Source organism: Rhodococcus sp. 2G, assembly GCF_001886355.1.
GTDB classification, from domain to species: Bacteria; Actinomycetota; Actinomycetes; order Mycobacteriales; family Mycobacteriaceae; genus Rhodococcus; species Rhodococcus pyridinivorans.
The window spans coordinates 341259-398929 of sequence record NZ_CP018063.1 but is presented as its reverse complement, the minus strand read 5'-3'; the positions used below and the strand labels follow the sequence as shown (position 1 = coordinate 398929).

The 57671-nt window shown below is 69.0% G+C and carries 54 protein-coding genes, 2 tRNA genes, 2 pseudogenes and 1 riboswitch (2 of these 59 cut by a window edge); of the genes and pseudogenes, 24 read left to right on the top strand and 34 right to left on the bottom strand.

The window, feature by feature from the left end:
• Both BO226_RS01965 and BO226_RS01960 read left to right on the top strand, forming a co-directional pair.
• On the top strand, positions 1-3429 hold the 3' portion of the coding sequence (locus BO226_RS01965; RefSeq protein WP_071934509.1) for a serine/threonine-protein kinase. It extends 72 nt beyond the left edge of the window; 3429 of the gene's 3501 nt are visible here — the last part of the coding sequence; its start codon lies off the left edge, out of view; it ends in the stop codon at positions 3427-3429.
• A 57-nt stretch (positions 3430-3486) separates the two neighbouring features.
• Entirely contained in the window at positions 3487-4506 is a 1020-nt protein-coding gene (locus BO226_RS01960) for a magnesium transporter CorA family protein (protein ID WP_037216292.1), read from the top strand.
• 29 nt (positions 4507-4535) lie between these two features.
• On the opposite strand, the gene BO226_RS27580 is transcribed toward BO226_RS01960, so the two are convergent.
• The gene (locus tag BO226_RS27580; RefSeq protein ID WP_170318559.1) at positions 4536-4712 is read right to left on the bottom strand and encodes a hypothetical protein; all 177 of its coding nucleotides are present in this window, start codon (positions 4710-4712) and stop codon (positions 4536-4538) included.
• Between the two features lie 119 nt (positions 4713-4831).
• Here BO226_RS27580 and BO226_RS01955 point away from each other — a divergent pair, with 119 nt between their 5' ends.
• Positions 4832-5029, top strand: a complete 198-nt coding sequence (locus tag BO226_RS01955) for a CsbD family protein (protein ID WP_019288742.1) — start codon at positions 4832-4834, stop codon at positions 5027-5029.
• Positions 5030-5192: 163 nt separating this feature from the next.
• On the opposite strand, the gene BO226_RS01950 is transcribed toward BO226_RS01955, so the two are convergent.
• Complete coding sequence (locus tag BO226_RS01950) at positions 5193-5390, bottom strand: hypothetical protein (protein WP_006553868.1); 198 nt, start codon at positions 5388-5390, stop codon at positions 5193-5195.
• 220 nt (positions 5391-5610) lie between these two features.
• Between BO226_RS01950 and BO226_RS27575 the strand changes: the two genes are divergently transcribed.
• Complete coding sequence (locus BO226_RS27575) at positions 5611-5757, top strand: hypothetical protein (RefSeq protein ID WP_162836409.1); 147 nt, start codon at positions 5611-5613, stop codon at positions 5755-5757.
• A 6-nt stretch (positions 5758-5763) separates the two neighbouring features.
• Here BO226_RS27575 and BO226_RS01945 read toward each other — a convergent pair whose 3' ends face one another.
• Positions 5764-7476 carry a hypothetical protein gene (locus BO226_RS01945; RefSeq protein WP_232238031.1) on the bottom strand — a complete coding sequence of 571 codons (1713 nt, stop codon included), beginning with the start codon at positions 7474-7476 and terminating at the stop codon, positions 5764-5766.
• Positions 7477-7794: 318 nt separating this feature from the next.
• Positions 7795-7891: riboswitch (TPP riboswitch) on the top strand.
• On the opposite strand from BO226_RS01945, the gene BO226_RS01940 reads away from it, so the two are divergent.
• From BO226_RS01940 to BO226_RS01930, 3 genes are all read left to right on the top strand, one after another.
• Positions 7874-8941, top strand: coding sequence for an ABC transporter substrate-binding protein (locus BO226_RS01940; RefSeq protein WP_259443599.1), 1068 nt, complete (start codon positions 7874-7876; stop codon positions 8939-8941). (Overlaps the previous riboswitch by 18 nt.)
• Positions 8919-9704: an ABC transporter permease gene (locus BO226_RS01935; protein WP_019288745.1), complete on the top strand. Its 786-nt coding sequence runs from the start codon at positions 8919-8921 to the stop codon at positions 9702-9704. The genes BO226_RS01940 and BO226_RS01935 overlap by 23 nt, the downstream gene beginning before the upstream one ends.
• Positions 9701-10471 carry an ABC transporter ATP-binding protein gene (locus BO226_RS01930; RefSeq protein WP_006553864.1) on the top strand — a complete coding sequence of 257 codons (771 nt, stop codon included), beginning with the start codon at positions 9701-9703 and terminating at the stop codon, positions 10469-10471. The genes BO226_RS01935 and BO226_RS01930 overlap by 4 nt, the downstream gene beginning before the upstream one ends.
• 120 nt (positions 10472-10591) lie before the next feature.
• Here BO226_RS01930 and BO226_RS01925 read toward each other — a convergent pair.
• Positions 10592-10665: transfer RNA gene (locus BO226_RS01925), tRNA-Leu, on the bottom strand.
• 347 nt (positions 10666-11012) lie between these two features.
• Here BO226_RS01925 and BO226_RS01920 point away from each other — a divergent pair.
• Complete coding sequence (locus BO226_RS01920; protein WP_071934507.1) at positions 11013-12266, top strand: lipase family protein; 1254 nt, start codon at positions 11013-11015, stop codon at positions 12264-12266.
• A gap of 14 nt (positions 12267-12280) precedes the next feature.
• Positions 12281-12556, top strand: coding sequence for a hypothetical protein (locus BO226_RS26545; protein WP_156895087.1), 276 nt, complete (start codon positions 12281-12283; stop codon positions 12554-12556).
• A 311-nt stretch (positions 12557-12867) separates the two neighbouring features.
• Here BO226_RS26545 and BO226_RS01910 read toward each other — a convergent pair.
• From BO226_RS01910 to BO226_RS27870, 7 genes and pseudogenes are all read right to left on the bottom strand, one after another.
• A pseudogene (locus BO226_RS01910) lies at positions 12868-12984 on the bottom strand (cold shock domain-containing protein); the annotation flags it as partial.
• Between the two features lie 12 nt (positions 12985-12996).
• Entirely contained in the window at positions 12997-13941 is a 945-nt protein-coding gene (locus tag BO226_RS01905; RefSeq protein ID WP_006553861.1) for a Ppx/GppA phosphatase family protein, read from the bottom strand.
• Positions 13938-14465, bottom strand: a complete 528-nt coding sequence (locus BO226_RS01900; RefSeq protein ID WP_006553860.1) for a DUF501 domain-containing protein — start codon at positions 14463-14465, stop codon at positions 13938-13940. Before BO226_RS01900 ends, BO226_RS01905 begins: the two co-directional genes overlap by 4 nt.
• Positions 14462-15169 carry an FtsB family cell division protein gene (locus BO226_RS01895; protein ID WP_071934506.1) on the bottom strand — a complete coding sequence of 236 codons (708 nt, stop codon included), beginning with the start codon at positions 15167-15169 and terminating at the stop codon, positions 14462-14464. Before BO226_RS01895 ends, BO226_RS01900 begins: the two co-directional genes overlap by 4 nt.
• An 8-nt stretch (positions 15170-15177) precedes the next feature.
• A complete protein-coding gene (eno, locus tag BO226_RS01890) occupies positions 15178-16464 on the bottom strand; it encodes a phosphopyruvate hydratase (RefSeq protein ID WP_006553858.1) in 1287 nt (428 codons plus the stop codon).
• Between the two features lie 116 nt (positions 16465-16580).
• The gene (locus BO226_RS01885; protein WP_232238154.1) at positions 16581-17357 is read right to left on the bottom strand and encodes a lytic transglycosylase domain-containing protein; all 777 of its coding nucleotides are present in this window, start codon (positions 17355-17357) and stop codon (positions 16581-16583) included.
• 204 nt (positions 17358-17561) lie between these two features.
• Positions 17562-17912, bottom strand: a pseudogene (locus tag BO226_RS27870) (sugar transferase); the annotation flags it as partial.
• 851 nt (positions 17913-18763) lie between these two features.
• Here BO226_RS27870 and BO226_RS01865 point away from each other — a divergent pair.
• A complete protein-coding gene (locus tag BO226_RS01865) occupies positions 18764-19198 on the top strand; it encodes a hypothetical protein (protein WP_306839277.1) in 435 nt (144 codons plus the stop codon).
• Positions 19199-19205: 7 nt separating this feature from the next.
• On the opposite strand, the gene BO226_RS01860 is transcribed toward BO226_RS01865, so the two are convergent.
• The 6 genes from BO226_RS01860 to BO226_RS01835 all read right to left on the bottom strand — a co-directional run bounded on the left by BO226_RS01860 (position 19206) and on the right by BO226_RS01835 (position 25993).
• Positions 19206-19928 carry a MazG family protein gene (locus BO226_RS01860; protein ID WP_006553854.1) on the bottom strand — a complete coding sequence of 241 codons (723 nt, stop codon included), beginning with the start codon at positions 19926-19928 and terminating at the stop codon, positions 19206-19208.
• Entirely contained in the window at positions 19925-23578 is a 3654-nt protein-coding gene (mfd, locus tag BO226_RS01855) for a transcription-repair coupling factor (protein ID WP_039584578.1), read from the bottom strand. Before mfd ends, BO226_RS01860 begins: the two co-directional genes overlap by 4 nt.
• Positions 23579-23691: 113 nt before the next feature.
• Positions 23692-24270: a PIN domain-containing protein gene (locus BO226_RS01850; protein ID WP_039584602.1), complete on the bottom strand. Its 579-nt coding sequence runs from the start codon at positions 24268-24270 to the stop codon at positions 23692-23694.
• Between the two features lie 66 nt (positions 24271-24336).
• Positions 24337-24666: a helix-turn-helix domain-containing protein gene (locus tag BO226_RS01845; protein WP_006553851.1), complete on the bottom strand. Its 330-nt coding sequence runs from the start codon at positions 24664-24666 to the stop codon at positions 24337-24339.
• Positions 24663-25280 carry a ScbR family autoregulator-binding transcription factor gene (locus BO226_RS01840; RefSeq protein WP_006553850.1) on the bottom strand — a complete coding sequence of 206 codons (618 nt, stop codon included), beginning with the start codon at positions 25278-25280 and terminating at the stop codon, positions 24663-24665. Before BO226_RS01840 ends, BO226_RS01845 begins: the two co-directional genes overlap by 4 nt.
• A gap of 107 nt (positions 25281-25387) precedes the next feature.
• Positions 25388-25993, bottom strand: a complete 606-nt coding sequence (locus BO226_RS01835; RefSeq protein ID WP_024103232.1) for a TetR/AcrR family transcriptional regulator — start codon at positions 25991-25993, stop codon at positions 25388-25390.
• A 192-nt stretch (positions 25994-26185) separates the two neighbouring features.
• On the opposite strand from BO226_RS01835, the gene BO226_RS01830 reads away from it, so the two are divergent.
• The 6 genes from BO226_RS01830 (at position 26186) to BO226_RS01805 (ending at position 33093) form a co-directional block, all read left to right on the top strand.
• A tRNA-Gln gene (locus BO226_RS01830) sits at positions 26186-26257 on the top strand.
• 79 nt (positions 26258-26336) lie between these two features.
• Positions 26337-27812 carry a bifunctional UDP-N-acetylglucosamine diphosphorylase/glucosamine-1-phosphate N-acetyltransferase GlmU gene (glmU, locus tag BO226_RS01825; RefSeq protein ID WP_006553848.1) on the top strand — a complete coding sequence of 492 codons (1476 nt, stop codon included), beginning with the start codon at positions 26337-26339 and terminating at the stop codon, positions 27810-27812.
• A 29-nt stretch (positions 27813-27841) separates the two neighbouring features.
• The gene (locus BO226_RS01820) at positions 27842-28786 is read left to right on the top strand and encodes a ribose-phosphate diphosphokinase (RefSeq protein WP_052227218.1); all 945 of its coding nucleotides are present in this window, start codon (positions 27842-27844) and stop codon (positions 28784-28786) included.
• A 33-nt stretch (positions 28787-28819) separates the two neighbouring features.
• The gene (locus tag BO226_RS01815; protein ID WP_033098259.1) at positions 28820-29449 is read left to right on the top strand and encodes a DUF2461 domain-containing protein; all 630 of its coding nucleotides are present in this window, start codon (positions 28820-28822) and stop codon (positions 29447-29449) included.
• Between the two features lie 157 nt (positions 29450-29606).
• Positions 29607-30284, top strand: coding sequence for a hypothetical protein (locus BO226_RS01810; RefSeq protein WP_006553845.1), 678 nt, complete (start codon positions 29607-29609; stop codon positions 30282-30284).
• Positions 30285-30504: 220 nt separating this feature from the next.
• Positions 30505-33093 carry a helix-turn-helix transcriptional regulator gene (locus BO226_RS01805; protein ID WP_071936323.1) on the top strand — a complete coding sequence of 863 codons (2589 nt, stop codon included), beginning with the start codon at positions 30505-30507 and terminating at the stop codon, positions 33091-33093.
• On the opposite strand, the gene BO226_RS01800 is transcribed toward BO226_RS01805, so the two are convergent.
• The 5 genes from BO226_RS01800 to egtA all read right to left on the bottom strand — a co-directional run bounded on the left by BO226_RS01800 (position 33062) and on the right by egtA (position 38566).
• On the bottom strand, positions 33062-34288 hold the full coding sequence (locus tag BO226_RS01800; protein ID WP_071934504.1) for an MFS transporter: 1227 nt from the start codon (positions 34286-34288) through the stop codon (positions 33062-33064). The genes BO226_RS01805 and BO226_RS01800 overlap by 32 nt on opposite strands.
• A 64-nt stretch (positions 34289-34352) precedes the next feature.
• Complete coding sequence (gene egtD, locus BO226_RS01795) at positions 34353-35309, bottom strand: L-histidine N(alpha)-methyltransferase (protein WP_071934503.1); 957 nt, start codon at positions 35307-35309, stop codon at positions 34353-34355.
• Positions 35306-36055, bottom strand: a complete 750-nt coding sequence (gene egtC, locus BO226_RS01790; RefSeq protein ID WP_006553841.1) for an ergothioneine biosynthesis protein EgtC — start codon at positions 36053-36055, stop codon at positions 35306-35308. The genes egtD and egtC overlap by 4 nt, the downstream gene beginning before the upstream one ends.
• A complete protein-coding gene (gene egtB / locus BO226_RS01785; protein ID WP_071934502.1) occupies positions 36048-37340 on the bottom strand; it encodes an ergothioneine biosynthesis protein EgtB in 1293 nt (430 codons plus the stop codon). The genes egtC and egtB overlap by 8 nt, the downstream gene beginning before the upstream one ends.
• Positions 37337-38566 carry an ergothioneine biosynthesis glutamate--cysteine ligase EgtA gene (gene egtA, locus BO226_RS01780; RefSeq protein ID WP_037216302.1) on the bottom strand — a complete coding sequence of 410 codons (1230 nt, stop codon included), beginning with the start codon at positions 38564-38566 and terminating at the stop codon, positions 37337-37339. The genes egtB and egtA overlap by 4 nt, the downstream gene beginning before the upstream one ends.
• 154 nt (positions 38567-38720) lie before the next feature.
• On the opposite strand from egtA, the gene BO226_RS01775 reads away from it, so the two are divergent.
• The 3 genes from BO226_RS01775 to pth all read left to right on the top strand — a co-directional run bounded on the left by BO226_RS01775 (position 38721) and on the right by pth (position 41394).
• On the top strand, positions 38721-39899 hold the full coding sequence (locus BO226_RS01775) for an aminotransferase class V-fold PLP-dependent enzyme (protein WP_006553838.1): 1179 nt from the start codon (positions 38721-38723) through the stop codon (positions 39897-39899).
• A 218-nt stretch (positions 39900-40117) separates the two neighbouring features.
• Complete coding sequence (locus BO226_RS01770; protein WP_006553837.1) at positions 40118-40726, top strand: 50S ribosomal protein L25/general stress protein Ctc; 609 nt, start codon at positions 40118-40120, stop codon at positions 40724-40726.
• Positions 40727-40821: 95 nt separating this feature from the next.
• The gene (gene pth / locus BO226_RS01765; protein WP_006553836.1) at positions 40822-41394 is read left to right on the top strand and encodes an aminoacyl-tRNA hydrolase; all 573 of its coding nucleotides are present in this window, start codon (positions 40822-40824) and stop codon (positions 41392-41394) included.
• Positions 41395-41449: 55 nt separating this feature from the next.
• Here the strand turns inward: pth and BO226_RS01760 are convergent, their stop codons facing one another.
• Positions 41450-43087 carry a fatty acyl-AMP ligase gene (locus BO226_RS01760; RefSeq protein ID WP_071934501.1) on the bottom strand — a complete coding sequence of 546 codons (1638 nt, stop codon included), beginning with the start codon at positions 43085-43087 and terminating at the stop codon, positions 41450-41452.
• A gap of 205 nt (positions 43088-43292) precedes the next feature.
• Between BO226_RS01760 and BO226_RS01755 the strand changes: the two genes are divergently transcribed.
• Both BO226_RS01755 and BO226_RS01750 read left to right on the top strand, forming a co-directional pair.
• Positions 43293-45002 (top strand): peptide chain release factor 3, encoded by a 1710-nt coding sequence (locus BO226_RS01755; protein ID WP_071934500.1) that lies wholly within the window; start codon positions 43293-43295, stop codon positions 45000-45002.
• A 95-nt stretch (positions 45003-45097) separates the two neighbouring features.
• Complete coding sequence (locus tag BO226_RS01750; RefSeq protein ID WP_033098253.1) at positions 45098-45748, top strand: hypothetical protein; 651 nt, start codon at positions 45098-45100, stop codon at positions 45746-45748.
• A 34-nt stretch (positions 45749-45782) separates the two neighbouring features.
• On the opposite strand, the gene BO226_RS01745 is transcribed toward BO226_RS01750, so the two are convergent.
• The 5 genes from BO226_RS01745 to BO226_RS01725 all read right to left on the bottom strand — a co-directional run bounded on the left by BO226_RS01745 (position 45783) and on the right by BO226_RS01725 (position 49244).
• A complete protein-coding gene (locus tag BO226_RS01745; protein ID WP_064852187.1) occupies positions 45783-46823 on the bottom strand; it encodes an enoyl-CoA hydratase/isomerase family protein in 1041 nt (346 codons plus the stop codon).
• A gap of 49 nt (positions 46824-46872) precedes the next feature.
• Positions 46873-47544, bottom strand: coding sequence for a pyridoxine/pyridoxamine 5'-phosphate oxidase (locus tag BO226_RS01740; RefSeq protein WP_039584567.1), 672 nt, complete (start codon positions 47542-47544; stop codon positions 46873-46875).
• 25 nt (positions 47545-47569) lie between these two features.
• Positions 47570-48004: a VOC family protein gene (locus tag BO226_RS01735; protein WP_024103221.1), complete on the bottom strand. Its 435-nt coding sequence runs from the start codon at positions 48002-48004 to the stop codon at positions 47570-47572.
• Positions 48005-48018: 14 nt separating this feature from the next.
• Positions 48019-48501, bottom strand: a complete 483-nt coding sequence (locus BO226_RS01730) for a nuclear transport factor 2 family protein (RefSeq protein ID WP_024103220.1) — start codon at positions 48499-48501, stop codon at positions 48019-48021.
• 134 nt (positions 48502-48635) lie between these two features.
• Positions 48636-49244, bottom strand: coding sequence for a TetR-like C-terminal domain-containing protein (locus BO226_RS01725; RefSeq protein ID WP_006553828.1), 609 nt, complete (start codon positions 49242-49244; stop codon positions 48636-48638).
• A gap of 101 nt (positions 49245-49345) precedes the next feature.
• Between BO226_RS01725 and BO226_RS01720 the strand changes: the two genes are divergently transcribed.
• Together BO226_RS01720 and BO226_RS01715 are read left to right on the top strand one after the other, a co-directional pair.
• Positions 49346-50860, top strand: coding sequence for an acetyl-CoA acetyltransferase (locus tag BO226_RS01720; protein ID WP_071934499.1), 1515 nt, complete (start codon positions 49346-49348; stop codon positions 50858-50860).
• Positions 50857-51651, top strand: coding sequence for an enoyl-CoA hydratase/isomerase family protein (locus BO226_RS01715; RefSeq protein WP_071934498.1), 795 nt, complete (start codon positions 50857-50859; stop codon positions 51649-51651). Before BO226_RS01720 ends, BO226_RS01715 begins: the two co-directional genes overlap by 4 nt.
• Positions 51652-51875: 224 nt before the next feature.
• Here BO226_RS01715 and BO226_RS01710 read toward each other — a convergent pair whose 3' ends face one another.
• The 3 genes from BO226_RS01710 to BO226_RS01700 form a co-directional block, all read right to left on the bottom strand.
• Complete coding sequence (locus BO226_RS01710; protein ID WP_071934497.1) at positions 51876-52313, bottom strand: DUF6069 family protein; 438 nt, start codon at positions 52311-52313, stop codon at positions 51876-51878.
• Positions 52314-52386: 73 nt separating this feature from the next.
• Entirely contained in the window at positions 52387-54180 is a 1794-nt protein-coding gene (locus BO226_RS01705; RefSeq protein ID WP_071934496.1) for an ABC-F family ATP-binding cassette domain-containing protein, read from the bottom strand.
• Between the two features lie 43 nt (positions 54181-54223).
• Positions 54224-55159 (bottom strand): 4-(cytidine 5'-diphospho)-2-C-methyl-D-erythritol kinase, encoded by a 936-nt coding sequence (locus tag BO226_RS01700; RefSeq protein WP_037216304.1) that lies wholly within the window; start codon positions 55157-55159, stop codon positions 54224-54226.
• An 89-nt stretch (positions 55160-55248) separates the two neighbouring features.
• Between BO226_RS01700 and BO226_RS01695 the strand changes: the two genes are divergently transcribed.
• Positions 55249-55515, top strand: coding sequence for a hypothetical protein (locus BO226_RS01695; protein ID WP_006553821.1), 267 nt, complete (start codon positions 55249-55251; stop codon positions 55513-55515).
• 63 nt (positions 55516-55578) lie between these two features.
• On the opposite strand, the gene BO226_RS01690 is transcribed toward BO226_RS01695, so the two are convergent.
• The 3 genes from BO226_RS01690 to BO226_RS01680 form a co-directional block, all read right to left on the bottom strand.
• Positions 55579-55785, bottom strand: coding sequence for a cold-shock protein (locus BO226_RS01690; protein WP_006553820.1), 207 nt, complete (start codon positions 55783-55785; stop codon positions 55579-55581).
• A 226-nt stretch (positions 55786-56011) separates the two neighbouring features.
• A complete protein-coding gene (gene rsmA, locus BO226_RS01685) occupies positions 56012-56920 on the bottom strand; it encodes a 16S rRNA (adenine(1518)-N(6)/adenine(1519)-N(6))-dimethyltransferase RsmA (RefSeq protein WP_071934495.1) in 909 nt (302 codons plus the stop codon).
• A 53-nt stretch (positions 56921-56973) separates the two neighbouring features.
• Positions 56974-57671: the 3' portion of a resuscitation-promoting factor gene (locus BO226_RS01680; RefSeq protein WP_006553818.1), read on the bottom strand. The gene runs 430 nt beyond the window's last position; only the last 698 of its 1128 coding nucleotides appear in the window; its start codon lies beyond the right edge, outside the window; its stop codon occupies positions 56974-56976.

Sequence of the window (57671 nt, the reverse complement as noted above, 5' to 3'; positions counted from 1 at the left end):
GCGCTGCACGATGCCGGTTTCACCGACGCCGTGGAGATCGGCCGCGGCGGCTTCGGTGTGGTCTACCGCTGCCGGCAGGCCGAACTCGACCGCGACGTCGCGGTGAAAGTGCTGCGCCGCTCCCCCGAACCCGCCGATCTCGAACGCTTCCTACGCGAGCAACGCGCGATGGGGCGGCTCTCCGGCCACCCCAACATCGTCACCGTGCTGCAGGCCGGCGCGACGGACACGGGCCTGCCCTATCTGGTGATGCACTATCACCCGCACGACTCTCTCGACACCCGCATCCGGCGGCACGGACCGATCGCCTGGCCGGAGGCGGTCCGGATCGGAGTGAAGGTCGCCGGTGCACTCGAGACGGCGCATCGTTCCGACGTCCTGCACCGCGACATCAAGCCCGGCAACATCCTGCTCACCGAGTACGGCGAACCGCAGCTGACGGATTTCGGTATCGCCCGCGTCGGCGGCGGCTTCCGCACCACTGCCGGTGAGATCACCGGTTCCCCCGCGTTCACGGCACCGGAGGTGCTGCGCGGTCATGCCCCGACTCCGGCCGCCGACGTCTACGGCCTCTCCGCGACCCTGTTCGCGGCGATCACCGGTCACGCCGCCTTCGAGCGGAAGGAGGGCGAGAAGATCGTCGCGCAGTTCGTGCGCATCACCTCCGAGCCCGTCCCCGACCTGCGCGGCGAGGGCATCCCCGACGACGTGTGCGAGGCCCTCGAGCGCGGCATGGCGACCGATGCCGAGGACCGGCCGCAGACGGCCGCCGAGTTCGGCGATCTGCTCCGCGACGTCCAGCGCGCCCACAACCTGCCCATCGACGAGATGGCGCTGCCCGGGTCACCGCCGTCCGGCCCGCTCCCGCCGCGTTCGGCGCCACCGCTCACCGGACCGGCCTCGACGGTCTCCGGCCGGTCGTCCACGGTCTCGGGACGCACCGGTCCGTCCACCGCACCGTCGACCAGGTTCCGGCCGCCCTCGACCTCACGTCCTCTGATCGAACGCAGCCGTCTGATCTCGTTCCTGCGGGCAGGCGGACGACGCCGTCTCGTCGCCATCCACGCCCCCACCGGCTTCGGTAAGTCCACCCTCGCGACGCAGTGGCGCAACGTACTCGCCGCCGAGGGAGTGCCGGTCGCGTGGTTGACGGTGGACAGCGACGACAACAACGTCCTGTGGTTCCTCGCGCACCTCGTCGAGGCCATGAAGCAGATCCGGCCGGTCCTCGCGCGCGAACTGGGCCAGATCCTCGACGCGCACGGCGACGAGGCCGAACGGTACGTACTGTGCACGCTCATCGACGAGTTGCACCGCACCGACACCGCGGCGACGCTGGTGATCGACGACTGGCACCGCGTCACGTCGACGGAGACCGTCGCTGCCCTCGAGTTCCTGCTCGACCGCGGATGCCATCACCTGCAGCTCGTGGTGACGAGCCGCAACCGATCCGGACTTCCGCTCAGCCGCATGCGTGTTCGCGACGAGCTGGTCGAGGTCGATTCGACGGCATTGCGGTTCGGGGTGGACGAATCGAACGCCTTCTTGCGCGACATCGGCGGGATAGACCTCGGCCCCGAGGACGTGGAGGATCTCACCCGCACCACGGAGGGCTGGGCCGCAGCCCTGCAGCTCGCGTCGTTGTCGTTGCGCGACAGCGACGATCCGTCGTGGCTCATCGAGAACATCACCGGTCGGCACCACGCGATCGGTGAGTTCCTCGCCGACAACGTGCTGGCCGGTCTCGAACCCCGGATGTACGAATTCCTCCTCGCGACGAGCATCACCGAATCGATCAGCGGCAGCCTCGCCGCGGCGCTCACGGGCGATCCGCGCAGCCAGGCGATGCTCGAGGAGGCGGAGGAACGCGACCTGTTCCTGCGGCACGTCGACGACGAACGCGTGTGGTTCCGCTATCACCACCTGTTCCTCGACTTCCTGCGTCGACGTCTCGAACGCGACCATCCCGAGAAGGTCGCGGACCTGAATCGCACCGCCGCCGACTGGTTCGCCCGCAACCGCATGCTGCAGGAGGCCGTCGACCACGCCCTCGCCGCCAACGACACCGACTTCGCCGTCGACCTGCTCGCCGACGACGGCATGTACCTGATGGAGCACGGGCACATCGCCACGCTGCTCGCCCTGATCGACAAACTGCCGCCGCGGGCCGTCGCAAACGATCCGCGCCTGCTGCTCACGCAGGCCTGGGCGAACAGTGCGCTGCTGCGGTTGGACCGATGCCGCAGAACCCTCGCGGCAGTACGGGAATTGCTCGACCGTGGGGTGACGGACAGCTACGACGTCGAAGCACTCCGCATCGAGGCGGATGCCGTCGAGGCGTCGATCCTGATGAACTCCGACCGCATCGACGGCATCTACGAACTCATCGCGCCGTGCCTGGAGAATCCGACCTCCGTGCACCCGTGGGTGGTGGCGGCCGCAGCCGACTTCGCCTCGTACGCCGACATCTTCCGCTTCGACTTCACCTCAGCGATCCGGCGGCAGGAATGGGCGGAGCCCTACCACCGCGAGACCCGCGGACCGTTCGCGTCGATCTACGGTCAGTGCCTGTGCGGCATCGCCGCGAACGAACGACTCGACGTCGCCTCGGCCGAGAAGTACTTCCGCACAGCGCTGCGCCGAGCGCGACGAAACGGCGGAATCCACACCCACGGAGGGCGTCTCGCCGCTGCCATGCTCGGAGAGCTGCTCTACGAACAGGGACGGACCGCCGAGGCCGAAGCACTGCTCGACGAGAGCAACCTGCTCGGAATAGAAGGCGGTGGAACGGATTTCCTCATCGCTCGCTTCGGTACCGCTGCGCGCCTGAAGATGTTGCAGGGCAACCGGGAGGAAGCCGTCGCCCTGCTCACCGAAGGACTGCGGGTCGCGGCGCTGCACGACCTGCCGCGCCTGCGGGCACGCATCGAGAACGAACGGGTCCGGCTCGGAATCGCCACTCCAGGCCCCTCGACACGCACGATGCCGGAGAACACCACACCCCACCCCGACGGAACCGTCGAGATCACCCTCCAGATCGAGGACTCCACCGCGATCCGGCTGCTCAGCGAGAACGAGGAGCCCGAGGCGGCGGAACAGGCCGTCGGATGGGCGCGGATGTGGGTACAGCGCACCACCTCGCGTCCCCGCGCCCACCTGCAGGCCCACCGTCTGCTCGCCTCCTGCCTGCACGCGGCCGGACGCATCGAGGAGGCCGAGGAGACCCTGGCCGTCGTGGTCGACGCGTGCGCGGCGCGCGGAATGGTGCGCTATCTGACCGACGGCGGGCCACACGTGATCGCCACGCTCACCTCGATGCGGGTACGGATCGAACAGGGTCTGCGGCCTGACGATCGGCCACGGATCGACCTCGGGTTCGTCGACGAGGTGCTGCGATTGGTGGACACCGAGCATCGTCCTGTCGTGTGAGCCCGGTCGTGACGGGAACGTGGTGTGAAGCCCGCCGATTTCGGGGACACTGCCGAGGTGACGGACCGATACGACAACTCCATCCGGACCCGGCGGTGGGCCCACGGGAAACTCGTCGACGAAGGTTTCCCGCTCTCAGCCGTCTCGGAGCATCTCGCCGATCCCGAGGCCCTCGTCTGGGTGGATCTGTGGAATCCCGAGCACACGGCTCTGCTCGAACTCGCCGAGGAATGGAACCTCGACCCGCACGCCGTCGAGGATTCGCTCGCACACGGCGAGCGCACGAAGGCCACCCGCTACGCCACCCATACCTTCCTCACGGTCTACGCGACACACCTGTTTCCGGATTCCGAGGACGAGAATCAGGCGCACGAGTCCCGGCTCCGCACCACCCGGATCTCCGCCTTCGTCCTGCCCCGCGGCGTCGTCACCGTTCGCCGCGGCACTCCCTTCGACATCGACGAGGCGGTGCGCAGGTGGGACGAGAACACCGACCTGCTGCAGTACGGACCGGGTGCGCTGATCCACGGCCTGCTCGACACGGTCGTCGACGGGCAGTTCGAGACCATCCAGGAACTCGACGACGCCGCCGAGGACCTCGAGGACTGCCTCTTCGAGGACGGCGCCTCCACCCGGCAGATCCAGCGACGCGTCTACCGGCTCCGCAAGGAACTCGTGCAGCTCCGGCGGGTTGTGCTGCCGATGCGCGAGGTCGTCAATGCCGTCCTGCGGACCCGCGCCGAGAGCAACCACCACCCCGAACTCGACAGTTCCTACAACGACCTCTACGACCACGTGATGCGTGCTGCGGAGTGGACCGATTCACTGCGCGAGATGGTGAACACCGTCTTCGAGACGAACCTGTCGCTGCAGGACGCGCGCCTGAACATCGTCATGAAGAAACTGACGGGATGGGCCGCGATCATCGCCGTCCCCACGGCCGTCACCGGTTGGTACGGCATGAACGTGCCCTATCCCGGGGTAGGCGAGGCCTGGGGACTGATGAGTGGGGTCGGGATCATGGTCGTGTCGGCGATCGTGCTCTACGTGCTCTTCAAGCGCCGCGACTGGTTGTGAACCCCGCGTTGCTCGGTGAACGGCTCTGTTCAGAGGAAAACTACGAGCAGCACGACGATCACGACGACCACCGCGACGGCTGCGATCACCGCACCCGCCGAACGCCGGCGCTGCACCGGCCCGTCGCGGACGAGTTCGGGATCGGCGTCGGGCGCGTCCCCGATCGGGTCGTCGTTCTCGGGACCGGAGTTGGTGGGATGCGACATCGGTCTCCTCCTGGCTGTCTGTGTCGAAGTCTGACACGGACGAGCCGGTCGTGTTCGGTTTCAGGCTGTTCGGGTGGGGTACTCCGTCAGAGCAACGTTCGATGACACAGGAGGACCCCATGGCCGACTTCGTCGATAAGGCAAAGCACAAGGCAGAAGAAGCGGGCGGCAAGATCAAGGAGAACACCGGTCAGGCGACCGGCGATCGTGATCTCGAAGCCGAGGGTCGCGGTGACCAGGCCTCCAGCGGTCTGAAGCAGGCAGGCGACAAGGTCTCGGATGCCGTCGAGAACGTCAAGGACGCTTTCAAGAAGTAGCCCTTGAACTGCGCGGTGCCGGTAGTTACGACTACCGGCACCGCGCTGTTGAGGTGCTCGGCACCGCGCTGTTGAGGTGCTCGGCACCGCGCTGTTGAGGTGCTGCACGCACCGCGCTGTGTCGGTGCGTGCAGCACCCCGCTCTCACGGGGTGCTGCCGGGACTACTTCGAGGAGGTGCCTTCGGTGTCGTCGAAGAAGTGCCAGGTACCGTCCTGCTCGTTCTGCGCCTCCATACGCCAGCCGAGTTCGCTGTTGTCGGCGCGCTGGTCGACGAACCAGGCGTGCGCGTCGTCCGCGCTCTCGATTTCCTTGGTATCCACGACGTTCCCGGTCGGGTCGATCACTCTGTAGGTAGCCATGCCGAGTGTCTTCCCACGCGACTCGCCGGTCAAACGTCGCGCGAACCTTCTGGTGTAGGGTGGAGACATCGTTCGGCTCGCACATGATGAGCAACCTCGCACCACAGTGCCCGAAGGTTCCGAACCGGACGTGAGAGTTCCCCGCCGCGTGTACCGCGGCCCCTCTTCTTCGCACTGCCCCACGGCCGGGGACTACCCGGCCGCACCCGAAAGGACGGCCATGAGCCAGAACAAAGAATTCGACGGACCCCTCTTCCTCGCGCCCACCACTCCGGAGACCGACGCCGAGACCGAACCCGTCACCGCTGTCGCCGAAGTGGGCGGTCCCCACGACTACACCTCGATCTTCTCCGCGCGCGGCGCCTGATCCGCATCACCCGACTGTGAAGCTACCGACTCGGTCGGCTGCGAAGTCGGCGAGCGTCTGCGATACCTGCTCGGGCCGCCCGTCGTTCTGATCGGCGGCCGCAGTGAGTACATCGATGTGCTTGTATCCGGGCAGCACCCACCTGCGTTCGTTCGGATGATCCTTCTCCGGCAACGGGATCCCGCCGCTCGCCACCAGCGTCACCACAGGATTGCGCGCGACACCGTCGCGGTGGAGATGCCCTTCGAAGCGGGTCGCCGATACGAGGTCGAACGGAAGCCTCGACGGGAAGTACCACTCGGTGAAATCCAGTGGTGGCTCCGACAGATTCCGCGCCAGCTCCGCGATCGACGTCACCTCGCTCCCCCGATCGGTGTACCGCGCCTCGTCGGGTGACGACGCCCCAGTGCCCACCTCGTCGTAGTCGAGCCACCGGTAGACGACTCCCGGATCCGCGAACACCGCCGGCGACGCCTTGAGCGCATCGCCGAAGAATCCCGACCCGAGCACCTCCGGCGTGGCGGGAACAGGAAACAGCTTGTCGCGCACGGGCGCCCCGGTAATGAATCCGACGCTCACCTGCAGGAACCCCAGCGGTTGCGAATTGTCGTCGAGGATCGCGCCGAGCACCGCCTCGTTGGTCGCGTTCAACGTCCGCACATCCGGGTCGCCCGTCGCGAACATCGCGTAGTCCCCCGACAACAGAGTGCGCAACGTCCAGTCGATGTTCGGGTTGTCGGGCATGCGCGGGACAATGCCGTCGGTGCTGTCCGGGTCCAGTCGCGCGGCGAGTCCGGTGAGTGCGAGCAGATTCGTCGTCTCGGGATTGATGACCGTGGGAAGTGCCAGCACCGGCGATGCCGTCGAGATGGAGCCGAAGAACGCATCGACTGGCGCCCAGACCGCTTCGGGCAGATCCGGGAGGGCACTCTGCCCGGGGGAGGGCGCTCCCGCCTCGATCACCGTATCGAGCGCAAAGTACCCGCCGCACTGGTTGTAACCGGCGTCGCCCGTGGTGGCGGGATCTCCGTCGAAGTCCCATTCCGCGAAGTAGCCGGTGATGAAACCACCGAGAGAATGTCCGCCGCACAACACTTTCCGTTTCCGCAGTTCCGGGTCGGAGAGTTCGTGACGCAGCAGGTCGTACTGGTCGCGCAGCGTCTGCTCGATGCCGACATGCGAGAGCCACGCGACGTCGGCGCCGCTCGCGTGGCCGGCGAATCGTCGCCCGTCCACTTCGGCACCGCGGAAGTAGTAGTCGGTCGCGGTGTCGAGCGAACCCGTCCGCAGTGCCGCCCGGGTACCGGTGTGGTCCTCGAGGCAGTTCGATCGCCGGTCGAGTGCCCAGAACTCGACGTGGGCACCACGGGCCGCGGCCGCGACGACGGTGTTGCGCGCGATGCTCTCGAACGCGCCCGCTCCCTCGAAGATCCCGGGCTGGGCGACGAGGATCCGGTCGGCGTCGGCCGAACTCTCCGGTCCGTCGGCCGACCGCCACCGCAGATACGACAACCGGTCGCACGCGGCGGGTCGCAGTCCCGCTTCCGCCGGCAGCGGCGCGGGTATCGACACTACGGACCCGAGCACCTCGCCGGCCAGCGGCGCCGACGAGTCATACGGCATTTCGGTGCGTCCGCTCGTCTCCGCCGACACCACCGATGCCGTCAGGACACTTCCCATCACCGCCGCAGCCATCGCGGCGCCCATCATTGCGCGCATCCCATCCCCCGATCGGTTCGTGCGTATTGAACACCGTTGCGGGAGTCGGGTCTACGGAAACAACAGAAGAACGGACCCGTCGGAGTTCACCGACGGCCCTTCATCGTCCGCGCAAGGGAGAGACATGCGCAGAGCGACGGTCCCTGCCGTTCGGGGGAAGTGGCAGGGACCATCACTCGAAGAGTCGGGATCTTCGATCCTTCCGTTGCGGGTGAAATGTGAGGGTGACATCCTGACCTGGGCATTTCCGTAACTTCGGGTCACATCTTCCGTTCTGCTCCCGTCCCGGCGGCCCCAGGAGGGCATGGTGCTAGGGTCGCCCGTGACACGGGGTGCTCCGCACGAGCGGGGCTGAGATCACACCCGTCGAACCTGACCAGGTAATGCTGACGAAGGGATGTCCCGACATGACCACGCCTGTACCCACATCGATCCGTCCCCTGCCCGCGCAGTGAAGGCGCGGCGGACTCTCGCCGGACTGCTCACCCTCGTCGCCGCACTCTCCGCGGTCGTCGGGTGCTCGTCCGATTCCGGGAGCGACACCATCCGATTCGCGTTGGACTGGACGCCCAACACCAATCACACCGGCCTGTACGTGGCGCAGCAGGAAGGTCTGTTCGCCGATGCGGGTCTCGACGTCGAGATCCTGCCGTACAACAACGCGACCCCCGACACCCTCGTCGACGCGGGTAGCGCCGAGTTCGGAATCTCCACGCACGCCACATCGACCATCGCCAGAGCCGCCGGGTCCCGGACCGTCGCGGTCCTCGCACCGCTGCAGCACTGGGCGACGGGGATCGCCGTGCGGGCCGACAACGCCGAGATCACGCGGCCGGCGGATCTCGACGGCAAGACCTTCGCGGGCTTCGCCAACCCCGGTGAGGACGAGATGCTCGCCGAAGTGATCCGCAACGACGGTGGTCGCGGTGAGTTCGAGAACGTGACGCTCGGGACGTCGTCGTACGAGGCCGTCTACTCGTCGACCGCCGACTTCACCGTGTCGTACCTGGCATGGGAGGGTCTCGAGGCCGAGCACCGCGGCCTGCCCATGCGGTACTTCGGCTTCACCGACTACGGCTTCCCCGACGCGTACGCGATCGTCGTCGACGGCAACGAGGACTGGATGACGGAGAACCCGGAGCAGGCACGCGCTTTCGTGCAGGCGCTGCACCAGGGTTACCGGATCGCCGCCGACGACCCCGATCGTGGAGCCCGGGCTCTGCTCGAGGCGAACCCCGGGGCCTTCCCCGACGAGGAACTCGTCTACGAGAGCCAGCGCATGCTCGCCGCCGAGTACATGCGTGACGCCTCCGGCGCCGTCGGAGTCCTCGACGCCGGGAAATGGTCGGGCTATGCCCGGTTCCTGTACGAGAACGGCGTGCTGTCCGGACCCGACGGCAGCCCGTTGACGACCGAGCCGGACTGGTCGACCTATGTCACCGATGACTACCTCGAAGACCGATAGCATCGGCCGCGCACGTCGGCTCCTTCCCGCGCTGCTCATCGCCGGGGCTCTGGTCGCGATCTGGCAGTCGTACGTCGTGGTGAGCGGTGTCCGCCCGCAGGTGTTGCCCTCCCCCGCACGCGTTCTCACGCAGGGGTGGTCTCATCGCGTCGACATCGCCGGGCACGCCTGGTCCACTCTGCAGGTCACGATGGTCGGGTTCGCCGTGTCGCTGGCACTGGCGTGGGCCCTCGCGATCGTCGTAGACTTCTCGCCTTGGTTGCGGCGGGCCCTCGTGCCGTTGTTCGTGGTGTCGCAGACCCTGCCGATCATCGCGATCGCGCCGTTGATGATCATCTGGTTCGGTTTCGGACTGCTACCGAAGATCCTCGTCATCGCGCTGGTGACGTTCTTCCCCGTCGCGATCGGGCTGCTCGAAGGGTTCGCGGCGGCCGACCGGGAGGCGGGCGCGTTGCTACGCAGTATGGGCGCGTCGCGGTGGCAGCAGTTCCGTTACGTGCGCCTGCCATCCGCGCTCCCCCGCTTCTTCACCGCCCTGCGGATCGGCATCACCTACGCCGTCGTGGGTGCGGTGTTCGCCGAATACGTCGGCGCGACATCCGGTCTGGGCATCTACATGAGCACGCAGAAGAACTCGTTCCGCACCGATCTCGTGCTCGCTGCCGTAGTGGTGACCGCTGCTCTGTCACTCCTGCTGTACGCGCTGACGTTCGTCGTCGAACGGATGGTCGCGCCGTGGGCGCTCACGAGGGGTGAGAGATGAATGCGGTGACGGTGGCCTCGGTCCACAAGTCGTACGGCGACCGGGCGGTGATCGACGGCATCGACTGTGCTGTGGAGCCCGGCGAGTTCGTGTCCCTCATCGGGCCGAGTGGGTGCGGCAAGTCGACGCTGTTCTCGATCGTCGCGGGACTCGAGCAACCCGACACCGGAGAGGTTCTCGTCGGCGACTCCCCCGCGGCACCCGGGCAGGTCGCGCTGATGCCGCAGAAGGACCTGCTGTTCCCGTGGCGGACGGTGCTCGACAACTGCACACTCGGGCTCGAGGTGCAGGGTGTACAGCGATCCGACGCTCGTGCCCGCGCCCGCGAACTGCTGCCGACCTTCGGCCTGGCCGGCTTCGAGGACGCTGCCCCGCACCAACTGTCGGGCGGTATGCGTCAACGCGCGTCGCTCGCACGCACGGTGCTGCAGGGGCGCGACGTGCTCCTGCTCGACGAGCCGTTCGGCGCACTCGATTCGCTGACCCGCACCGAGATGCAACTGTGGTTGCAGCAGGTGTGGCAGCAGCATCGGTGGACGGTGCTGATGGTGACGCACGACGTCCGCGAGGCGGTGTTGCTGTCCGATCGGGTCGTCGTCCTCGGTCCGCGACCGACGCGGGTGCAGCACGAGGTGCGTGTGCACCTGCCCCGACCTCGAACCCTGGAGACGTGCGTGTCGAGCGAGTTCGTGGCGCTCGAACACGAGCTCATGGAGGTCCTGCACCGGTCACGACACGAGGAGCAGCAGAGGTTGCCCTCGGGATAGTCGCCGGCCGAACTGTTCGCCACCAGTGCATCCGCTACAAGATTCGCTATCCGCTACGGCAAATTGCTGTAGGGGATAGCGAGAGCGGTAGCGGATGCATCGGGGACGACCCCGGACCTGTGCCCCCAGTGGGACTCGAACCCACACTGTGCGGATTTTAAGTCCGCTGCCTCTGCCAATTGGGCTATAGGGGCGTGGGGATCACATTAGCGTTCACGACTGTCCACCACCGCGCCGGGGCGCGAGGTTCTTGAAGTACCGTGCGAGGGGACGGCGTTCGTATCCTGTCCCCTCGTAGACGGAGGCCGGTACAGCCCGAGGACGGGACGCCACGCCCGGAGGGAGAGATCGAGTACGTCACTTCGTCGTTCGGCCGTGCAAGGTTCGATCCTCATTGCTCCTCGACCTCCTCGGATCCGACTTCGAATGTGCTCCTCGCCCGGGCTGTAACGCACCTCGATTTCCGGCCGACATCCTGCGGGGAGACAAGTACACAGCGGACAGCCGGGTGGTGAACCGGGCACGAAGAGAAGGACCATGGATGCGCTTCACGACCGCACGCCCACTGACCGGGCGACTCGCCACCGCAGTAGCCGTCATGGCCCTGGCAGCGACGCCGAGCCTGGTGGCCGCACCCTCCGCACAGGCCGAAGGCATCGTCTACCCCGCGTCCGTGAACGACTCCTTCTACAGCACCCCCGACGACATCGCCGATCGGCAGCCCGGTGACGCCCTCGCCGCGCGCGTCCTTCCGCCGCCGCTCGGATTTCCCGGCACCGACGCCGTCCAGTTGAAGTTCCGGTCGACGAACTCCGCCGGCGAACCGATCTCCGCAGTGACCACCGTGCTGTCCCCTCAGGGTGGGGCGCCGGGTCGTCCGCTCGTCTCGTACCAAGCCATCATCAACGCACTCGGGCTCGAATGCGCGCCGTCGACGGCGCTGTACGCACCGAACCCGCTGCGAGGGATCCGGGAGTCTCCCGGCCTGCTCATCGCGATCCAGCGCGGCTGGTCGCTGGCCGTTCCCGATCATCTCGGACCGAACAGCGCCTACGGCGCCGCGAAGGTCGGCGGGCAGATCACCCTCGACGGCATCCGGGCCGCGCAACGCTACGCACCGCTCGAACTCGCCGACAGTCCGGTCGGCATCGCCGGCTACTCCGGCGGCGGGATGGCGACAGCGATGGCCGCAGCACTCGCCCCGACCTACGCGCCCGAGATCCCGATCGTCGGCTCCGCCTACGGTGGCGTCCCGATGGACATCGGCGAGATGGCCCGGGAACTCGGCGAATCCGCTCATCCCGCCTTCGGATTGGCGATGGCGGCCGCCCTCGGCCTCGAACGTGAGTACCCGGACCGCATGCCGGTCAGCGAGCAGCTCAACGGTGCGGGGCGGGAACTGCGCGACCGCATCGCCAACGCGTGCACCAACGAAATCCTGCTCGCCGGTGCCGGTCGCAGCATGGCCGACGTCGCCGACGCGGCGGCGGGCCTTGCCCTGCTCGACAGCCCGACCGTGCAGGAGGTGCTGATGGAGAACAGCGTCGAGAAGGTCGCGACGGTGCCGAATGCCCCGGTGTACGAGTGGCATTCACCGACCGACGTGCTGATTCCTCTCGATGCGATCTCCACGACGCTGCGCAGGTACTGCGACGCCGGGGTGGCGGTGCGGACCGAACTCGTGCCGAGCCCGGATCACATCACTGCCGCCGTGATCGGCTTGCCGGGTGCGCTGGACTTCCTCGACGGCCGATTCGCCGGCGTTGCGCCGTCGTCGGACTGCGGGACGGTATGAACACCGCTCGGAGCGTGACTGGACGACAATTCCGTCGGACGTTCGCGGTCGGCGGCATGTCGCTTGCCCTGCTCGCGGTTCTTCCGGGCACGGCGTCCGCGCACCACCAGGAGTTCGTTCCCCTGCCGACCACATACTCGTTGGGGCGGGACCACTCGGTACCGTGCAGCGGGCAGCTGACCGGCCACGTGTTCGCCCCGCACCATCGACCGGGAACGATCCTCATCGATCTGTCCTGGTCGACGTTCTTGGGCGGTTCGTGCACCATCACCGCATTCGTCAACCACTAGGGAAGCAAGAGGAACGGCGTACGCGCCCTCGAGCTGACGTCGGCTCCCGGCGAACCCGGACACGCTCCCAGCGGACAGATCAGTATCGACATCGGTTCCGGCGATGCGGGAATGACAGTGACCACGGACGGCCTCAACACGACCTATCTCGACCCCGCCCGGTTCACCACTCGTTTCACGGTGCCCTGACGGGATTTCCGGTCGTCACAATCGTTTCCGCTCGATCCGGCCAGGACATGCATCAGGCCCGCCTCGAATGACGAGGCGGGCCTGATGGTGTCTCGGATCCCCTGGGGGGACGGGAGATCGAATCAGATCACGGTGATACCGGTGGCCTGGGGACCCTTGGCACCCTGGCCGATCTCGAAGCGCACGCGCTGGTTCTCGTCGAGGCTGCGGTAGCCGCCCGACTGGATCTCCGAGTAGTGCGGATCAAAGAACTAGCGGGCGACGGACAGGGCGATGCCGTCGAGGATGTCGTGCTCGCTCACGACCAGCTCGGTGATGCCGGCTCGGCGGCCGAGTTCCTCGGCGAGGACCGTGGTGATGATCGAGCCGCCGCCGATGACGTCGACGCGGCCGGGATGCATCGGGCCGAGCGCCGCGCGCTTCTCGCGGGTCGCGGCGACGAGACCGTCGCACACCTCGCGCAGGCGGTCGAACGGCACCGACGACAAGTGGATCTTCTCGGAGTCGTACTCGTCGAGTTCGAGGGCGATCGCGGCGAGGGTGGTCATGGTGCCCGCGACACCCACCCAGGTGTGGGCCTGCTCGACCGGCACCCGCTCGAGCGCTTCGCGGATCTTGTCCGCCGCGACCTCCCGTGCCGCAGCGACCTGCGCGGCGGTCGGCGGGTCGTCGTGCAGGCACCGTTCGGTCAGCCGGACGCAGCCGATGTCGGTGGAGTAGGCGGCGTGCACACCGTCGGCGTCGCCGAGCACGACCTCGGTGGATCCGCCACCGAGATCGACGACGACGAAAGGCCCACGCGCGGAGTCGAGTTCGCCGACCGAACCAGCGAAGGACAGACGCGCCTCCTCGTCGCCGGTGATGACCTCTGCCTCGGCTCCGGGGATCACGGCACCGAGCACCTCGCGGGTCATCGCGAAGAAGTCCTCACGGTTGCTCGCGTCGCGCGTGGCCGAGGTGGCAACCATGCGAACGGCGGTGGCGCCGGTTTCGCGGATCAGGTCGGCGTACTCCACCAGCGCGACCCGCGTGCGTTCGATCGCCTCGGGTGCGAGACGACCGGTGGCGTCGACGCCCTGCCCGAGCCGCACGACCTTCATGAGGCGGGTGACGTCGGTGAGGGTGCCGTCCTTCGCGATGTCGGCGATCAGAAGGCGGATGGAGTTGGTGCCGCAGTCGATTCCCGCGACCCTCACTGTTCTTCTCCGCGCAGCTCGGCGTAGGTGGGCCAGTCGGCGGGGATCGCCGTGCCACGCAGACCGGCGTCGGCGGCGAGGGCTACGGATTCGTCGCCGAGCGGGTTGACGCCCGGTCCCTTCGCGAGCGAATGGGCGATCAGCACGTGCAGACACTTGACGCGTTCGGGCATGCCGCCGCCGGTGAAGTCGGTGCCGAGCGACTCGATCGCGTCGCGTTCGGCCAGGTACGACTCGTGGGCGCGCAGGTAGCCCGCAGCAAGTTCCTCGTCGGTGCCGAGGCGCTCGGTCATCTCCTTCATGACCCCGGCGGATTCCTGCCGGCTCGCTTCGGCTGTGAGGCGCGGGTCGGTGAGGTAGTACAGCGTCGGGAAGGGCGTGCCGTCGGGCAGCTTGGGCGCGGTCTTCACCACTCCGGGCGCACCGTCGGGGCAACGGTAGGCGATGGCCAGGACGCCGCGGGGTTCGCGCCCGAGCTGGGCGGCGACGGCGTCGAGGTCTTCTTGCGTGACGTGATCGGTCACCCGGGAACATCTCCTGGTTCTGGGGGTGCCACAGGCATCTGCTGGGGCACGGGTTCGGACTCGGGTTCGGGTGCCGGTTCGGACACCGACAACCACAGGTCGCTGTACCAGGCGCCGGTCGTCGGCCGCTCGGGTTCGCGTTGCTCGCGTTCGGGTGGGGCGTCGCCCGGCAGTTGTACCTGGTAGGGAATGTCGCCGGGGACGACGAACCGCAGTCGCTCGCGGGCCTGGGCGCGGACCCAGGCCGGATCCTCCATGCGGGCCTTCTGCTCTTCGAGGGCCGCGATCTCCTGTTCGAGCTGCACGCGTTCGGCGGCGAGCTGCTCGGCTTCGGAACGCTGGCTCACGTAGGTGCGCAGCGGCACCGCGAGGGTGAGGGCGAGACCGCACACGACGAGGGCGAGCACCACGGCGCGGCCGGTGGACAGGCCCAGGACGGTGCGTTCGGTGCGGGGGCGGCGGGAGTCGCGGGGGGCGCCGACCCGGGTGGGGCGGGCTCGCCCCGAACCACCGGGCCGGCCGCGGCCGGGCGACGAATGAACGGGGTCCTCGCGGCCGGCCGGCCGCGCACCCGCGTTCTCGGCCGAGTGTTCGGCCGGGGCGGTAGATCCCGTGGGCCGGACCCGGCCCGGACGCCGGACGCCCGACACACCCTCGGTGCGGGTGCGCCTCGCGCCGGGACGGGATCTACCGCGTTGACTCATGCCGGCGATCAGCCCTCGACGGAGAACCGCGGGAAGGCGAGCTCGCCGGCGTAACGAGCGACGTCACCGAGGGACTCCTCGATGCGCAGCAGCTGGTTGTACTTGGCGACACGCTCGGAGCGGGCGGGCGCGCCGGTCTTGATCTGTCCGCTGCCGACGGCGACGGCGAGATCGGCGATGGTGGTGTCCTCGGTCTCGCCGGACCGGTGGCTCATCATCGTCTTGTAGCCGTTGCGGTGTGCGAGGTCGACGGCGTCGAGGGTCTCGGTGAGGGTGCCGATCTGGTTGACCTTCACGAGCAGCGCGTTCGCGGCGCCCTTGACGATGCCGTCCTCGAGGCGCTCCGGGTTGGTGACGAACAGGTCGTCGCCGACGAGCTGGATCCTGTCGCCGATCTCCTCGGTGAGCGCGACCCAGCCCTCCCAGTCGTCCTCGCTGAGCGGATCCTCGATGGAGACCAGCGGGTACTGGCCGAGCAGCTCGGCGTAGAAGGCGCCCATCTCGGCGGCCGTGCGGTTCTGGCCCTCGAACTTGTAGCCGGTGCCCTCGGTGTAGAACTCGGTGGCCGCGACGTCCAGCGCGAGCGCGACATCGCTGCCCAGCTTCAGGCCGGTCTTGGAGATCGCCTCGCTGATCAGGTCGAGCGCGGCCTTGGTGCCCGCGACGTCGGGAGCGAAGCCGCCCTCGTCGCCGAGGCCGGTGGCCAGGCCCTTGCTCTTGAGCACGGACTTGAGGGAGTGGTAGACCTCGGCACCCCAGCGGAGGGATTCCTTGAAGGTCGGGGCGCCGATCGGGGCGACCATGAACTCCTGGACGTCGACGCCCGTGTCGGCGTGGGCGCCGCCGTTGAGGATGTTCATCATCGGAACGGGAAGGATGTGGGCGTTCGGGCCGCCGACGTAGCGGAACAGCTCGAGTCCGGACGACTCCGCGCCGGCCTTCGCGACGGCGAGCGACGCGCCGAGCAGGGCGTTCGCGCCGAGGCGGCCCTTGTCGGGGGTCCCGTCGGCGTCGAGGAGTGCCTGGTCGACGGTGCGCTGCTCGGTGGCGTCGAGGCCGATGATGGCCGGGCCGATCTCGGCGAGAACCGCCTCGACGGCCTTCTCGACACCCTTGCCGAGGTAACGCTCGCCGCCGTCACGCAGCTCGACGGCCTCGTGCTCGCCGGTGGAGGCGCCCGACGGCACTGCAGCGCGGGCGAAACTTCCGTCCTCGAGCAGCACTTCGACCTCGACCGTGGGGTTGCCACGGGAGTCGAGGATTTCGCGGGCTCCTACCTGCTCAATGATGGCCACTGGCTGATTCTCCTTCGATGGACTGTCACGCTGCGGTGTCTGCACGCTGGGGACAGCCTAACGGTCGCGACCTGCGTGTGAGGTACAGGCGCGCTCGAGGCCCGGCGCGGTACTGTCTACGGCCGCACTCCCACGCCGTAGGCGGCGGCGCGGTCGCGGACGAGCATCAGGTATTCGGTGGAGCGGTTGTAAGCCATCAGGGCGTTCGTCCAGCCCTCCGCGGTGGTCAGGTCGCCTCCGCGGTCGCACAGATAGCGGCCTGCGGTCAGGGCCGCGTCGTCGATGTTGTCGGGGTCGGCGATGCCGTCGCCGTTCGCGTCGACACCCCATCGTTCCCAGGTCTCGGGGATGAACTGCATCGGCCCGACCGCCCGGTCGAGCACCGGGTCGCCGTCGAGGCGGCCACCGTCGGTGTCGCGGATCTCGGCGTTGCCCCGGGTGCCGTCGAGCGGGACACCCCGGATGGGCGGTGAGACGTTGCCGTCGGATCCGAGGGAGGCGCCGCCGAACCGTCCGTGGCTGCTCTCCACGTTGCCGATGCCGGCGAGGGTCGTCCACGACAGGCCGCAGTCGGGGGTGCCGACGGCCAGGACGGCCGCCGCGTGCCCGTACGCCTCGAGTGCGGTGGTGGGGATGCCCAGTTCGCGGGACTGTGATTCGGCCCAGTCGGCGAGCTGCGCCGCTGTGCGGCCGGGACCGTTCACGTCGATGGGAGGAACGGGCAGACCGGGAGCCGGTGGAACGCCGTCGGGGATCTCGACGGACGGTCGCCGGGGTGAGTGCAGAGCGGACTCGACCGCCACGAAGACGACGGCGACGAGTGCACTGAGCAGGACCACCGGCCACAGCCAGCGTCGGGGTTCTCGATCGGACGGCACCCCTCCATATTCCATACGGGACGAAAACCCCATGTAGACGCACCGGCGCCGACGATCCCGCCTGATCGTCGGCGCCGGCCTCGGAGGGTGGAATCCGCGAGGGGTCGGACTCCACCGCTGTTTCGGCAGCGATGTCCCTCGATACGCGCCGTCCCCGCTGAGGACCGCCCGGATGGTGCGACGCAGGATCGACAGGTCGAGCATGAAGGTCCAGTTCTCGACGTACCGCAGATCGGCCCGTACCGACTCGTCCCAGGACAGATTGCTGCGTCCGTTGACCTGCCACAGTCCCGTCACACCCGGTTTGACGAACAACCGCCGCGCCGCGCCGTCCTCTCCGTACCGGGCGACCTCGCATTCGAGCGGTGGGCGCGGGCCGACTCCGGCACCGATGTCGTGATCGGCGATGTCGTCCTTGTGCTCGTCGGCGCCGACGACCATGCTGCGGAACTTGTACATCGTGAACGGGGTTCCGCCGCGTCCCACCCGTTGCTGACGGAAGAGGATCGGTCCTCTGCTGCCGACCTTGATCGCGACCGCGACGGCGAGCAGTGCCGGCGCGATCACCATCAGGATCAGCACCGCGAGGACCCGATCGAAGACGTTCTTCACGATCCAGGCCGGGCCACTGTAGCTGGGGGCGCTCATCTGCAACAGGGGCAGCCCCTCGAGCGGGGAGATGTGCAGGCGCGGGCCGACGACGTCCATAAGCACGGGGGCGATGAGGAGCTCGGCACCGATCTTCTCGAGGTCCCAGCCGAGTCTGCGTGTCCGCGCGTGCGGCCACCAACCGGAGGGCAGGAGTGCGACGGCCTCGAAGTTGTGCTGCTCGGCGACGGCCAGGACGATCTCGTCGGTGCCGAGGACGGGGATGTCGTCGATGGCCACCGGCAGGGAGTCGGCGCCGCGGTCGACGGCGAGGCAGATGCCGTCGACCCGCCATCCGGCGCGTCGGAGGCAGTCGGCCCGGGCGACCACCTCGTGCACCTACTCCACGTCTCCGGCCACGAGCACCGAGTGCAGATATCGACCCTCGGTGCGGGCCTTCGAGAGGTGACGGCGGAGCAGCGTCCGCCCCAACAGGGTGAGCACGAGAGCGATCAGCAGCGAACCGAACGTCCAGGACTGACCGGCCGAGGTGCCCCCATCCGTATCCGGCGACGGCCAGGGCGGCGACGGCGAAGACGTATCCGCGGGCGACCCTCCGGTACTCCTCTGTGCCGGTTCCGAGAATTCTTTCGTACCAGGCCTTCTGGATTCCGAGGGAGACGATCGCCGCAGTCGTCGAGGCGCCGATGAGAACGGGGGTACGCCACGAGTCGATCTGGTCGAAGCAGTGGTATCCGACCGTGACGACCACGTGGGCGATCACGAGCACCAACAGCTCGAAGCCGGTCACCACCGATCTGTAGAATGCGGGACTGAGTGCACGCCGGATCCTCGCCGCCGAACGGGCGACCGGCATCACGAGCGCTGCGACACTCCGCACCCTGCAACGGCGGGCCGACCGCCAGGTGGACGAACTGGTCTCCTGGCTGCGCAAGTCGGCCGCCGAACACCGACGGGTCTTCGCCTACGGCGCGGCTTCCCGGGCCGTGGCACTGTTCGCTCGTGCGGGTGTCGACCGCTCCGTCATGGAGGCCGTCGCCGACGGCTCACCGGCGAAGGCCGGACGGCGAATGCCGGGAACGGACGTCCCGATCGTCGACCTCACCGCTCTGCGCGATGCATCCCCCGATTGCATCCTGCTCACCATCCCCGATCTGCTCCCCGAAGTGCGGGCGCAGTTCCCGGAGTTCGAGGGCCGCTGGTGTATTCCACCCGACAGCCGGCACGGGGGCCGGTGGGTCGGGTGAGACACATTCAGGCGCGGTGCTCGTCTGCGGGTCCCCCGCGGTGCTCGTCTGCGGGTCCCCCGCGGTGCTCGCCGGCGGGTGCCCAGTAGCGACGCCACGCATCCTCGTCGAGCCCGCCGTGCGGAACTCCGTCGGTGTGCGCGGCCTTCTCCGCCGCCCGGATCGATCCGGCGAACGCGAGAATCGCCGATCGGAGCGTCGACTCCGTGTCGCCCGTGCCTGTGATCCGGACGACCCGCAACGTCTCGGGCACCAGGTCCTCCGGGAAACCCGCTCGCATCGCGCGTTCGATCACCTTGTCGGCCAGGGAGAGTGCGGGCTGCGCCATCGCGATCCCGTCGAGGCACGACGTGCGTGCCTTCTCCGTCTTCTTCGCGATCTCCCACGCCGCTTCCTGCTCCGCGACGTCGAGCGGACCGGTGTGCCCGTTGGTCAGGTGCGGGCTGCGCGCGGCCAGCTTGGCGACGAGCGTCGCCGCCACGTCGTCGACCGTGAACTGCCCGTTCGCCTCGGCGATCCGGGAGTGGAACAGCACCTGCAGCAGCAGGTCGCCGAGTTCTTCGCGGAGCTCGTCCGGATCACCCGACTCGACGGCGTCGAGAACCTCGTAGGTCTCCTCGATCAGATAGCGGCGCAGACTCTCGTGGGTCTGGGTGACCTCCCATCCCCCGAACGACCACAGTCTGTCCATCACGGCCGCCGCCTCGGCGAGAGCGGTGTAGTCGGTCATGCATTCACCGTCGCCGCGCTGTTCAGGTCCACCGAGCCCTGCGGCTTGCCGTCGAGGGCGAGCAGGAAGTCGGCGATGTACTGCAGCAGCGCCACGTCGCGCACCCGATCCGATCCGACCCCGCCGGTCCGCGGGATCGGCAGTTGCACGAGACCGCTCGTCGCGCGGTACTGCGCTCCCGGGTACAACCGCTTGAGCCGCATCTGCTTCGAGTCGGGCAGCTCCATCGGCGAGATCCGGATCTGGGTGCCGGTGACCGCGACCTCCTCGAGGCCGTACTCGCGGCACAGCAACCGCAACCGGCCGACGGACACGAGCCGCTGCACCTCATCGGGCAGCGGACCGTAACGGTCGACGAGTTCGTCGACGACCGTGGCGATCGCGGCGTCGTCGTTCGCGGCGGCGAGCTTGCGGTACGCCTCGAGGCGCAGCCGGTCGGATGCGACGTAGTCGGCCGGGATGTGCGCATCGACGGGAAGGTCGATCCGCACCTCCTTGGGCGCTTCGTCGGTGGTGACCGTGCGGCCGTCGGCCGCGGCCCGGTACGCCTCGACGGCCTCGCCGACGAGCCGCACGTACAGGTCGAAGCCCACCCCGGCGACGTGGCCGGACTGTTCGGCACCGAGAACGTTACCGGCGCCGCGGATCTCGAGGTCCTTCATGGCCACGGCCATACCCGCGCCGAGATCGGAATTCTGCGAGATCGTGGCGAGTCGGTCGTAGGCGGTCTCCGTCAGCGGCTTCTCCGCCGGGTACAGGAAGTACGCGTAGCCGCGCTCACGCGAACGCCCGACGCGGCCGCGCAACTGGTGCAGCTGCGACAGACCGAGCGAATCCGCACGTTCGACGATGAGCGTGTTGGCGTTCGAGATGTCGAGGCCGGTCTCGACGATCGTCGTGCACACCAGCACGTCGAACTCGCGCTGCCAGAAGCCCTGCACCGTCTTCTCGAGCGTCTCCTCGTTCATCTGCCCGTGCGCGACCGCGACCCGCGCCTCGGGGACGAGATCGCGGAGTCGCTTGGCGGCCTTGTCGATCGAGCTCACCCGGTTGTGGACGTAGAAGACCTGGCCGTCGCGCAGCAGCTCTCGACGGATCGCCGCGGCGACCTGCTTGTCGTTGTAGGCACCCACATAGGTGAGGATCGGGTGCCGCTCCTCGGGCGGGGTGAGGATGGTCGACATCTCGCGGATCCCGGCCATGCTCATCTCGAGGGTTCGCGGGATCGGTGTGGCCGACATCGTGAGCACGTCGACGTGCGTGCGCAGCGCCTTGATGTGTTCCTTGTGCTCGACGCCGAAACGCTGCTCCTCGTCGACGATCACGAGACCGAGGTCCTTCCAGCGGATCCCGGTCTGGAGCAGGCGGTGGGTGCCGACGACGATGTCGACGGTGCCGTCGGCCATGCCCTCGGTGATCGCGCGCGAATCGGATGCGTCGGTGAACCGGCTCAGCCCCTTCACCGTCACGGGGAAAGCCGCCATCCGCTCGGTGAAGGTCTGCAGGTGCTGCTGCGCGAGCAGGGTCGTGGGGACGAGCACCGCGACCTGCTTGCCGTCCTGCACGGCCTTGAAGGCCGCACGCACCGCGATCTCGGTCTTGCCGTAGCCGACGTCGCCGATCACGACGCGGTCCATCGGCACCGCCTTCTCCATGTCGGCCTTGACCTCGGAGATCACCGTGAGCTGGTCCTGTGTCTCCGTGAAGGGGAAGGCGTCCTCCATCTCCTTCTGCCACGGCGAGTCGGGCGCGAAGGCATGGCCGGGCGAGGCCTGCCGCGCCGCGTACAGCCGCACGAGCTCGCCGGCGATCTCGCGAACCGCCTTGCGCGCCTTGCGCTTGGTGTTGGCCCAGTCGGATCCGCCGAGCTTGCTGACGGACGGCAGCTCACCGCCGACGTACCGAGAGAGCTGGTCGAGCTGCTCCATCGGCACGAACAGCTTGTCGCCGGGCTGGCCCCGCTTGCCGGGCGCGTACTCGATGACGAGATACTCGCGGCGGGCACCACCGACCGTGCGCTCGACCATCTCGACGAACTTGCCGATGCCGTGCTGGTCGTGGACGACGAAGTCACCGGCGTTCAGGGCGAGCGGGTCGACCTGGTTGCGACGCTTGACTGGAGTCTTGCGGCCCTCGGTGACCACGCGGTTACCGGTGAGGTCGGCCTCGGTGACGACCACCAGCCCCGGCACCACGTTGTCGTCGTTGCCGGGGAGGACGACGCCCTCGTGCAGGCAACCGCGCATGACGCCGACCTGCCCGCGCACCGGTTCGGTGCCCGGTTCGAGCTTCGCGGCGGGGACCTCGTTCTCCTTCAGCCGCTCGAGGATGCGCTGTCCGGTGCCCGCACCGGCGACGACGATCACCGCGCGGCCCCCCGCGGTGACGTGGGCGCGCAGGTTCACGAACAGCATCGACAGCAGGTCCTCGGAGCCGCGGACCTCGGGGGCCGGCTGCACGTCGAGGACGAGTTCGGTGTCGGCACCGGAGGCGAGCGGGCTGAGCGTCCACCACGGTCTGCCCGCGGCCTGCGCGGCCTCGCGCACCTGACGCAGCGACCGGTAGGCCGACGCGCCGAGATCGAGCTTCCGGCCGTCCACCCCGTTGAGGTTCGAGGTGTCGAGCGGCGCCGCACCACCGATCGAGGCGGCCGTCCACGACGCCTCGAGGAACTCCTGCCCGGTGCGGGCGAGATCGCTCGCACGGGTGCGGACCTTCTCCGGGTCGCAGATCAGCACGTGCGCCCCGGCGGGCAGAACGTCGGTGAGCAACTGCAACTCGCCGGGCTGCAGCACCGGCAGCAACGCTTCCATGCCCTCGACGGGGATGCCGCCGGCCATCTTGTCGAGCATCTCGACGAGCGCCGCATCGGCCGGGTTGTCCTCGGCGAGCTGCGCGGCGCGGGCCTTGACCTCGTCGGTGAGCAGCAGTTCGCGGCACGGCGGCGCGACGAGCACCGGCACGTCGACCTCGGAGATCGAACGCTGGTCGGCGACGGAGAAGCAGCGAAGTTCGGTGACCTCGTCGCCCCAGAACTCGACGCGGACCGGATGGTCGGCGGTGGGCGGGAAGACGTCGAGGATGCCGCCGCGCACCGCGAACTCACCGCGCTTGCCGACCATGTCGACGCGGGTGTACGCCAGTTCGACGAGCCGCTCGACGAGTTCCTCGAAGTCGTGTTCGGTGCCGACCCGCAGCGTGACGGGGTCGATCTCGCCGAGTCCGGGAGCCATCGGCTGCACCAGCGACCGCACGGTGGCGACGACGACCCGCAGTGCGGGCCCGAGATCGCGATCGTCGGGACGCGCGAGGCGACGCAGGACGTGCAGGCGACGGCCGACCGTGTCGGCGCTCGGCGACAGGCGCTCGTGCGGCAAGGTCTCCCACGAGGGGAACTGCGTGACGCCCTCGCCGAACATCTCGGTGAGTTCGGCGGTGAGATCGTCGGCCTCGCGTCCGGTGGCGGTGACCACGAGCAGAGGTGTCTTCTCGGCCAGCGCCGCCGCGACGAACGGCCGCGCGGCGGGTGGGGCGACGATCTCCTGTTCGGCGGAACCGGCGAGCTCGCCGATCCTGCGCAGTCTGTCGTCGGCCAGCGCGATCCGCGCCAATCCGGACAGTGGGACAGCGGCCGGGGGCACAGCAGACAAGGAAGGCGCTCCTGAGTGTGGGACGAGAACCTTGTCGAGTCTATTCCGCTGTTCCCCGCGCGTCACCGCGCCGGGGCGTGAAACGCGCTACCGCGCCGGGGGCGTGAAACGCGCTACCGCGCCGGGGGCGCGAGGAGGTCGGCGCTGTTTGCACCGAGGTCGCGCGCGGCCCACTCGGCCAGCCGTGCGAACAGTTCGTCGTCGTCCGCCTCGCGCCGGGTGTCATCGTCGGCGAGCCAGCGACGGCGCACCATTCTCAGCAGTGCCGCGCGGGTGCGGACGGGATCGGCGTCGAGCGCGAAGGTGACGAAAGCGTCGGGTGTCCACGCTTCGATACCCGATCGTTCCAGTGCCCCGGTGAGCTCGGGGTCGGCGGTGACGACGGCGTCGGCGTGGCACAGCAGCGCCACCGAGGTCACGTGTGCCTCCCTCGGTCCCGTCACGTGCGGCACCTCGCGGAGCACGGTGGTGGGCCAGACCACCCGGGCGTCGGGGAAGGCGCGGTCGAGTTCGGCGAAGAGGAAGTCGCGGGCGGGACGCAGCAGTTCCTGCGGCAGTCGGCGGTCCACTTCCGCGATGATTCCGTCGCTCCAGAAGGGTTGGTAGAGGCCGTCTTCGGTAAGGGCGAGCGCCACATCGCGCAGGCGGGGGCGGGCGAGGACCGTCGCATCGAGCACCACTCGAACCGGCATCGTCACCCTTCGTCGAACCGTCGGAACGGACCGTACCGTGCTGCCGCGGCGGGCCGCGTCATGCTGTCAGAACGGGTCGTACAGTCCTTCGCGCCGCGTGAGATCGGCGAGTCCGTCGAGGACCGTCGTGACCACCTCCGCCTGCTGCTTCGCGAGGTCGAGGACGTCGGAGCGCAACACCCGCCGGTGCAGGCCGTGGAAGTCGGCGGAGAGTGCGCCCGTGTCGACCAGGCGCGCGACGTGCCGGCGGGAGCAGCCGAGGACGTCGGCGGCCTGGGCGATGGTGAGCAACGACGGCACGACACCGATCGTCACGGCGGTGTCGGACCCGAACCGGTCGAGCAGACCCGCCAGCGCCGCGGGGGCCTCCTCGGCGGAGAACGGCCCGAAGGTCACGACTGCAGCCGCAGACGGCGCTCCACGAACTGCCGGAAGTATTCGAGCTTGTTCGCCGGCACCAGCGCGGGCAGGATCATCTGCCACATCGCACCGGTCTGCTCTGCGAGCCGTTCGGTCGCCTTGAGAGCGTTCGCCATGATCCGGGCGCCCATCGCCTGTTCGAGCAGCAGCAGGGAGACCGCGTGGACGTCGACGTCCTCGACGAGGTCGCCCTCGTCGGCGGCCCGGGCCGCGAGCTCCTGCAGGTTGTTCTGCCAGATCTCGTAGGGCCGGTGCTCGGTGCCCTGGTAGTCGCCGATCTCGACCAGCAGCCGGAACATCGCCCGCACCACGGAATCGGTCTCGGACATGTCGACGTGCAGGACCGACAGGTCGATCAGTGTCTCGAGCGCCGGGGAACGGCGGTCCATCTTGGACTCGGCGGCGGCCTCGAAGCGGAGATAGCCGGAGTCGATCACCCCGCGCGCCAGTTCTTCCTTCGAACCGAAGTGGAAGTACAGCGCACCCTTGGTGACGCCGGCCTCCTCGATGATGTCGCCCAGGTTCGCGTCCGCGTACCCGTCGCGCACGAAGATCGTCGCTGCGCCCTGCAGCACCGATTCGCGTGTCACCTCTGCGCGTACTTGTCGTCCCACCACAGCCTGCCTTCTCACGGGTATCCCAACGATAACGCCACTTACCTGAAAGTAGAGAGCAGACGGTCCCGGAAACGAGAGGACTATTCGGAAACCGGGGGTTCCCCGAGCTTCGGGTCCGCTTCCAGACCGATGAGGCCGTTCCAGCACAGGTTCACGAGGTGGGCCGCGACGTCCTCCTTCGACGGAGTGCGGCGGTCGAGCCACCACGTCGCAGTGGTGGCGACCATGCCGACGAGAGCCTGGGCGTAGAGCGGAGCGAACTCCGGGTTGAGCCCCCGCCGGGAGAAGTCGCCGGTCAACAGCTTCCCCACCTGACGCATCGCCTCGTTGAGCAGACTCGAATAGGTGCCTTCCTCGGCGGACATCGGCGAGTCGCGCACGAGGATTCGGAAGCCGTCGGTGCGCTCCTCTATGTAGGTGAGCAGAGCGAGCGCGGCCCGCTCGACGCGGATCCTCGACCGGTTGCGGGTGAGGCTCTCGGTGACCATCGACATCAGCACGGTCATCTCGCGGTCCACGACCACCGCGTAGAGACCTTCCTTACCGCCGAAGTGCTCGTAGACGACCGGCTTGGAGACCTGCGCCCGCTGGGCTATCTCCTCGATGGAGGTGCCCTCGTAGCCGCGCTCGGCGAACAGGGCGCGACCGATTTCGATGAGCTGTTCCCGACGCTGCGTGCCCGTCATCCGGATCCGCGGAGTGCGCTCGGTTCGCTTCTGCGACGCCTGCGACACAGGTCCTCCTTCGGCGGCGGGACGTACTCGAACGTTCGACAGCCTATCCATTCCCGATCGCGCCACCCCAGGTTCGACGTCGACGCCGTCTCGTGCGAGGATCAGGGGCGCACGCCCGCCGGTTCCGCCGCGGGGGTGTGGCAATCCGCCGTGGTGTAATCGGCAGCACCTCTGATTTTGGTTCAGATAGTTCAGGTTCGAGTCCTGGCGGCGGAGCGGGAACCGTCCCGGGGAGCCTCAGCGCTTCCCCGGTGTACGCACGGACCGGCGTACAGAAACGTGTCGAGGGAGCTACATGCAGGTGCAGACCGCGATCGTCGTGCTGGCAGCCGGAGCAGGAACAAGGATGCGGTCGAAGACACCGAAGGTGTTGCACACCCTCGGTGGACGCACGATGCTCGCTCACTCCCTGTACGCCGCCGCCGCACTCGGACCCGCCCATCTCGTCACCGTCGTCGGGCACCGCCGCGAGGAGGTCTCCGCCGAGGTGAGCGCCGTCGCCGCGGATCTCGACCGCGAGATCCGGGTGACCGTCCAGGAGGAACAGCTCGGCACCGGCCACGCCGTGGAGTGCGGCCTCGGTGCCCTCCCCGACGACTTCGACGGCACGGTCGTCGTCACCGCCGGCGACGTCCCGCTGCTCCGCTCCGACACCCTGCAGGAACTGCTCGACGCGCACCTCGACACCGAACCTGCCGCCGTCACCGTCCTCACCACGACGGTGTCCGAGCCGACCGGCTACGGACGCATCGTGCGCACCACCGACGGCGACGTCGCCGGGATCGTCGAGGAGAAGGACGCCTCGCCGACGCAGCGCGCGATCCAGGAGATCAACACGGGCGTGTACGCCTTCGACGCGGCCGCGCTGCGATCCGCGCTCGGCAAGCTGAGCGCCGACAACTCGCAGGGCGAGCTGTACCTGACCGACGTCGTGAAGATCGCCCGCAACGAGGGCCACACCGTCCGCGGACTCCACACCGACGACGCGGTGCAGGTCTCCGGCGTCAACGACCGCGTCCAGCTCGCCGCACTGACCACCGAACTCAACCGGCGCCTGCTCGAGCACTGGATGCGCGAGGGTGTCACGGTGATCGACCCGGCTTCGACGTGGATCGACGTCGACGTCGTGCTCGGCGCCGACGTCACCATCCACCCGGGTGTGCAGTTGCGCGGCCGCACGGTGATCGCCGACGACGCGGAGGTCGGCCCCGACACGACGCTGACCGACGTGCAGGTCGGCGCCGGCGCCACCGTGATGCGCACCCACGGCTCCGACGCCGTGATCGGCGCGGAGGCCACCGTCGGCCCGTTCACCTACCTGCGCCCCGGCACCGAACTCGGCGCGTGCGGCAAGCTCGGCGCCTTCGTCGAGACGAAGAACGCGCAGATCGGAGCGCATTCGAAGGTCCCCCACCTCACTTATGTCGGCGACGCGGAGATCGGCGAGCACTCCAACATCGGGGCATCGAGCGTGTTCGTCAACTACGACGGGGTGAAGAAGTACCGCACGGTCGTCGGATCGCACGTCCGGACCGGGTCGGACACTATGTTCGTCGCTCCCCTCACGGTGGGCGACGGCGCCTACACGGGCGCCGGAACAGTACTCCGTCGCGACGTTCCTCCGGGGGCGCTGGCGGTGTCGGGTACGCCACAGCGCAATATTGACGGGTGGGTTCAGCGAAATCGCGCCGGTACCCCCGCTGCCGAGGCAGCATCGAGAGCACAGCAGCCGCACGACCACGATCGCCAGAAGGACGGCCAGAACCAGTGACCAATTGGATCGACAACCAGAAGAACTTGATGCTCTTCTCCGGCCGGGCCCATCCCGAGCTGGCAGAGCAGGTCGCGAAGGAACTGGGCGTCCCCCTCACCCCGCAGACGGCACGGGACTTCGCGAACGGTGAGACGTTCGTGCGTTTCGAGGAGTCGGTGCGCGGTTCGGATGCCTTCGTGCTGCAGAGCCATCCGTTCCCGCTGAACCAGTGGGTCATGGAGCAGCTCATCATGATCGACGCGCTCAAGCGTGGTTCGGCCAAGCGCATCACCGCGATCCTGCCGTTCTACCCCTACGCCCGTCAGGACAAGAAGCACCGCGGCCGCGAGCCCATCTCCGCCCGCCTGATCGCCGATCTGCTCAAGACCGCCGGCGCCGACCGCATCATCACGGTCGACCTGCACACCGATCAGATCCAGGGCTTCTTCGACGGTCCGGTCGACCACATGCACGCACAGGGTCAGCTCGCCGAGTACATCCGCGGCAAGTACGGCGTCGAGAACATCGCCGTGGTCTCCCCCGACTCCGGTCGCGTGCGGGTGGCCGAGAAGTGGGCCGACACCCTCGGTGGCGCGCCGCTGGCGTTCATCCACAAGACCCGCGACCCGCTGGTGCCCAACCAGGTCAAGTCGAACCGCGTGGTCGGTGAGGTCGAGGGCCGCACCTGCATCCTGATCGACGACATGATCGACACCGGTGGCACCATCGCCGGCGCCGTGAAGATCCTCAAGGAGGCCGGCGCGGGCGACGTCATCATCGCCGCCACCCACGGTGTGCTCTCCGACCCGGCCGCCGAGCGCCTCGCTTCGTGCGGCGCCAAGGAGGTCATCGTCACCAACACGCTGCCGATCCCGCCGGAGAAGCAGTTCGACTGCCTCACCGTGCTGTCGATCGCTCCGCTGCTCGCGCAGACGATCCGCGAGGTCTTCGAGAACGGCTCGGTCACCTCGCTGTTCAACGGGGTCGCCTGACCTTCCGCTCGACGACGGGGCAGACTTGTCCGGGTGTTCACCGGATTTCCCGTCGCGGCCCTCGACTTCTACGACGATCTCGAGGCCGACAACAGCAAAGCATTCTGGGCCGCGCACAAGGCCGTCTACGACGACTGCGTGCGCGGCCCGATGCTTGCCCTACTTGCGGAACTCGAGGAGGAGTTCGGGGAGGGCAAGGCCTTCCGCCCGTACCGCGACGTGCGGTTCAGCAAGGACAAGCTGCCGTACAAGACCCACCAGGGCGGATTCGCCTCCGTCGCGCAGAGCGTCGGCTACTACGTCGAGATCAACGCCGCCGGATTGCGGGTCGCCGCCGGCCTGTTCCACGGCTCGTCCGATCAGATCGCCGGTTACCGGACCGGGGTCGATCACGACCGTCGCGGTCCCGAGCTCGGGAGGATCGTGCGCAAGCTCGAACGCGCGGGATACGAGATCGGCGGCGACCGGTTGAAGTCCCGGCCGCGCGGCGTGGGCGCCGATCATCCCCGCATCGAACTCATGCGTCACCGGTCGCTGTGGGCCGGTCGCACCGAGATCTCCCCGCCGTGGATCGACAGTCCGCGCACCCTCGAGGAGGTGCGTTCGGCGTGGCGTGAGTTCCGGCCGCTGGTGCGCTGGCTCACCGCTGCTACCACAACGTGATCCGGCAGACCGGGTGGTATGGAAATGCTGTGTGGCGCAATGGTTTGAAGGACGCGCCGGGACGGGGATGATCTTCGTCACGCCGCGTGAAATCGTCGCAGGTCGTGCGAGACCCCCCTCCCCTGCGTAACTCGGCTTTCACCTAAAGTGGCACCTCGTGACCGACGCGCAAACTCTCGAAGCCCCTACGGAAAACGCGACAATCCGAACGGTCCGACGATGGTCGCCGGGTGCGTGCGTCTGGTGCGGCGACACCGACTCTGTCGAGGTCTTCCGCAACGAACCTCGCTGTGCCACATGCCGTAAGCACGAAGCCGTCATCGACGAGGCCCGCAAGTTCATGGGCATGTACGGCCTGCGCCCCATCGGCGGCACCCTGCAGTCCGACGACGAGGAGGAATACGAGCACCGCCTCGCCGCCCGCGAGGCCCGCCGCGCCCTCAACGACATCCGTCTCGCCGAGCAGCCCGACCCGGCGCTCGTGCGCAAGGCCTTGCGTCCCCGCGCCGCCGCGATCACGGAGGGCCACACCGGTTCCTCCGCGCAGACGTCGACGCGTCCGGCCTCCGCGACCCGCAGCTCGTCCGCTTCGGCCAAGCCGGCGAAGTCCGCGGCTCCGGTCCGGACGGGCGCCGTGGACGTCGAGGAGATCCAGACCCGGGCCCTCGCGCTGCTCGATCAGCTCTCCGCGATCGACGCGCAGCTCGCGCTCGTCGCCGAGCAGAACGGCCTCGCCGCCCGCGCCCGCCGCAGCGATCTGGAGAAGCAGAAGGCGACGATCCTGCGCACCCTCGCCGCACTCGAGAAGGCACGTCTGAGCGCATCCGGCAGCTAGTCGCCGGCTCACACCACCGCAGCCCCGTCCCGCTCCGTCGAGTCCGCTCGACGGTCCGGTGCCGGGGCTGCCGTCGTTACCGCACGTCACGACGGTTGTCGTTACCGCACCTCACGACTACGGACCAGGTAGTCTGTGATCGACCAAGAGCCTGTCGGGGGCACTGCTCGGGCCTTCCCGCCTGTGCAGATCCGGGCTGAAGCCTTCCGAAGGAGTGCGCGTGAGTGTTTCCGACTCCCCTCGCGTCGGTGCACCCGCGTGGCGTTCCTTGTCCTCGGCTCTGGCGCGACCCCGATTGTTCGCGTGTCTCGACCGGTGCTCCACGCTGACGGTGATCGACGCTCCCCCGGGTTTCGGCAAGCGGACGCTCGTCGCGGGATGGCTCCATCGGGGCGGCGCACCCGACCACACGATCGTCTGGGTTCCCGAACTCACGACGTCCGGCGACGGCGACCTGCCCGAGCATGTGCTCGCGGTCCTCGCCGATCACCCGGCCGTCGAGGTCGCCGACGACGGTCCCGACGATTCCCCGTTCGAGCGCGTGGTCCGTACCTTCCGCGATCTGGGGTCGCCCTGCCTGCTCGTGCTCGCCTGTGTGTCGCCGCAGAACTCGGCCGAGGTGCTCGAAGCAACCCTTCGGCTGCTCGACCGGTGCCCCCTGCTCGATGCGATCGTCTGCCTGCCGGGAAACAGCACCGACATGACCGAGGTCGTCCTCCGCGGGATCGACTCCACGTACGTCCCGGCGGCCGATCTCGCGTTCACCATCGAGGAGACGACGACGCTGTTGCGCGACGCCGGACCGGAGCGCTCCGACAGCGAGTGCGAGGTCGTGTGTCGCGTGCTCGGTGGTGTGCCCACCCTGGTCTCGGCGGCCGCGGCCGTCGCCCGGAGCCGGCCCCAGCGCCTGATCGACTCCCGCGGACTGCCGACCCCGGCCTTGGCCCGCCTCGTGCGGACGTATGTGGAGAGCCTGCTCGACGAACTCGACGACGCGCACCGCGAGTTCGCGTTCTCGGTCGCCGCTGCCCACAGCGTCACCGCCGAGCGGGCGGCCGAACTGACGGGCGCGGCGGACCCCGAGGCCGCACTCGCGACGCTCGCCGCGGCCGGCCTCCTGATGGATTCGCCCTTCGACGATCCCCGGACATGGCGGTGGCCCGACGCCGTCCGCTCGTGCGTGCTCGACATCTCCCGCCGAGAGCAACCCGGACGTGTCGACGCCCTGCTCGTCGAACTCGCCCGGGCCCATCGCGACGCCGGCAGGCCCGCCGAGGCGTCGATCTATGCCGTCGAGGCCGGCGACTGGGAGACCGCCGTGGCGATCGTCGAGGAATCCTGGGCGCGCATGGTCGACAGTTCTTTCGACGTTCTCGTCAAGGTGCTTCGGCAGATCCCCGACCAGGAGCTCGGCGACCATCCGTCGGTCCAGGCAGGTCGCGCGCTGTTCACACAGATGCTCGACGAACATTCGATCCTGCACGCCTCCCTGCCCGCGGATCCCGACGAACTCACCGAGCTCGGGAAGACACCCGGCGCCGCGCAGGCCCTCTACGTCGCGACGGTGCAGACCCTGACCCTGCGGGTCTCGGGCGAATTCGGTGAGGCCGCGCGGTTGACGCTGCTGTTGCGTCCGCTCGTCGATTCGATCCTCGAACACCGGCCCGACGATCTCGGTCCGCAACTGCCGCTGCTGCGCGTGCAGTGGGCGATCACGCTCCAGCTCGCCGGATATCTGACCGAGTCCACCACCGTCTTCCGCCGCGCCTACCGCGGTGCGTACGCCGTGAACATCGCCTTCGTCATCCAGAACGCCGCGGGCAGCTCGGCGCTGAACTGGGCGGTGACGGGCGACAATCCGCGCGCCCGGGAATGGCTGCGCATCGAGAGCAACGCCGAGCCCACCGAGGGTCGCTGGGGCGAGATGGTCAAGGTGGGTGGTCGCGTGGCGTCCGCGCTCGTCCACCTCGACTCGCTCGAGCTCGACCGTGCCGTCGGATATCTCGACGAGCTCGGTGTCCCGCGGGTTTCGGAGGAACTCTGGGGATTCGTCGCCTACGGCCGGGCCTACTACAACCTGGCGGCGGGCAACGCCTACGACGGACTCACCGAACTGCACCGGCTCATCGCTTCACACCACGATCTGTTCGACCGCGGCGCGTTCTCGCGCATCCTGCTCGGGGCCGCCGAGATCGACCTGCAGCTGGCGCTCGGCAACGGCAACCTCGCGCGCGCCCTCGCCGAGGAGTCGCCGCAGACCCATCCGATGCTCGTGGTGACGAACGCGCGTGTCGAACTGTTCACCGGTCATCCGGAGATCGCGCTCAAGAAGCTCAAGCGTGTTCCGTGGACGGAGTGCGGCTTCCCGCGCGCACATGTCGAGGCGTTGCTCATCGAGGCGAGCGCCCACCTCGATCTCGACAAGAAGGACGCCGCGGTCCGCAGCTGGCAGCGGGCCTGCACGCTCGCCGAGGCCCTCGGCAACCGCCGCGCCTTCACCACTCTGGCCGAGGGTGTCGCCGGGCGTCTCGCGGAGCCCGGCGGTCTCACCGTCCCGGACGAGGAGATCGGGTCCGTCTTCACCGAACCGGTCACCCATGTCGAACTGTCCCGGCGGGAGACAGACGTGCTGGAGTTGCTGGCGCTGGGATCGACGCACGCCGACATCGCGAAGAAGTTGTTCGTCTCGCACAACACGATCAAGACCCAGTTGCGCAGTATCTACCGCAAGCTCGGCGTGCACACGCGGGTGGAAGCCATCGGCCGGGCGCGCGATCTCAGGCTGCTGCCGGTCCGCCGCTCGCTGTAGCCGAACGCGCACGCATCCGGGCGGTGAGCCGAAGATCGAGCGCCCACACGACACCCGCGAGCGCCGCCAGTCCGACACCGAGCACACACACCGCGGTCCACCCGCCGGCGCTCCACGCCATCGTGCCGAGCGCCGAACCGGACGCCGCACCGATGAAGTAGCCCGTCATGTAGACGGAATTGACGCGCGAGCGGGCGTCGGGGTCGAGGGCGTACACGATGTTCTGGTTGGTGATGTGCACGAGGTTGAGCGCGAGGTCGACGACGAGCATCCCGACGACGAACCACACCAGCGAACTCGCACCCGCCGCGAGCGCCGCCCACGACGCGATCAGCGTGAACACGCCCACCGCCGTCGTCGGCGGTCCGTAACCGCGGTCGACGAGCCGGCCCGCCGCGGTCGCGGCGAACGCACCGGCCACCCCGGCCAGCCCGACGAGCCCGATCTGCAGGTCGTCGAGGCCGAAGGGCGGGTCGGACAGCAGAAACGCCATCGTCGAGAACAGCGCGCCCACCGACGCGAAACCCAGCCCGCCGAGCAGGGTCCGGGTGCGCAGGCGAGGATGCGTGACGATCAACGTCCCGAGTGATCGCAGCGTGCTGCCGTAACCCTGACGGACCACCGGTGGCGTCGCCGGCAGCACCCGCCACAACGCGAGCGCCACGATCACCATCGCGACCGCGCTCACCCGGTAGACCGTCGTCCAACTGTCGCCGAGTTCGGCGAGGATGCCCGCGACGCTCCGGGCCACGAGGATCCCGACGAGCAGACCGCTCATCACGGTGCCGACCGCGCGACCCCTCGATTCCGGCGTCGCGAGGGTCGCCGCGAACGGCACCAGCACCTGCGCGGCCACCGAGAACAGACCGGCGACAGCGGTGCCCACCACGAGCACCCCGATGTTCGGCGCGAATCCGCTCAGCCCCTGCCCCGCCGCCGCGGCCAGCATGAGCATCACCGCCAGCCGCCGCTGCGGGAACATGTCGCCGAGCGGCACGAGGAACAGCAGGCCGAGAGCATAGGCGACCTGCGCGACCGTCACGGTGGAGGCGGCGGCCGATCGGGAGGTGTCCAGTGCTTCGGCGATCGAGTCGAGCAGCGGCTGGTTGAAGTAGTTGCCACCCACGCACAGACCCGTCGCCACGGCCATGAGCAACAGGACCGGGGTCGTCAGGACGGGACGGGAGGACGCCATGTCCTCCAGCGTCCCGTGTGGGCGCGGCGGAAGTCGAATCGGCTCGTCGGCCGCCTTTCGAGGACTACTCCCGGGATGCGGCGAGCAGGACGAACCGTCCGTCCGGATCCACCCATTCGTGCCGGACCACGAATCCCGCGTCGGCGAGTTCCTGCGAGATTCCGACGAGGCGGAACTTCGCGGAGATCTCGGTCCGGATCTGCTCACCCTCGGCGAAGGAGATCTGCAGGTCGAGACCCGGGATCGTCACGTCCATCGCCTCGGTCGCCTCGAGGCGCATCTCGATCCACTCGTTCTCCGGGTCCCAGACGGCGCGGTGCACGAACCGGGCGGGATCGAAGTCGGCGCCGAGCCGGTCGTTGAGCACCCGCAGGACGTTCCGGTCGAACTCCGCCGTCACGCCGGCCGCGTCGTTGTAGGCGGCGATCAGGGTGTCGCGGTCGATGACGAGACCGGCGCCGAGGAGCAGCCACTCGCCGGGATGGAGGATCGCGGCCGTCCCGGCGAGGAACTGTGCGCGTTCGCTCGGGACGAGATTGCCGATCGTGCCGCCGAGGAACGCGATCGCGCGTTTCCCGCCGGCCGGCAGATGCGTGAGCGAATCGGTGAAGTCGCCGACAACCCCGTGCACCGTCAGGTTCGGATACTCCGCCGCCAGCCGGGTGACGGCCGACCGCAACGCCGGTTCGGAGACGTCCTGCGGCACGTAGGTGTGGAGATACGGTTCGAGGGCGTCGAGCAGCACGTGCGTCTTCTCGGACGACCCGGAGCCGAGTTCGACGAGCATCTCGGGGCGGGCGGCATCGGCGAAGTCGGCGGCGTGCTGTCGCAGCAGTGCGAATTCGGTGCGTGTCGGATAGTACTCGGGCAGTCGCGTGATCTCGTCGAACAGTTCGCTGCCCCGCGCGTCGTACAGCCAGGTCGGCGACAGGTACTTGGGATCGGACGTGAGTCCGCGCCGTGCGTCCTCGCGCAGTTTGGCGTCGAGGTCCTCGGGGCGCAGATGCACGTCGACGATCACGGTGAACCGACCTCCAGTGGTGAGACGATGAGTTTGCCCGGCATCGCGGCGACGAGATGCCGGTCGGGTACGGGTTTCCAGCGGCTGTCGTCGTCGAACGGTTCGGACGCCACGATCGCGACCTGCTCGTCGACGAACGTCCACAGCGAGTGGTACCAGGCGGTGGCCCAGATCCCGGATTCGTTGCACAGCAACATGTTCAACCGTGATTCCGGTGCGAGTTCCAGCACGTCGTGGACGAGTGAGATCAGCGCCGGCTCGGGATCGGCCGAGCGCAGGCGCGACTGGAGCAGGAGCCACAGCGTGGCAGCATCGGTCGGTGATTCGAGCTGCAGCAGTTCGGCGACGGGAAGCGCGCCGGCGAGGGTGACGAGCGATCCCGGCCAGCCCCGGACGACACCGTTGAGACTGAACGCCCACCGGTCGTCGGAGAAGGGCGCGGCCGCCGACCGTTCGACGGGCATCCCCTCGGTGGCCGAGCGGGTCGCGGCGACGACGGTGCGCGACCGTATCGACGTCAGGCCTTCACCGACGAAGGGATCGGACCAGATCGGCAACGCCGACCGGTAGCGCCCGAAGGTGCCCTCGGCACTCCACCATCCGACACCGAATCCGTCGGCGTTGATCGTGCCTCCCCCACGCATGTCGGTGGGCGCCCACGACTGGCGGAGCAGCGAGTTGGTTCCGGTGGACAGCAGTGCCGCGACGTTCGTCTCCGGCCCGATGTACGCCAGATGTCTACACATCGCCCGTCCCGTACGCGACGCGGAGCCCGGAGAAGATCTGACGGCGGATCGGCAGATCCCAGTTGCGGAAGGTTCCGCGGCACGCGACCTCGTCGGTTCCGAACGAGCCTCCGCGCAGAACCCGGTGTCCGTCGCCGAAGAAGACCTCCGAGTACTCGCGGTACGGGAACGCGCGGAAGCCCGGATAACCGGTGAACGGTGTGGACGTCCACTCCCAGACGTCGCCGATCAGCTGGTGCACCCCGAGCGGTGACACTCCCTGCGGATACGCGCCGACGACGGCGGGACCGAGATGACGCTGACCGAGATTCGCGTGGTCGGGACCGGGATCCTCGTCGCCCCACGGGAATCGGCGGCTGAGCCCGGTGGCCGGATCCCAGCGTGCCGCCTTCTCCCATTCGGCCTCGGTCGGAAGACGTCCACCGGCCCAGCGGGCGAACGCCTCCGCCTCGTGGAAGCACACGTGCACGACCGGCTCGTCCGGGTGCAGCGGCATCGTGCGGCCGAAGGCCGTTCGGCTCCATTCGGTTTCGTCGCGACTCCAGAACTGCGGGGCCTCGAGACGGGCGTCGAGGCGGTGCTGCCAACCTGCCTCGCTCCACAGTTCGGGCCGCTCGTACCCGCCGTCCTCGACGAACCCGAGGTAACGGCGGTTGGTGACGGGCACCGCGTCGAGTTCGAACTCCGGCACCTCGACGACGTGTGCCGGGCGCTCGTTGTCGAGGGCCCACGGATCGGTGGACGTGCCCATCTCGAATGCGCCGGCGGGGATCCGGACACGTTCGGTGTCGCGGACGGTTCCGGTGCGCGGCGCTTCCGGCGCGTCGAGCAAGGGTGGACCCTGCCGTAACTGGTGCGTCGCGAGCATCGTCTCGCCGTGCTGCTGTTCGTGCTGCGCGACCATCGCGAAGACGAAACCCTCGCGGGTCAGATCGTCGTCGAATGCACTGTCTTCGAGCACATCCCAGGTGAGCTCGCGGACGGCACGCGCGTAACGGCGGGCGGCGTCGGGGTCGAGCAGCGGCAGCCCCGTGCGGGTCGCGCGCGGATGCCGGAACGCGTCGTAGAGATCGTCGATGTCGCCGCGAACCGCAGGGCGCCTGCCCGCGACCCGCACGAGCCAGCGCTCCTCCTGGTTGGCGATGTGCGCGAGATCCCACACCAGCGGGCTCATCAACGGCGAATGTTGTGCGGTGAGATCCTGTTCCGGCACGGAGGCGAGTACCTCGGTGCGGGCACGCGCCCGCTCGAGGTGCCGCCTGAGCGCAACACGAGCAGGTGTCACCGCACCTCCTCACCCGGCGCCAGACCGCGCAGGCACCGTGCCGCGGCCGCGTCGAGCGCCGCGGTGAACCGCATGTCGCGGGAGGACTCCGCCGCGAGCGAGAGCAAACCCGCCGCGGCAGCACGCAATTCGAGCGAGGCGAGACCGACGCGGGCCGCCTCGGACCACTGGTCGCGCACCGGCGCGGCGATCGCGCACGCCTCCGCGGAGACCTCGGGCGCCGACAGCAACGCCTCGAGAGCCGCGACGGGCACCTGCCACGACTCGGCCGGCTGGGCGTCGAGATAACGCACCTCGAGATGCCCGCACGGACGAACAGGCGGGAACAGCGTCGTCATGTGGTAGTCGAGGTCGTCGATGGTGGGTCGACGGTGGATGTCGGCGTCGAGCTCGCCCGCGAGCCACGCCGCGAAGGTGGCGCCGGGCGGTGCGTACCATTCGGGCATTTCCGAACGCACGCAGGTCAGCGGTGCGTCGAGCACCCATGCGGGGTAGTCGGCGGGATGGTCGACGTGACCGAGTGCGGGATCGAGTTCGAGCCACGTGCGCATCCGCTGCGACGCCCAGTCGCCCTCCGGAGCACCTCGCAGCCGGGGCGAGCACGCGAAGGCCGCGATCATCGCCGGGCCGATGGCGTGGAGCAACTCCCAGCGCTGCACCACCTCTGCCTCGTCGCGTCCCGCGTCGACGGAAACCTGTATGGACGCAGTGCTGTTCATCATCAACCGGCCCATCGGGCCGATCCGGTCGTAGCGGAGTTCCATCGCTCCGTAGCGCGGGGTGCGCAGCAGACGGTGGGGAGGCCGCACCTCGTCGGCGGCGCGGTCGAGCATGGTCACCGACCGGCGGGCCAGCAACGCCCGGAGCATGCGGAGGTCGGCCGTGAGCCGATCGCACACCTGCCGTGCCGAAGTGCACGGCACGCTCGACAGCTCGATCTGACCACCCGGCTCGACGCTGACCGCGCTGCCCGACGGCAGGGGACGGGCCGACGACGACGGCGCTACCGTGCGCGGCGCGTGGGGCCCGAGGGCCTCGACGAGCCTCGTGAGTTCGGGACGCGATTCGGTGCCGTCGGCCCGCGCGGTGAGCCATTCGAGCTCGACCCCGATCAGCCTGGGGATTCCCAGCCGGAATGCCCTGCTGCGGACGTGGTCCTCCGCTGCTGCTCGGGAGCCGAGGTCCTTGCGGGCACGGGAGGCTGCGGCATCGACTGCCATTGCCATTCGTCCACCCCCTCGGCCGGTGCGCCAGGTCTGCGGTCGAGACTAACCCGCCGGGGGACACGACGCGCGGATAACGCACCGGTGCGTGCGCGAACGCACTCCACCGGGCAGGCTCGACCCCGACGATACGGACGACGGAGGAGGTGAGCGGCCCGTGCTGGACCTCCAGGCGGCCCGACGCGACACACCGGGATGCTTCGACCGGGTCTTCCTCGACAGCGCCGGCTCGTCGCTGCCCCCGGCACCGGTGCTCGAGACGATGCTCGCGCACCTGCGCCGCGAGGCCGAGATCGGCGGGTACGTGGCGGCCGACGAACGGCTCGACGACCTGACGGCCGTGAAGACCTCGCTCGGCCGCCTGTTCGACGTGCCGGAGACCTCCCTCGCACTGTCCGACGGCGCCTCGCGGGCGTGGACGTCCTTCTTCTACGCGGTGCCGCTGCGACCCGGCGACCGCATCCTGATCTCGCAGGCCGAATACGCCGCAAACGCGATCGCCGCGCTGCAGCGCGCGCGGGCGACCGGCGCCACCGTCGAGGTCGTTCCGTCCGATCCGTCCGGCCGCGTCGACGTCGAGGCGCTCGAGGGGATGCTCGACGAACGGGTGCGGCTGGTGTCCGTCGTGCACGCCCCCACCAACGGCGGGCTCGTCAACCCGGTGCGGGAGATCGCCGACGCCGCGCACGCGGTCGGGGCGCTCGTGCTGCTCGACGCGTGCCAGTCGGTGGGGCAGCTGCCGGTGAGCGTGCCCGAACTCGACGTCGACGCACTGTCGGGCACCGGGCGCAAGTGGCTCCGTGGGCCGCGCGGCACCGGTTTCCTCTACGTGCGGCCGCGCCTGGTGAGCGAACTCGAACCGGCCGTTCTCGACCTGCACAGCGCCTCGTGGACCTCGGCCGACAGCTACGAACTCGCTCCGGACGCCACCCGCTTCGAGATGTGGGAGGCCGGAGTGGCGGCCCGGCTCGGGCTCGGCGCGGCCGTGGACTATCTCCTCGATCTGGGTGTCGACGCCGTGGCCGAGGCGGTGGCCTACCGGGCCGGGCACGTGCGCGAGGGGCTCGCGGGCATCGACGGCGTCACCGTCACCGACCTCGGCGAGCAGCGCAGCGGCATCGTCTCGTTCACCGTGGACGGCCGCGACCCGCGGGAGGTCCGCGACGCCCTGGCCGAGCGGTCCGTGACGGTCACGGTCAGCAGCCGCAGTTCGACGCTGCTGGACATGACCTCGCGCGACCTGCAGTCGGTGGTGCGGGCGTCGCCGCACTACTTCGTCTCCCCCGCCGACGTCGACAGGTTCCTCGCCTCGGTGCACGACATCGCCCGGTCGTGAAGCTCACGCGCGTCGACGACAGGGCTGTTTGTCCCTGATCGACGTCGTCCGGTAAAGTGGTTCGAGTTGTCTCGGCGAGGGTGAACCGCAATATCGCTGGATCACCGTGATCGACGCGGCTGCGACGGAAGCAATGTGCTCCCCGGTCGCACGTGTCGGATCCGTTCGTTCGAGAACACCCGACCACCAAGTGCCACCAGCGTAGGAGCCGTCACATCATGTCCGACGAGAATCGTCTCGTAGCCAGCGTCCGCACCGAGTTCGGCAAGGGTGCCGCACGCCGCGCCCGTCGCGCCGGCCAGGTCCCCGCCGTCCTCTACGGCCACGGCACCGAGCCCCGGCACCTCGCCCTCCCCGACCTCGAGTTCGCAGCCGTGCTGCGTAACCACGGCACCAACGCCATCCTCACCCTCGACGTCGACGGCGAGGATCAGCTCGCGCTGACCAAGTCGGTCGTCGTCCACCCCATCCGTCGCTACATCGAGCACGCCGACCTGCTCGTCGTGAAGAAGGGCGAGAAGGTCACCGTCGAGGTGCCCGTCGTCCTCTCCGGTGAGGCCGGCTCCGGCACGCTGGTGGTCAACGAGGTCAACACGATCAAGCTCGAGGCCGACGCCCTGAACATCCCCGAGGAGATCACCGTCTCGATCGAGGGCGCCGAGGCCGGCACCCAGATCCTGGCCGGTGGCGTCGAGCTGCCCGCCGGCGCGACCCTGCAGGACGATCCCGAGCTGCTGCTCGTGAACATCGTCGAGGCTCCCTCCGCCGACGCCCTGGAAGGCGCCGAGGGCGAAGAGACCGCAGAAGAGGCCTCCGAGGAGGCCTGAGCCTTCACCGGCTCCCTGTGAAGTCACTCGTGCGGCGCGTCATCCCTTCGGGGTGGCGCGCCGCACGTCGTTCGAATGCACGGAAGGATCAGTTCGTGGGCGACGACGCCGCGCTCGTGGTCGGTCTCGGCAACCCCGGCCCGAAGTACGAGAACACCCGGCACAACATCGGATTCATGGTGGCCGACGTGCTGGCCGGACGCGTCGGCGGCAAGTTCTCCGCGCACAAGCGCAGCAACGCCGACATCGTGCAGGCCCGGCTCGACGGGCGGCAGGTGATCATCGCGAAGCCGCGCACCTACATGAACCTGTCCGGCGGTCCGGTCGCCTCCCTGGCCAAGTTCTTCTCGGTCGATCCCTCGAACGTGATCGTCCTACACGACGAACTCGACCTGGACTTCGGCACGATTCGGCTCAAGCTCGGCGGTGGCGAGAACGGGCACAACGGCCTGCGGTCGACCTCGTCGGCGCTCGGCACCAAGGACTACCTGCGGGTCCGGATGGGCATCGGCCGCCCTCCCGGCCGCCAGGATCCCGCCGACTTCGTGCTCAAGCCGTTCTCGGCGACCGAACGCAAGGAACTCGACGTGTGGTGCGAGGAAGGCGCCGACGCCGTCGAACTGCTGCTGAGGCTCGGCCTCGAGGGCGCCCAGAACCGCATCCACTGACCGCCCGCCTCCGCCGAGGCCGGCGCGGTCGCAGCGGCGTCGCGTGGCGCGGTGGTCAGGCCCGCGTCAGCAGTGCCAGCGAGGTGCCGCGACGCAGCTTGCCCGAGGAGGTCTTCGGGATGCTGCCGGGACCGAGTACCGCGACCGTGCGGGGCCGCACGCCCACCTCGGCGACCACCGCGTGCACGACGTCGTGTTCGATGCGGCGCACCTCGTCGGGGTGGTCGAAGAGTTTGGTCTCCACGGCCACCGCGAACGATTCGCGCTTGTCCCCCGCGTCGAGCCGGATGGCGACGGCGTTGCCGGGACGCACCCCGTCGACGGTCCCCGCCGCTCGCTCGATGTCGGTGGGATAAATGTTGCGGCCGCCCATGATGATGACGTCCTTCACCCGGCCGCACACCACGACGAGACCTTCCTCGGTGAAGTAACCCACGTCGCCGGTGTCGAGCCAGCCGTCGGCGTCCTGCGCGGGTACGGGTCCGTCCACGGTGAGATAGCCGTGCGTGACGGCCTCGCCGCGCAACTGGATGATGCCCACGCCGCGGGGTGGCAGCACCTGTCCGTCACGGCCGACGACCCGGCCCTCGAGACCGGCCACGAGACGGCCGAGGGTGGGCATGCGGCGCGTGTGGGTGCGGTTGGTCGGCACGGCCATCCCGCCGGCCTCGAGCAGGTCGGGGTCCACCACGTCGAGCACCATCCCGCGTCCCGGATCGGGGACCGACACCGCGAGCGTGGTCTCGGCCATCCCGTAGGAGGGCGCGAGGGCGGACGGGTCGAGACCGAAGCGCTCCCCGGCCTCCGCGAGGGCCTCCATCGTGTCGGGATCGACCGGCTCGGCGCCGTTCCACATCCAGCGCATCGACGACAGGTCGAGCGCGCCGTCCGGCGCCTGCGACAACTTCCGAGCCAGCAACGAGTAAGCGAAATTCGGTGCTGCAGTGAGCGTTCCGTGATACTTGCTGATCAGCTCCGCCCACAGGATCGGAGAGCGCAGGAAGTCCAGCGGCGTGACCGACACGACCTCGGCGCCCACCTGCATGGGGACGCTGAGGAAGGCCACCATGCCCATGTCGTGGAACAGCGGCAGCCAGCTGATCATGACGTCGTCGTCGAGCGAGAACTTGACGCGGTCCATCATCGCCGTCGCGTTGGCGTAGAAGTTGCCGTGCGTGATCCGCACCGCCTTCGGCGAGCCGGTGGACCCGGACGTCAGCTGCTGGAGCACGATGTCGGACTCCGCCGTGTCGACGGGATCGACGGGCCTCCCCTCCCGCATCCGCTCCACGGTGACGACGGAGACGCCCCGCTCGCGCAGCAGCGGCTCCGCGATCTCGAAGGGTGCGCCGAGCACGACGGCGCGGGCGTCGATCATCCGCAGGACCACCTCGGTGTCGCGCGACCACATCTGCAGGTCGGTGCGCGGCGTGGGCTGGTGCAGCATCGTCACGCTTCCGCCGCGCATCCACACGGCCTGGCAGACCGGTGCGATGTCCACCGGTTGTCCTGCGAGGACACCCACCGCGTCGCCGGGTCCGATACCCGCCGCGGCCAGTGCGCCGGCCATGCGGCGGGCCTGCCGGTGGATCTCTCCCCAGTTCTGCCGCAACGGCGTATCCGGTTCGCCGGTGACCAGAGCCCCGGTGTCCGACTCCGCCGTCGCGTACATCTCCTCGGTGAACCTGCTCACGACCCGCTCCTCGTCCGGTGGTGCACGACCTCGATCAAGATCCGGTAGTTGCACATCAGCGTGCGCCGTCGAGTGGTCGGTATGGGGCGGCCTCGGGGAAACGTGATCGAATCTGGCGGAAATCGACACCGAATCGCCGAGTAACATGGACGAGTTGGCGGCGATAGCGCCCCTACTCCCTGCCCCCTTCGAGAGGTTTTTCCCGTTGAGCACCCCGCACGCTTCGGCCGACAGTCAATCCACCGGCACGACGGAGCCTGCGCAGTCCTCCGGCACAGCGAAGCCCGGGGCCGCGAAGGAGGTCAGAGCCGAAGCCGAGCGCAGACGCACCTTCGCCGTCATCTCCCACCCCGACGCCGGTAAGTCGACGCTCACCGAGGCGCTCGCCCTGCACGCGAAGGTCATCTCCGAGGCCGGCGCGGTCCACGGCAAGGCCGGCCGCAAGTCGACGGTCTCCGACTGGATGGAGATGGAGAAGGCCCGCGGCATCTCCGTCAGCTCCACGGCCCTGCAGTTCAACTACACCCGCTCGGACGTCGCGGGCACCGACGACGAGGTCGTCAACGTCGTCAATCTCGTCGACACCCCCGGTCACTCCGACTTCTCGGAGGACACCTACCGCGTCCTCACCGCCGTCGACGCCGCCGTCATGCTCATCGACGCGGCGAAGGGTCTCGAGCCGCAGACCCTGAAGCTGTTCCAGGTGTGCCGCCACCGAGGCATCCCCGTGGTCACCGTCATCAACAAGTGGGACCGACCGGGCCGGACGCCGCTGGAACTGCTCGACGAGATCGACGAGCGCATCGGCCTGATGCCGACTCCCCTGTTCTGGCCCGTGGGCATCGCCGGCGACTTCCGCGGTCTGCTGCGTCGCGGCGAGGACGGAGACGCGGCCGAGTACATCAAGTTCACCCGCACGGCCGGTGGCGCCAAGATCGCGCCCGAGGAGCATCTGTCCCCCGCCGAGGCGCTCGCCCTCGAGGGCGACACTTGGGTCGAGGCCGCCGAGGAGTCCGAACTGCTGTCGTCCAACGGCCAGGATCACGATCAGGAATTGTTCCTCGCCGGGCAGACCTCGCCGGTGATCTTCGCGTCGGCGATGCTCAACTTCGGTGTGCGGCAGATCCTCGACACCTTGGTCACGCTCGCACCGCCACCGCGTGCCCGTCTCGCCATCGACGAGACCGCTCGCGAGGTCGACGATCCGTTCAGCGCCGTCGTGTTCAAGGTGCAGGCCGGCATGGACACCGCCCACCGCGACCGGCTCGCGTTCATGCGTGTCGTCTCGGGTGTGTTCGAGCGCGGCATGGTCGTCACGCACGCGCAGACCGGTAAGCCCTTCGCCACCAAGTATGCGCTGACGGTCTTCGGCCGCGAACGTTCCACGGTGGAGAACGCCTATCCCGGCGACGTCGTCGGCCTGGTCAACGCCACCGCGCTGGCGCCGGGGCATACCCTCTACATCGACAAGAAGGTGGAGTTCCCGCCCATTCCGTCGTTCGCGCCCGAGCACTTCGCGATCCTGCGGGCCGAGAGCGCCTCGAAGTACAAGCAGTTCCGCAAGGCCGTGGACCAGCTGGATTCCGAGGGCGTCGTGCAGATCCTCCGCAACGACGTCCGCGGCGACGCGTCGCCGGTGATGGCGGCCGTGGGTCCGATGCAGTTCGAGGTGGTCGCGGCGCGGATGAAGGCCGAGTACAACGTCGACCCGAAGATCGAGCATCTCGGCTACTCGCTCGCGCGTCGCACCGATGTGGCTTCGGCCGACGAACTGAACCGCCAGCGCGGCGTGGAGGTGTTCACCCGGTCGGACGGCGTGCTCCTCGCTCTCGTCAGCGACAAGTGGCGGCTGCAGTACATCCTCAAGGAGTTGCCGGAGCTGACTCTCGAACCGTTGGTCGCGGCGACCGACTGAGCGTCCCGGCAATGCCGGACGGGTAGTGCGTCCAGCGGATTTTACTGATACTTTCCCTTTCGTCGATCCGACGTATTCGGGTGGAATCAGGAGTTGTGTCGATGAACGACGACGTACCGGCCGCAGCCGGTGAGGACCTGTCGTCCGGTGGGACGGCGGATACGAGCAGGCGATCCGGACGCGCGAAGCGCTCGGGCACCTTCGTCTACCCGCTGCCGAGCACTCCTCTTCCGAGCAGTACCCCGCTGACGAGCACGCCGGATCCCGGAACACACCGCATGAGCGTGGGGGATGCATCGTCGCTCGAAGGTGACCCGGCCGGCGGGGTGGGCGCCGGCAATTCCGAGGAAGGAACGACCCTGGTGAGCAGCACCGGCACGAACGGCTCCGCGAGTGGGCCCGCCACCACCACGACGACCCCGACGGCCACCGAGAGCCTGGGCACGATCACCGCACCGGGTCCGGTCCCGTCACGGCGCAATTCGATGGGCGTGGCGTCGGTGCGTATCGCCGCGCGACTCGCACAGAACGAACTGACCTCCCGCGACTCCCGCAGCACCGGAGCGCACGGCGACCCGCGTAGCACCGGATCGCACGGCGACCCGATAGCGGACAACGATGAACTGCTCACGCTGCTCGGCGAGTACCTGCTGGCCGGTGGACTCGAGAAGCCCGAGATCCACGCGACCCTCGGTGGGCAGCCGATCGTCGTCGACCTGCAGGTACCGCAGCGTCACGCCCGGTAGAGGTCACGCCCGGTAGAGACGGGCAGGTCGCGGGTTATCCGTCGCCGAACAGTGCGGCGATCGCCGCCGGATCGACGTCCTCGAGCGTCGCGGGCGACCACTGCGGGTCGCGGGTCTTGTCGACGAGCACGGCGCGCACACCTTCGATGAAGTCCGGCGTCGCAGCGACGCGCACGGCGACGTCGAGTTCGCGGGCGAAGCATTCCTCGAGCGTGCTCTCGGCACCGCGTCGCATCAGTTCGGCCGTGGCCCACACGCTCGTCGGCGACAACGACCGCAGGGCCGTGCGAGTCTGCTCGGCCCACTCGGCGTCGATGTCGGCGAGGCTGTCGAGGCGGGTCACCATGTCGAGCACCGTACCGTCGCCGAACACCGTCTCGATGTCGGGGAAACGCTGCGCCAGGGAGGATTCGGGGGTCGGTTCGACGAACTCGTCGAGGGCGTCGCGCCACTGCCCGGCGCGGATGCGGTCGGCGAAGTCGTCGATGCGGGCACTGGGCACGTAATGCGTGGCCAGGCCGACGGCCAGCGCGTCGCCGGCATCGATGCGGGCGCCGGTGAGTCCGAGATACATCCCCACCGCATCGCACCGCGCGGTGGTGCCGCGCAGGCGCGGGAGGAAGTGGCTCGACCCGATGTCGGGAACGAACCCGATGGCCGTCTCGGGCATGGCCATCGTGGTCTTCTCGGTGGTGACGCGCACCGCGCCGTGCACCGAGATACCGAGCCCGCCGCCCATCGTGACGCCGTCGAGGACCGCGAGATACGGCTTCGGGTAGGTGGCGACCAGCTCGTCGAGGCGGTACTCGTCGGCGAAGTACTCGCGGACGGTGTCGAAGCACCCCTCGAGGGCCAGCTCGCGCACCGGCTTGACGTCGCCACCGGCGCAGAACGCGCGGTCGGACGTGCTGGTGACGAGCACGGCCGTGACGGCCGGGTCGTCGCGCCAGGCGAGAAGCGACGAGCGGATGTCGCGGATCATCGACCGGTCGAGCGCGTTGAGCGCACCGGGACGGTCGAGTTGCACTTCGCCGACTCCGTTGGCGACGCGTGTGCGGATGAAGGACTCGTTCACGGGCGGGAGCCTACCGGTCGCGGGCGACTCGTCCCGGCCACGCGACACGTCACGGATGAAGTTCCTCGGTGACCCACCGGTCCCCCGCACGCCGGTAGCGATACCGCAGGTGCCGCCGGCCGGGATCCGCCTGCCAGAACTCCACGGCCTCAGCGGCGACGCACCACGCCGTCCAGTGCGGCGAGACGAGGTCCGGATCGTGTTCGAGCGCGGTCAGGCGTTCCCGTACGAGGTCGTCGTACTCGGCGGAATCGGTGAGGACCTCGCTCTGGTGTCCCGTGGATGCGACGGCACGGGCGAAGACCGACCGTTCCCGGAAGTCGCGGGCACACACCTCGGGTGGGCCGGCCAGGACGGGTCCGCGCACGCGTACCTGCCGGCCGAGTTCGCGCCAGTACACGGTGAGCGCGACGGCCGGTGTCGCGTCGAGCTGGCGGCCCTTCGGGGAACGGTCGTCGCCGGAGAACCACCAGCCGTCGTCGGTGACGTCCTTGATCAGCAGCATGCGCGCGTCGGGCGTCCCGGACGGGTCGACGGTCGACAGGGTCGCTGCGTGCGGCTCGGCGACGCCGGCCTCGGCCGCCTCGGTGAGCCAGCGGAGGAAGGTCTCCTGCGGCGTCGCGGCCGGTGCGAACGGCGGCGCGGACGCCGTGAGGGTGGGCAGGGCCCGGATCCAGCCGCGGGTATCGGGAAACTCACTGCGACGCGCGATCTCACTCATCGCCGCATGGTACCGATTCGGGAGCTCACTCCCGAGGTGGCGGCAGCTTGCCGGTCAGGGGGCCGACGAGCATCCAGCGATGCCCGAAGGGGTCGAGCAGGGTGGCGTTGCGATGACCGTGGGCCTCGTTGATCCACCTCTCGACCGAACCGCCGGCCAGACGGGCGCGGGTGAGCACGGTGTCGGTGTCGGCCACCTCGAGCATCAGGCTCACCGAGACCGCCCCCTCCTGCGGCGCCGTGAGTCCGAGTTCGGGGAACTCGTCTGCGAGATAGATCATTCCGCTGGGGAACCGCAGTTCGGCGTGCCCGACGCGACCGTCGTCCATGACGACCGGTTCGGCGGTCAGCGAGGCTCCGAAGACCCGGGTGTACCACTCGATCGCCTCGTGGGCCCGCGGCACCGTCAGATAGGGCAGCGCCCCCGGACGGGGAAAATCGCCGGAACCCTCCGAGACCATCTCGTCGTTCCCGCTCAGGACGCTTTCGGTTGCTGCAGCAGCGCCCATCGATTGGTCGTCAACCGGACCGAAGGCGAGTCGCCCATGCATGTGACCGTCTCCCAGTTGCGTTGATATCCGGTGCGGCTGATCCGCCAGCATCCGTCGTCGCCGAGGCTGTACCGATCGTGATAGTAGGCCGAGCCGCGCAACATCATCCCGTCCTCGGGGATGATCACGGTGTCGGACAGCAACCACACCCCGGTGGCGCTGCGGCCGTCGTCGGCGATGTCGATCTCGGGATGGGAACAGGTGTGCTCCGTGATCAAGCGCGTTCCCAGCGTGTTCTCGAGGAAACCTATGAAGGCGTCGCGTGAGTCGAAAACGAGATGCTCCCCGTAGACGGCGTGTGCGTCGGGGGTGAGGGTGTTCGCCAGCTCGTCCCAGTCCTTCGTATCGAGCGCTCGCGCATAGCGGTATTTGAGCCGCGTGATCTCCGCTACCGCCTGCACATCCATCGTCGGCCTCCCATTGGCGCCCCCCTGCGAGTATTCGCATTCCAGGCTAGCCCGGACGACCGGCGCAGACGGCCGGAATCACACTGTTACCAGGCAGCATTCGATCGCGATTCGGTCACGGGAGGGCGTGCCGGTCACGACTCGGGACGACGCAGCGCGCGGATGGTCGCGTCGACGACGAGTTCGGCGTAGTCGTCGTCGACGTTCTGGGCCGGGGTGGCCAACGCGAACAGGGCATGACTGAGCACGGTGCCGGTGACCATTTCGAGCAGCAGCGTCGCCGAGGTGTCGGCGGGGAGTTCGCCGCGCTCGACGGCGCGGTGCACGATCGTGCGCGCCGCGAGCACGCGGCTGCGGTTGAGGGTGTGGATCAGCCGGGCGAGCAGTTCGGGGTTGGCACGGGCGTCGAGCGCGACGCGCAGGCTCGCCAGGCCGGGGGTGGTCCGGTAACCGCGCAACAGCTGCCGGGCGAGTTCGACGAGATCGGATCGGAGCGCGCCGGTGTCGATCGGCACGGGCAGCGGGCTGCGCGCTTCGAGGGCCTGGACCAGCAGGTCGTCCTTGCTCGACCACCGGCGGTAGAGGGCGGCGCGCCCCACCCGCGCGCGTCGTGCGACCGCGTCGAGCGTGAAACCACGCCAGCTCGTCTCGGAGTACACCTCGAGCACGGCGTCGAACACGCGGTCCTCCAGGTCGGCGTCGCGGGGGCGTCCGCGGCGGCGCGGTGCGGGTGCTTCGGTCACGTCGGAAAAGTGTGCCAGACCACTCCTCGATTTACAGACTGAAATCGTCCGCATTAGGCTGGCGGCGTCCTCCTCCCCCAAGAGCAGACCGAAGGAACGCCATGACCGACCCCACTCGGGTTCCCGTCGTGATCGGGGTCGGCGACCTGCGCTCCGGCCGTGCCGGTGCGCCCGCCGACCCGCGTGAACCGCTCGACCTCATCCACGAGGCCACCCTCGCCGCGATCGCCGACTCCGGCGCCGATCTCGCCACGCGGATCGACACCATCCACGCGATCAAGACCGCGAGCTGGAACTACGACGACCTGCCGGGCCTGCTCGCCGAACGTCTCGGCGCGACGCCCGAGCACACGTCGACCACGCCGATCGGCGGCCACTGGCCGGCAGCCCTGCTCGATCGCATCGGCCACGACATCGCCGCGGGCACCAGCACCGTCGCGCTGCTCGTCGGCGGCGAGGCGCAGGCCTCGGCGACCAACTCGTACAAGGCCGGAACGGATCCGGTCACGCTGGGATGGACCACCGCCCCGGGCGGCCCCGCGCCTATCAGCAACAAGGACCTCGGCAGCCCCGCGATGCAGCGCGCCGGGATGATCGTCCCCACGCGGGTCTACCCGCTGTTCGAGAATCGGCTCAGCCACGATCTCGGGCACTCGCGCGAGAAGTCGCTCGACTGGTCGGCGACGCTGTACGCCGCCTTCTCCGAGTTCGCCGCCGAGAACCCGGCGTCCTGGAACCCCGAGCGCCGCACCGCCGACGACATCCGCACCATCGCCGCCAAGAACCGCCTCGTCACCGACCCGTACCCGCTGATGGTCAACGCGATGCCGTTCGTCGACCAGGCCGCTGCCGTGGTCGTCACCTCGCTCGCCGTGGCCCGCGAATTCGGTGTCCCCGACGACCACCTGCTCTACGTGTGGGGCGGCGCCGGCGCGACCGAGCCCTCGGACGTGCTCGCCCGCGGCGACTTCGGACGCTCCGCCGCACTCGACGATGCGCTGCGGCGCACGCTGTCGGCGAGCGACCTGCGTCCCGGCGACTTCGACATCATCGACGCCTACAGCTGCTTCCCCGTGGTCCCGAAGCTGCTCATCGAGCAGCTCGGCCTCCCCCGCGACACCGTCCCGTCGGTGACCGGCGGCCACTCCTTCTTCGGCGGCCCGCTCAACAGCTACACGCTGCACTCGGTGGTGTCGGTGGCCAAGCGGCTGCGCCAGGACGGCGAGCTCGCCCTCGTGCACGGCAACGGTGGCTACCTGACCTACCAGCACGTCGTGGTCCTCGGCTGCGCGCCGCACACCGACGGTTACGTCGGCGACCCCGAGCACGTGCTGCTCGAGCCGTCCGCGCCGGAGACAGCCACCGATTACAGCGGCGAGGTCCAGATTGTCACCGCCACGGCCGAATTCGGTCGCGACGGCAACCCGTCGATCGGTTTCCTCGTCGGCCTCACCCCCGACGGCCGGCGTGTCTCCGGCCAGACCGACGCCACCGGCGCCGCAGTCCTCGCCGCCGGAGCCGACATCGTCGGCGAGACCGTCCACGTCACCGACGACGGCGGCATTCTCACCGTCACCCGCATCGAACACCTGTGCCCCGAGGAGTACCGGTCGTGAGCGAACCCGTCGTTCACGTCGAGAAGCGCGAGCACGTCCTGCTCGTCACCATCAACCGCCCCAAGGCGGCCAACAGCATCAACGCCGACGTGCACCAGGCACTCGGTGAGGCCTGGGACCGCGCCGAAGAGGACCGCGACGTGCGCGTCGTGGTGCTCACCGGCGCAGGCGGCGCCGTCTTCTGCGGCGGCGCCGACCTCGAGGCCCTCGGCACCAAAGGACCGGACGGCGTCACCCCGCCCGAAACCGCCCACTGGGGCTTCGCCGGTGTCGTCAAGCACCACATCTCCAATCCCGTCATCGCCGCGGTCAACGGCACCGCGCTCGGTGGTGGCACCGAACTCGCCCTCGCGAGCGATCTCGTCGTCGCATCCGAAACCGCCGAATTCGGTCTGCCCGAGGTGCACCGCGGCCTGATCGCCGGTGCCGGCGGCGTGTTCCGCATCGGCCAGGCCATCCCCCGCGCCGTCGCGATGGAACTCGTCCTGACGGGCAAGCCGATGTCGTCCGCCGACGCGCTGCGCTGGGGCCTCGTCAACCGGGTCGTCCCACAGGACGAGGTCCTCGACACCGCTCTCGCTCTCGCCGCCGACATCGCGAAGGGCGCCCCGCTCGCCGTGCAGGCCAGCAAGACCGTCGCCCGCGGCATCATCGACGGCAACGTCCCCGCCGAGGACCTGCCCTGGGAACTCACCGACAAAGCCCTCGCACGTCTCACCACCAGCGCCGACACCCTCGAAGGCGTCATGGCCTTCATACAGAAGCGCGAACCCGTCTGGAAGGGCGAATAGGCATGACCACCACCGAAGGGGTTCGTCGGGCCTGATCTCGGCGCTGTTCAGCCACGGCATCGCCACCCCGCACATCGTCTCGTCGGGCAACTCGACCTGATCGAGCGGTTCGCGCGTCCCGCGCTCAGCGCTGCTTCGACCTGACCGTAGGCCTCTGCCCGAATCAGGGGGAGGAAATGTGCGACTTTCCTTGCGGAAGCGCATATTTCCTCCCCCTACTCGTGTCAGTCACGCGCACGGAGCATCTCCAGGGCCACGACGACCACCACGGCGATCACGACGTGCATCAGCGTCAGGGCGACGGTGCTCGGCGTGTCGAAGTCCGCGGAGATCGTGCCCTGGATCGTCGCCAGCGGCAGCAACGCCCCGACGACCTGGGCGATCCGCGCGAAACCGTTCCACCACAGGGTGAGCAGGGCCGCGACGGCGAGACCGACGGTGAGCGGGACAACGGACATGAGCACCACGCCACCGGGCGCCGCGCTCACCACCTCACCGGCGTCGGTGTGTTCGAACGAGCCACCCGCGATGAGCCCGACGGCCCACAGCGCGAGGTCGATCACCAGTGCGGTCACGACGGACACGGCGACCACCACGGCGGAACGCGCGAGCCGGGACTGCGGGAGATGCGTAGAGGTACCGGATGTTTCGGTGACGGACATGGATCCTCCTGATGGGCGTTCCTTCTGACGACGCCCATCCTGCGACCTCGAGCCGACTCGAGGTCAAGAGGATTCAGTCGAGATCTTCGGCGAGCTCCATCCATTGCTCCTCGGCCGCTTCCTTCTCCGCGACCACCTCACGCAACTGCGCGTCGAGTTTCTGCAGCCGGTCAGGATCGGTCGCCGCCTCCGCGAGGTCGTGGTGCAGCTTCTCCTCCTTCTCGGTCAGCTTCGCGACGAGACGCTCCAGGCGCGACAGTTCCTTGCGCGCGGTGCGTTCGGCGGCACCGTCGCGCTTCTTCGGCTGCTCGGCGGCGTCACCGGTCTTCGAGACGGTCGACGCCACCGACGGCACGTCGACGTCGCCCATGGCCGCGCGCCGGCGCAGGTACTCCTCGATGCCACCGGGAAGGTTCGTCAGGCGGCCGTCGCCGAACAGGGCCCACGTCGAATCACAGATGCGTTCGACGAGATACCGGTCGTGGCTGATGACCACGAGGGTTCCGGCCCAGCCGTCGAGCAGGTCCTCGAGCTGCTGGAGGGTGTCGATGTCGAGGTCGTTGGTGGGCTCGTCGAGGAGCAGCACGTTCGGTTCGGCCATGAGCACGCGCGTGAGCTGCAACCGGCGACGCTCACCACCGGACAGGTCGCCGACGGGGGTGCGCTGCCGCGCCGGTGTGAAGCCCAGACGTTCGGCGAGCTGACCGGCGGAGATCTCCTTGTCGCCCAGTGTGATCCGCTCGGCGACGTCCTTGACGGCGTCGAGCACCCGCATGTCGGTGGGCAGGTCGTCGAGTTCCTGCCGCAGCCAGCCGATCTCGACGGTCTGCCCCTGGACGCGCCGTCCCTGCGCCGGTTCGAGTTCGCCCGCGAGCGTGCGCAGCAGGGTCGTCTTGCCCGAACCGTTGACGCCGACGAGACCGATCCGCTCGCCCGGACCGAGACGCCAGGTGAGGTCGCGGACCAGTTCGCGCCCGTCCGGGGTGGTGAGGGTGGCGTCCTCGAGTTCGATGACGACGCGGCCCAGGCGGCGCTTCGCGAACGATGCCAGCGCCACCGAGTCGCGCGGCGGCGGCACGTTCGCGATCAGCGCTTCGGCGGCCTCGATGCGGTACTTCGGCTTGGACGTGCGGGCCGGAGCTCCGCGACGCAGCCACGCGAGTTCCTTGCGCGCGAGATTGCGGCGGCGTTCCTCCATCGCGTCGGCCTGGCGGGCACGCTCGGCGCGCGCGAAGATCCAGTCGTTGTAGCCGCCCTCGTAGCTCTCGACCCGGCCGTTCACGACCTCCCAGGTGCGCGTCGCGACGGTATCGAGGAACCAGCGGTCGTGGGTGACGACGACGAGCGCGCTGCGCCGCGACAGCAGGTGCTCGGCGAGCCACTGCACGCCTTCGACGTCGAGATGGTTCGTGGGCTCGTCGAGGACGAGCAGGTCGAGATCCTGCACGAGGGCTGCGGCGAGGGCGACCCGGCGACGCTCACCACCGGACAGACCGTCGACAACCGCGTCGAGACCGAGATTGTCGATGCCGATACCGGTGAGCACCGAGCGGATGCGCGCATCACCGGCCCACTCGTGCTCGGCCACATCGAGCGGCCCGAGGACCACCTCGCCGACGGTCGAGCCCTCCGGCAGACCGCCGCGCTGCGTCACGACGGCCATGCGCAGACCGTTCACGCGGCTCACCCGGCCCGAATCGGGCTCCTCGATGCCGGCGAGCACCTCGAGCATCGTCGTCTTGCCGCCGCCGTTGAGGCCGACGACACCGATCCGCTCCCCCTCGTTCACGCCGAGGGACACCGAGTCGAGTAACGGCTTGATGCCGAACGACTTCGAGACCTGTTCGAGGTTGATCAGATTCGCCACGTGGAGGAACGCCTTCCGAGAATTGCGGAGATGTACTACAGGATCAGGAGTGTGCGGGATCGGCGTCGCCGACGACACGGGCTCCGGGCACCGGACCGGAGGCGACCCGCACCGTACGGCACACACCGGCACCGGCGAGTTCGGCACTCACGGTGACGGCGGCGTGCTGGTCCTCGACGAGGAACGCGCAGGTGGGGCCGGAACCGGAGACGATGCCCGCCAGGGCCCCGGCCTCGACACCCGCCCGGAGCGTGCGTCGCAGCATCGGGTCGAGGGACAGGGCCGCGGCCTGCAGGTCGTTGCCGAGCAGCGGCGCGAGCTGGTGGGCGTCGCCGGAGCCGAGCGCGGAGAGCACGGCATCCGCGCTGCCGATGCGCTGAGGTTCTCCCTCGGCACGCAGCCGGTCGAGTTCACGGAAGACGACCGGTGTGGACAGGCCCCCCTTCGCGAGGGCCAGTACCCAGTGGAAGGTGCCGCGGGTGAGGACGGGGACGAGGCGCTCGCCCCGCCCTGTTCCGATCGCCGTTCCGCCGTGGAGGCAGAACGGCACGTCGCTGCCGAGGCGGACGGCGAGATCCGCGAGGTCCTCCCGGGGCGCCCCGATGCCCCACAGTGTGTCGAGCGCGACCAGCGTCGCGGCAGCGTCGGCGCTGCCACCGGCCATTCCGCCGGCCACGGGGATGCCCTTGTCGATCGTGATCGCCACGTCGGGTGTACGTGCGGCCCGTTCCGCCATCATCTCGGCGGCGCGCCACGCCAGGTTCGTCGAATCGGTAGGTACCGACTCGGCGCCCGCGCCGCGCACCGTCACGCTCAGGGTGTCGGCCGGGACCACCGACACCTCGTCGTACAGGGACAGAGCCTGGAAGACGGTGTGCAGGTCGTGGTAGCCGTCAGGACGGAGGTCACCCACCGCGAGATGCAGGTTGACCTTGGACGGGACCCTCACTGTCACGGGGGTCGGCACGACGGAAAGCACGAGTACAGAGCTTACTCGGGATACGGATGCTTCCCGACCGCCGCGGCCACGCTCTACGATCGATCGACTCTGAACACTCTGGAGGAAATGTGACTCGTTCCGTACGTAATGCGGTCGCCGTCTGCGCCGTCGCCGTGGCGGCCACCATGGGAACCGCCGGCGTCGCCTCGGCCGAACCGGCTCCGCCGCGCGTCTGCTCGCTCGGCGACCTGGTCCTGCGCTCGCTGAATCTCGTGGACTGCGTGACCCCTCCCACGGGCTCCGCCGGAATGGCGACCGGCTCCGCCGACTCGGCGGGCTCGTCGACCGGTTCGTCGAACTTGGGCATCACCGGTTACGGGGCAATGATCGGCTGACCGGACGAACGAATCCGGGCCGGCACCCTGAGGTGCCGGCCCGGATTCGGAGAATTATCGGTATCAGCCGATGACGTTCACGCCGGTGGCCTGCGGGCCCTTCTGGCCCTGGCCGATCTCGAAGCTCACGCGCTGGTTCTCCTCGAGGGTGCGGAAGCCGCGGCCCTGGATCTCGGAGAAGTGCACGAAGACGTCAGCGGAGCCGTCCGAGGGAGCGATGAAGCCGAAGCCCTTTTCGCCGTTGAACCACTTCACAGTACCTTCAGCCATGTTGCTGTCCTTCACTTGCAGGCAGAACGGATGTAGACGTTCCGTCTCGTCGGGAGTCGGTTTCGGCCCCCGGGTCTGTCACTACACGGCTGAAACGATTCCATCGTGGCTATCGCATCCGCTCGCAACCAGAAATGTGCGAGGGGTAAACCACGAACACACTACCTAACGACCGAGGACAACTTAACCACACATCGCATCCGACCGCCAGGACGAGTGACCGGGATCACTCCACCCCTACGAGCCGCACGAAGGCTGCGGCGTCGAGCTTCTCCCCGCGGGTCGACGGCTCGATACCGGCCGCCAGCAGGCGCCTCTCGGCCTCCGCGGGCGAACCTGCCCATCCACTCAACGCTGCGCGCAACGTCTTTCGCCGTTGAGCGAAGGCCGCGTCGACGACGGCGAAGACCCGGGCGCGTGTCCGGGCGTCGGTGGGCCACGGTGGCTCCGCATAGCGGTCGACACGCACGAGGCCCGATTCCACCTGGGGAACGGGCCAGAAGACCGCACGCCCGACGGCGCCGGCCCTGCGGACGTCGCCGAAGAACCGCGCCTTCACGCTGGGTACGCCGTAGATCTTACCGCCCGGTTCTGCTGCGAGCCGATCGGCGACCTCGGCCTGCACCATCACGAGAGCGGTTCGCAGAGTAGGGAATTCAGAGAAAAGGTGCAGCAGCACCGGCACCGCGACGTTGTAGGGCAGGTTCGCGACCAGCGCGGTGGGCGTGACGGGAAGATCCTTCGGCAGCACCTTCATCGCGTCCATGTGCACGACGTCGAAGCGGTCGGCGAGCTGCGGGGCCCGCTCCCGCACGGTAACGGGAATACGCTGCGCGAGAACGGGATCGAGCTCGACAGCGACCACACGGTCGACGACGTCGAGCAGGGCGAGGGTGAGCGAACCCAGGCCCGGCCCGACCTCGAGCACGACATCCTCAGGGCCGACCCCGGCGACGTTGACGATGCGGCGCACCGTGTTCGCGTCGTGCACGAAGTTCTGGCCGAGCTGCTTCGTCGGGCGCACCCCGAACTCCTCCGCGAGTGCGCGGACCTCGGCGGGCCCGAGCAGCGCGGCGAGGCCGCGCGGAGAAGCCGGAGTGGCCCTCGGAGTGGTTTCGGGATCGTCTGCTGACACGTGGTGAACCTAGCGCACTCGGGAGCAGGTCACACCGCGCACACCCGCGCCGGTCAGCGCAGACCGAGCTTGCTGGTGCAGGATGGCCAGGCGCCCCAGCCCTGGGCCGCCTGGACCTTCTCCGCGACGGCGATCTGCTGCTCGCGCGTCGCGAGATCGGCACGCGGCGCGTACTGGGTGCCGCCGAAGCCGGCCCACGTCTGCTGCGTGAACTGCAGGCCACCGTAGAAACCGTTGCCGGTGTTGATCGCCCAGTTGCCGGTCGCCTCGCACTGCGCGAGAGCGTCCCAGGTGGAGCCGCGACCGGAGGCCGGCACGGCGGGCTTCGGCTTGGTGCCGACGCGGACCACGACGGGCCGCGGCTCGACGAGGACCTTCGAAGCGGTCTCGGCGCGTCCGACCTCGACACCGTTGACGGTGTGAACGTCGAAGGTCACCGACCGCTCGCCCGGAGCACCCGGGTCGCTCACGGCGGCCTCACCCTCGAGCATGTTCGGATCGTCCACGCGGTTCTCCGGCGGGGCGATCGGCAGGTTCTCGGTCCGCGACTCGGTCCGGTCGCGGGTGACCACGACCTCCATGCCCTCCGCGAGTTCCGCGTCGAGGGCAGGGGTGACGCTGTCGGCCTGCTCGAGCTTCGCGCCCTGGGCCTCGAGGAACTCGGCGACCGTCGGCGCTGCGACGCGCACCTCGGCGGCGGGCGCGCCGTTGTCGGCGAAGCGCACCGTCTTGGGGTTGACGACCTCGAGAT

Excerpts from the sequence above, each read along its gene's own strand:
- BO226_RS27580 (WP_170318559.1), bottom strand. The coding sequence starts at position 4,712 with ATGTCGCATCCCACCAACTCCGGTCCCGAGAACGACGACCCGATCGGG.
- BO226_RS01955 (WP_019288742.1), top strand. The coding sequence starts at position 4,832 with ATGGCCGACTTCGTCGATAAGGCAAAGCACAAGGCAGAAGAAGCGGGC.
- BO226_RS01950 (WP_006553868.1), bottom strand. The coding sequence starts at position 5,390 with ATGGCTACCTACAGAGTGATCGACCCGACCGGGAACGTCGTGGATACC.
- BO226_RS27575 (WP_162836409.1), top strand. The coding sequence starts at position 5,611 with ATGAGCCAGAACAAAGAATTCGACGGACCCCTCTTCCTCGCGCCCACC.
- BO226_RS01945 (WP_232238031.1), bottom strand. The coding sequence starts at position 7,476 with ATGCGCGCAATGATGGGCGCCGCGATGGCTGCGGCGGTGATGGGAAGT.
- BO226_RS01940 (WP_259443599.1), top strand. The coding sequence starts at position 7,874 with ATGTCCCGACATGACCACGCCTGTACCCACATCGATCCGTCCCCTGCC.
- BO226_RS01935 (WP_019288745.1), top strand. The coding sequence starts at position 8,919 with ATGACTACCTCGAAGACCGATAGCATCGGCCGCGCACGTCGGCTCCTT.
- BO226_RS01930 (WP_006553864.1), top strand. The coding sequence starts at position 9,701 with ATGAATGCGGTGACGGTGGCCTCGGTCCACAAGTCGTACGGCGACCGG.
- BO226_RS01920 (WP_071934507.1), top strand. The coding sequence starts at position 11,013 with ATGCGCTTCACGACCGCACGCCCACTGACCGGGCGACTCGCCACCGCA.
- BO226_RS01895 (WP_071934506.1), bottom strand. The coding sequence starts at position 15,169 with ATGAGTCAACGCGGTAGATCCCGTCCCGGCGCGAGGCGCACCCGCACC.
- BO226_RS01885 (WP_232238154.1), bottom strand. The coding sequence starts at position 17,357 with ATGGAATATGGAGGGGTGCCGTCCGATCGAGAACCCCGACGCTGGCTG.
- BO226_RS01860 (WP_006553854.1), bottom strand. The coding sequence starts at position 19,928 with ATGACCGACTACACCGCTCTCGCCGAGGCGGCGGCCGTGATGGACAGA.
- BO226_RS01850 (WP_039584602.1), bottom strand. The coding sequence starts at position 24,270 with ATGCCGGTTCGAGTGGTGCTCGATGCGACGGTCCTCGCCCGCCCCCGC.
- BO226_RS01835 (WP_024103232.1), bottom strand. The coding sequence starts at position 25,993 with ATGACGGGCACGCAGCGTCGGGAACAGCTCATCGAAATCGGTCGCGCC.
- glmU (WP_006553848.1), top strand. The coding sequence starts at position 26,337 with ATGCAGGTGCAGACCGCGATCGTCGTGCTGGCAGCCGGAGCAGGAACA.
- BO226_RS01820 (WP_052227218.1), top strand. The coding sequence starts at position 27,842 with ATGCTCTTCTCCGGCCGGGCCCATCCCGAGCTGGCAGAGCAGGTCGCG.
- BO226_RS01800 (WP_071934504.1), bottom strand. The coding sequence starts at position 34,288 with ATGGCGTCCTCCCGTCCCGTCCTGACGACCCCGGTCCTGTTGCTCATG.
- egtC (WP_006553841.1), bottom strand. The coding sequence starts at position 36,055 with ATGTGTAGACATCTGGCGTACATCGGGCCGGAGACGAACGTCGCGGCA.
- egtA (WP_037216302.1), bottom strand. The coding sequence starts at position 38,566 with ATGGCAATGGCAGTCGATGCCGCAGCCTCCCGTGCCCGCAAGGACCTC.
- BO226_RS01770 (WP_006553837.1), top strand. The coding sequence starts at position 40,118 with ATGTCCGACGAGAATCGTCTCGTAGCCAGCGTCCGCACCGAGTTCGGC.
- BO226_RS01740 (WP_039584567.1), bottom strand. The coding sequence starts at position 47,544 with ATGAGTGAGATCGCGCGTCGCAGTGAGTTTCCCGATACCCGCGGCTGG.
- BO226_RS01735 (WP_024103221.1), bottom strand. The coding sequence starts at position 48,004 with ATGGTCTCGGAGGGTTCCGGCGATTTTCCCCGTCCGGGGGCGCTGCCC.
- BO226_RS01730 (WP_024103220.1), bottom strand. The coding sequence starts at position 48,501 with ATGGATGTGCAGGCGGTAGCGGAGATCACGCGGCTCAAATACCGCTAT.
- BO226_RS01720 (WP_071934499.1), top strand. The coding sequence starts at position 49,346 with ATGACCGACCCCACTCGGGTTCCCGTCGTGATCGGGGTCGGCGACCTG.
- BO226_RS01710 (WP_071934497.1), bottom strand. The coding sequence starts at position 52,313 with ATGTCCGTCACCGAAACATCCGGTACCTCTACGCATCTCCCGCAGTCC.
- BO226_RS01690 (WP_006553820.1), bottom strand. The coding sequence starts at position 55,785 with ATGGCTGAAGGTACTGTGAAGTGGTTCAACGGCGAAAAGGGCTTCGGC.